Consider the following 57,671-nt stretch of genomic DNA (forward strand, 5'->3'; position numbering starts at 1 on the left):
GCTGACGGCACACTGACCGCGCCAGTAATATTGACATAACGGTCACCCGGACGCACGATAATGTCGATATCAGGGTTAATCTCAGCCAACAATAATGGCGGCTGAGTCAATACCAAACGCTCGCCAATGATGCTGAGCTTAGCTTGCAGTTTTTGTTGCCAATTTACCGTACCAGTCAGCTTGCCCGTACCGGTACCACTATTAAAAGTGCCGTCGATATTCGCCTGCGTACCACGAATTTTGGCATCGACATTGACTTTTCTTAAGTTGATAGGTAAATCTAGCATCGCAATACGGCCATCTGCCAATTTCACATCGCCATAAAACTGCGGTTTATCGAGCGTCCCACCCAAACCACCTGCCATAGTAATATTGCCTTCGAGCACGCGCATACCGGGGAAGAAAGGCTTAAATACTGCTAAATTCAACTCATTGAGCACCAGCGCACCCGAGATAGGTTTCGGTGTTTTATAAGGGTCAACGATGACCTCAGCATAGCCACGCGCACCGCGACCAGTATTGATATCCGTGCGCAGTTTGATGCCTTCAGGGACCGACAAAGCAATGACCGACACACGCTTATAAGGCAAGGTAACCGGCTGACTATCGCCATCTTGCATTAAGCCGATTTTGCCGTTGTCAGAATACAGCGTGGTATTGATCGTCGGCGGACGACCACGTTGCCAACCGACGATGGCTTTACCATTAATTTTCGCTTGCCAATCGATATCTTTGGGTAAAAAGACCGAGAATAGTGAAGTATCCAAGTTTTGTACCGCTAAATTGACTTGACCTGCCGCTGGTGAAGCAATGAGATTCTCACGCAAACACAGCTTGCCCGTTTGGTCGGTCGCCTGCCAACAGTGGGCGGCAAGCTGCACTTTTAAGTCGGTAGAGTTATTGCCCTGCTTTTTGGGTAAATTGACAATCAACTGCGCAGGTTGTAGTTGGTTTAACGTCGCATATTTTGATTTGATACGTCCTTTACCAATCACCCCTGACCAACTGAGCTTATCGCGATTAAAACCACCCTTGAGCCGAGCGGCGATAGCAAGTTCATCATTTGCCACTTCAAGATTGACCACATGCGCCTGCTCAGTGCCATTAAAAGTCGCATTGACCTTTTTAAAGCTCTGACCTGCCGCATCCAAACCTTCGGCGCTAATAATAAGCTGGCTTGGGCTATTGGCCAAATTGACGAGCTTACCGCGGATACGTCCTTGACGCAAAATAAAGCCCGGTAGCGCTAGTCGCTCACCAACCAAGTCAATATAAATCGTGGGCAGCGCCTGTCCTGCCGGCTGCGACAAGGTTGCGCCGCCCGTCACTTTACCAGCAAGCTTATCTGATAGCTGGTCAAGACTGGTGATATTAATCTTAGCTTGTAGCTGCTTTGCGTTACCATTGGCAGTAAGATAATTATCGCCCCAACGTAGCACCAAATTATTGGCATTTAAGCTATCGATTAGCGCATTAACTTGCTGATACTGTGCCTGTGCATCCTGTGCTTGTAAGCGTTTAAAATAACTGCCCAAGTCTTTTGGTAGGCGCAGCTTCGCCACCAGACTACCTTTGGCACTGAGCGGCTGGCCTTTTAGCACGCCACTTAGGTTAACTTGTTTGATATTAACGATTTGCTGATTGTCACCCCAGCGCCCATCGGTATCAATAGTGCCAGTGATGGTACTTGGGATATCTTTAAAGAAATAACCCAAGTTAAAGCGATTCATCACCGCCTTAACATTCCAAGCGATACCTTTACGCACATCGACCGTACCATTAGCATCGATACTACCTGCGGCGCCGACATGGCGGAAACGCTTGATACGAATCAGCTGTGCGTCACCACTGGCGTCAATGCTAAGTTTACCGGCTGGCAGTTGCTCAGCATCTAATACACCATCAAATTTCACCGCAAAGTTTTTCAGCTTACCCTTTGCGTTAGAATTAGTATTGGCTTGGTTCTTTGGCGGCGTTTGCCACACGCCGCTGGTTTTTAAATCACCAGTGATAATGGCGGCATTATTGGGTAAAAAATAGCCAAGGTTAAATTTGTCAAAGCGGCCATCGACCGTCCAGCCAATGTTTTGACGTAAGTCAATGACACCGTTCGCTTTTACTGCGCCGGCTTCACCGTTATAGTTGAGTTTACGAATACGAATCAGCTTTGGCGTACCAGCAGCATCAATCGATAAGCTGCCCTTTGGTACGTCAGCGGAATCAATATGACCATCAAAACGAGCATCAAAAACAGACAGCTCGCCGCCGATAATATCAACGCTAGCATCACCGCTGCCCGTGATACCAATAGCGCGGCTATCTTGACTGGCATCAAGGTTTGCTTTTAAATCGGTATTAGTAAAACTAATAATATGGCGCTGACCTTTGACACGGTTTTTACTGATATTGAGCATACGCCCGCGCGCATTGATATGCCCTGTTAAGCGCTCAAGCGGTAAGTCACTACGATATTTTTTGGGTAATAAGCCATTGGTACGCGCATCAATTTGCCACGTTAGCGGGTGTTTTTTACTGGCCAGTTGAATCTGCCCTGTACCAGATAGGTCGCCTACTATACCTTTGTAATTAAGACGGTTGATATTAATCACGTCGCCGGCTTTACGCACGCGCACATCATAGTTGCCTTTAGGGGCGGCATTTAACTCATTAATCACCGCTTTGCCATCGACCGATAAATTCGAGCCGCGGATAATAACATTGGCTTGTCCGCTTGGACTGTCGACATTACCGATATTTGGCAGATTGCGGCGTACCAGATTTTGCCACTTGGCATCGATATACCAAGGCGTGACTTGCTTAGAATTGGCGCTGCGACCACGAGCAGGCGTTTTGCCACGCACGATATTGGCATTGAGATGCTCACCATCGCGCTGACGCAAATCTGCATCCATCTCTAGATTGCCATTTTTATTTTTATGCTGATAACGTACCGATAAACGACCATTGAGCTTTTGCGGCGCATAGGGTTTAAAGTCGGCATATTCAGCTGGAATCGCCTGTCGAATATCAAAATTACTGCCTGTGGCGCGGACTACCGCATCAAAACTCTCTTTCCAGTCCAAAATACCTTGCAATGTCAAATTGCCTGCTGGTACTTGCGCATCCAAACGATCAACGCGCAGCTGACTGTTGGCGATAATACCGCGACCTTGATAGTGACCCGATGGGATATCTTTAGCGGTCAGCTCGGTATTGATACGCAGACGTATCTCCGAGATGACGCCCGACGCGGTCGCCATGCCGCTTTTTAGGTGGATATTTTGGCTATCGGCATAAGGAATTAAAATATCGTCCCATTTAAGTTTCGCTTGAAACGGCGAACCTTCATCTAGGCCCTGCACCACGAAATCACCGCTGACATCGCTGTCGTTATAACGGCTACGGACTTTACCAACGGTACGTTTTAGCGTACCGGTTGCGGTGATATTTAAAGGGTCGATATAGGCTTTTTCTAACGCACTTACCTCGACAATTCCGCTCAAATCTAAAGGATAGTCGCCTTGTAAATCTGCCTGACCTTTTAAAGCGCTGACTTTTACAATATCCGCATACTGCAATTTGCCGCGCCCGACGTTCACCACGCTACCAACCCAAGTCAAATCTCGCGCTTCGATATCATGCACAACGATAGGGTCTTTGGTGACTTGTTTATAAATAATGGTTTTTATTTTTGCTTGATCAAAGCGCAAATTGACTGGCAAGCTAAGCGTTCGATAATCAAACGGCTCGCCCGTAGGTGGCTTATTATTGATAATCTCAATGGTTTGAATGTCGGCATCGCGTAGATGCACTTCTTTGGCAAATACCGCGCGCCAGCCTATTTTGACATAAGCTTTATCGACCAATATCTCAAGGTCTTCGGTAGCGTTGATATCGATATCGCTGACCCAAATACCATCGCGCAGATTACCCCGACCGTATTTAAACTTAACCCCCGTCTCGGCACTGATTTTTTCTAAAATGAACTTTGTGCCTGACTCAGTACCGACCGCATATAAAAATATGGCGAACATAATCGCCAGTACAATCAAAATAAGAACCGTTAATTTGAGCAAAAAAGACAGGGGAAACCAACGTCTAACAGCGCGGGCATCGCGCTGTGCTGGATCTTCATCCGAGGGCTTATTTGGCGGGGTATTTTTGGTCAACATGACACTCAGCTATGTTAAAGAAGGATTACCAGCAAGCGCTAGAATGAAAAATAAGGCGGTTTTTGGGTTTTTATCAAGACTGCTATAAGCACTCGTGTTAGGCGTACTTATAGCAGCCATTTATAAAGGCGACCCGATAAACAGATGCAGTCTAACAGGGATGCTATCTTCCGTCACGCCAGCAGCAACATCGACACGTACCACACCAACCGGCGACGCCCAGCGGATACCGACGCCGACGCCAACTTTGGTGTCAGTTTCAAAATCTTTGTCATAGGCATTACCGACATCGGTAAAGACTGCGCCGCGGAAACCTGGTTTAAACTCATAGTTATATTCCGCGCTGCCGACTGCCAGGATTTGTCCGCCGGTAAGATAGCCTTTCTCAATCGGTGATAGGCTTTCGTAATCATAACCGCGAATACTTTGATCGCCGCCAGCAAAGAAGCGCAGTTTATAAGGCACTTCGTAAAAATCATCTGCCCAGATATAACCGGTATTTAAACTGCCCAGCACTTGGTGTTTATCGTCAGCCCCGAAGCTATAAAGACCGCTCACACCCGCGCGTAAAATTGCCATATCGGTATCACTTAGCAGACTTTCTGAACCTGCTTCAAGCGCATAATACTGACGGAACCCGCGGGTAGGATTGGCAGCATTATCGACGTCTGTTTTGCTCATGCCATAACCAAATAATAGGGCGTGCTGCGTCGGTTTCGAGGAAGTAAAACGTACTGGCAGATTGTCTAATTCTTCCTCATCGACGCCAGTTTCTAACTCATCTAAACGGTAGCGCAGAGAGTAGCTACGATCCCAGCCGTTTTCACGGCGGATATTACGCGCCAATGCTGCTTTTAAGGTTCGGGTAGATAAGTCAAAATTACCTTCGCCTTGATCGATAACCTCTTCTTCGTAGGTCAAACGGGCATCCAACTTATCGTTTAGCGGATGCTTCCATGGTCGACTGCCATACACGGCGACATTTTTGGTAATGCGCGAAACTTCGGTTTCCGCCCCTGCTTGATAGCCTTTACGATTGATCAAATTATAATCTATCTTGGCAGTGGCGCGCACCCCAGTATCAGTACCATAACCGAGACCGACTTGGGCATCACGTGGTTTGTTTGCCGAAACAAAGACGTACAGCGGTACTTTTTTGTTTTCTAACACGTCCTGCGGGGTTTTGCGTCCAGCAAGCGTTGGCGGGACGAAGTTTTCATCGGCAAGGATATTTTCTTCATCAGGGAAGATTTTTTGTGCGACATTACTGATAGAGTCGCTGATTTTACCCAAAATACTAGTGGCTTTTTGGTCTTTTTCATCCAAGACGCGATCATCCGGCAAACGGCTTAAACGTTCAGCTTTTTGTCTAATGGCTTGCAGTTTACTCAAGGTTTCTTCATCGGCTTCAAACTCGATGGCAGCGATATCGGCTGGATTGACCGTCTCACCGCTGATAGCGTAACGCTCAGCGTCATTTTCGGCTTTGACTGCCTCATCTTGCTCGATATTATTGCTATCGAAGTCGCCATCGGTAGTCTCAGTACTACTGCTATTAGGCGTATTATCAAAGGCTAAAGTACTGCTTTCTGTACGCTCGTCTGGCGGCAAAATCGTCTCGACGTTGACAGTATTAAAATAGCGGGTCGCCGATAAATCGTTACTAAACTTGGTCACGGCCGGACGATAAAATGGCTCGCCTTCTTCAAAGCCGACCAGCTGCTTTAATAACGACAATTCAACCGGTAGCTTTTCAGGATCGCGGGTCAGCGTACCCGACTCTTGATCATAAGTAAAAAACACCACTTCATCAAACTTGTAACGATCGCCCGTATTGTAAACCAGCGACACATCGGCGGTATTGTCGGGCAAGATAATATCGACCGATTTATTGAGCCAATATTGATCAAAGTAACCATAGGTATCACTGAGCGATTCAAGCGCCGCCTTACTGTCTTTATAAACGCGGTGATTAAAAATATCGCCCTCTTGTGGCGGTAGGTCTTTTTCCAGCTTGGCAAACTCTTCTTGCTCGCTGCCCTCGCCGCGAATGTCAACAATGCGGCTATCCACGCGTACCGGCTCACCTAACTTTTCAATAATGACATCAATGGTATCGGTAGTTGGTTGGCGCAAACGTAGGGTCACATCATAGTAACCGACGGCTTTGGCGGCATCTAAGGCGCTTTGTCGTAGACGTGGCAGCGCAGCAGTGAAATCAACCACAGATTGCAAGGTAGTGTCATCAATAGCGGCTTTGATATTCTTAAAGGGCTGAATATCATCATCGGCTTTGGTTAATTTTGGTTTAGCATTCCTTGTACTGTTTTGAGCGTTGTTTTTGCTATTATCGTTTAAATTATCTGCGGCAGCTTGTTGCAAATAAATGGTCGTCTCAACATGCGGTAGGGTGACAACGCCACCATTAAAAAAGCGATTATAAAGGCGCTTAACAATATTGCCTTTTTTATTACGTGCTATCGGTTTGGGTTTTGCCGCTTGTTCGATACTTTCTTTTACCGCATTGACATCGTTTTCATAGTTAGGCAAATAATCATCAGGATTGATGCTGTCCGACTGGGTATTTGCTATACCATTATCTATGTTCACACTGGTTGTGCTATCGCCAGTGCCACTAGCAACCGAGTCGCTGACGTCCATAGGACGTGACATCACGTTATCTGTCTCTGCCTGCTTAGCAGCGGCCTCATTTCTGCCTAAGGTTTCAAGATTGCTCGGTGCTGGTAAATTGGTAGCATCTAAACTCACATCGAGCCCAATTGGCGGCGTGCTATCGTCTAACCTTGCAACAGGCGCATCAAATGCGCCATCTAAAGCTTGAAAGTCATTGTCGTCATAACGCATGCCATCGATATTATTAACGGCATTACTTTGAGTGATATTGCCGATATCTTGAGCGTTTTGCTTATCCATCGCCGCCAGCTCGCGATCAATCTCGTCAGGCGTCATCATCTGATAGCCTTGTTGCTGCACGCTATTAACTTGCTGCTCTAAGTTTTCATTGCTGTCAAATGCTTGGTTGTTGCCTAGACTATCTATGCCATTACCGATAGCACTAGCAAAGTCATTAATACTATCGATATCATTATTTGATAACTGGGACTTATCCGTGGTATTTGCTTGCGCGGTGGCGTTTTTGTTAGGATTTTTAATACCTAAGTTCTGCTCGCTATAATCATCCAATACCGATTGATCGATAATACCTTCTTCAACGGCTTTTTTTAGACGCAAGGCGTCCAAAGCAATATCAAGCTGGCTGTCTTCATAGGCATCTTTAGAAAGTGCTCGTTTAGACGAGGACTGAGCCGAAGAATTGGAAGGCGGTTTTGGCGTTGGTGGCTGCGATTGTCGTTGCGGCTGTGCAGTGGTCGCATCATTGCCACTATTTTTGATAAGTTGGCTGCTGCTTGCATTATTGGCCGTATTATTATTTAAATCAGTGGCGGCAAGAGCACTAGGCGCGATAGCAACACTGACCCCAAAACCAACCAAACTGGTGGTCAATGCCCGAAATAGCGCCGTACGCGTAAAACAAACACGAGGGTTATCCATAGGATTTATATGAGTAGGATGAGCAAATTTAGCCGAACACAGCGGCGCATTTGACGCAGCAGCAGGCGGTATCCCCGATGAGTGGCGCGCTAGAGTTGAAGGCTGGTGTTTCATATTTATTTCCTATCACCTCACGCGGCACAAGTGACGGTCGATGGCAATCGCCTCGTCTTACCGGTGAATAAACGTAGAACAGTTCGCTGACATTAAAGGTTTGGACGGCTAAAATTTACAAATCATAACTTAGTTAATTCTCAAATCATAGCACTGTGCGCATGTATTTTTACCAAAGCCTTGCTATTATACGGCGTAACATCGATAAAACCTACGCTATATTTCGATAAGTTTTTGATAGTATTGATAATTGTTTATCTGCCAATCACTGCGTAAAAGTTTGTTTTCTCCTTTATTAGCCGCGACCCATCTGTAGGAATCTTCATGGCCAATCAGTTTCAACTCTTTAAACATCGCCGGTTTAATGCCATGTTTTTTACCCAATTTTTGGGTGCTTTTAATGACAATATCTTTAAGCAAGCACTGATACTGGTGCTGACCTATACTGCTGCCAGCCAATTGGGCATGGAAGTCAGTATTTTAAATAACTTGGCGGCGATGTTGTTTATTTTGCCGTACTTTTTATTTTCGGCATTGGCAGGGCAAATTGCCGATAAGTTTGAAAAATCGAAACTGACGCGCTTAATTAAATTGCTTGAGATAGGCATTATGATTATCGCTGCTGTCGGCTTTGTCTTTGAATGGTACGCGCTGTTATTTGTGGCACTGTTTTTGATGGGGACGCAATCGACGTTTTTTGGGCCGATTAAGTATGCGTACTTGCCGCAAGCGATGAGGGAAAATGAGCTGGTCGGTGCCAATGGTCTGTTTCAAATGGGCACCTCGCTTGCCATTTTGCTTGGTATGATTATCGCTGGGGTATTGACCCAAATTACCCAGCCGCTATTTTGGATAAGTGTGACGGTGCTTTTTGTTGCGGCGATAGGCTATTTTGCCGCCCGTTTTATTCCTACCATGTCAGCGATGCAGCCTGATTTGAAGATTAATTGGAATATCTTTACCACCAGTATGGCGACGGTGCGTTATTTATACTCGTTGCCTTTTTTATTCTTTGTCATTCTTGGTAATAGCTGGTTTTGGTTTTATGGCGCGACGTTTTTGACCCAAACGCCAGAATTTAGCAAAGTCATTTTGCATGGCGATGAATCCGTGGTGATTTTCTTATTAACGCTATTTTCAGTTGGGGTGTCGATTGGCTCGCTACTGTGCAAATCCCTGACCAAAAATCAAGTCAGTCTGCGCCTACTGCCCTTTGGCATTACAGGTTTGAGCATTTTTGCCATTGATTTATATTTTTCTTTGTCAGGGCTCAAACTCAATGTCAGCTCGGCTGCACTATTTGGTATCAGTGATTTATGGGGTCTGAGCGGTAGCTGGCGCGTGTTTGCCGACTTGTTCTTTTTGGGCTTTAGCGGCGGTTTATACATCGTGCCTTTATACGCCTCTATGCAGGCTTATGCACCAAAAAGCCATCGCGCGCGTATCGTCGGTGCCAATAATATCTTTAACGCCATTTTTATGGTGTGTTCGGCGATTTTCTCGATTGTGGTATTAAATGCGCTGGGTCTAAATTTGCCGCAACTGTTTTTAGTTACCGGCTTATTAAATATTATCTTTGGTATATTTTTATATCTTAAGCTTAATAAACACATCAAACACGCCGTTATCCAAACCCATGATGACGAGCAGAATCGATACGACTAGCGCCAAACGCAATATGAATCAGCAAGCCAATAATTTCGCTGCCGAGATTGTCTATTGTTTGTTATAGTGGTTCGATAAGTGTTGTCTGATAGGTTTAGTGGCCTATTAAATAGCTTAAACCTATTCATCATAAGTTCTATTTATAATTCATACAGCCATCAGGAGTGAATCATGGCGCAGCGTTCCTTATCAAAAATTGACCAGCTATTACTTGGCGTAGATAAAGCATTGCGAGCGGTTGTACCGCATTCAAATCCTAGCACTCGCCCGCTGCCTGTTAGCAGTGATGAGATTCCTGAGCTAAGTATCAACGAAGCCCGTCATGTCGCAGGCTTGATGCGTATCAATCATACGGGCGAAGTCTGCGCCCAAGGGCTGTATCACGGGCAAGCGTTTGCCGCAAAAAACGATGACGTCAAGCAAGCCATGCAACAGTCGGCTGAAGAAGAAGTCGATCACTTGGTGTGGTGCGAGGTACGATTAGATGAGCTTGGTAGCCATCCTAGTATTTTTACGCCTTTATGGTACAGCATGTCATTTGGGCTTGGCGCGGTAGCAGGGGCGATTTCTAACGAGTTTAGCTTGGGCTTTGTCGCCGAAACCGAAGCGCAAGTTAGTGAGCATTTGCAAGACCATATCGGTCAATTGCCACCGCAAGATCAACGCTCAAGAGAAATACTGGCGCAAATGGATATTGAAGAATTACATCACCGCGAGTTGGCGCTGGCAAATGGCGGCGCGGCATTGTCGCCACTGGTGCGCCACACGATGCGCTGGATGGCCAATCGCATGAAAGCCACTGCTTATCATTTATAAGCGTTTATCATCTATAATACGCAGGCGCTACTAATCTGCATCCTTTTTTAGTGGCTACAGACGGCATTATTCTGTGCTTTTAACAATCCTACTACTGTTAGCAGTCAGATTAATTTGCTAGGGTATGAAAAATTTGTACGATTTTACGGAATGCCAAAACCTAACGATCAATCAATGGATGAAGAGATAACAAGTCAGTAACTACAATAACTGGTCAACGACAACGATTAAAAGGTAATTATTTTTATGAAAGCCATCAGCCAAACGCCTATTTCTAATAAAGCATCGCACTCTAGTAAAGCGCCCCACTCTAGTAAAGCGCCTAGGCTTGCGACCCTAACAGCACTCGCTGCCGCTTGTGCCATGCTGCTATCAGCGCCGGCAAATGCAGCTGAAGAAGCGAATACCGCCGCAGCGCCCGCTACGAGCAGCACAGCAGTACCTAGCGCTATCGATTCTAGTAAACGTATCATTCGCCTAGCCAAGCCAAATGCAACGATTAGCACGGCGCCAACTGATGCTCAAGCCAATGTTGGAGTTAAGACTGGCGCTCAAAACAATGTTGAGCAGAATGCCGTCCAACCAACTAACATAGCGCAATCAGCTAATAATCAAGCCCCTAATACGCAACAAGGCAATACGCAGCAAAGCAATGTCCAGCAGGCTATTGTCCAACCAAACCGTGCGCCTTTAAATACGGCGCAAAATGCTGCCCAGCCACCAGCCGTACCAACACCAGACACGTCCGAGTTGACCGGTACGACGCGCGTTTATGAGCGCGGTCCTATCACTGCGACGGGGATTGATTTACGCAGTGGTCAGCTGCCAAACATCCCAGCCCCGCAAGTGAGTATTTCAGATATCAGCTTTGTCCCTACCGTGCTCATACCGCAGCAGCAAGGACTTGGCACCGATAAACTGGACGTCAGCTTACTCGATGACTTTATCAAAGAAGTCTCACCAAATGCGCGCCATTATCCACCAAACTTCCCGAACCGCACCCAGCGCCACAACGCCCGCGAAAAAATCAAAGTCTTGACTGAATGGATTGAGCCGTACGCTAAAGCGCCAAATGCCTCGTACGATGTCTTAGTTCGCGCCGCTAAACTCAATGGCATGGGACGTAACTTAGATTTAGGCTCAGAATACACGGTACGTGGCGGACAATATATCGATCGCGCCATCAAACTTAAACCGAATAGCGGCGAGGCCAACTTTATCTATGGCATGATGCTCTCAGAAGGTGGCGGTTTTAAAGAAGGTCAAAAATACCTTGATCAAGCAGTCGATCTTGGTTATACCGAAGCTGAGCAGAGTCTTGCGCAATCTGACTTGTTAAGTGATCGCCGTGATAAGGCACTAGAGCGTTTACGCCGCTTGGCGCAACAAAACCCTGACAACGCTATTATTCGTCAACAAATCAAGCTTATCGAGGATGGTAAATTCTATATTTGGGATATCCCTGCCCCAGATATTAATATCAAACCAAGCACTTAATTCTTTGTGATGGAAACGTAAAGTGTTAGCTATTTGGTAAAATGATAGCTCACACTGTTTTCTAAAGAGCTGTAAAAAAGCGCGCTACAATTATGATTAATAATGTGAGCGCGCTTTTTTGTGCTTAATTTAGAAATATCTAAGTGGGCTTTGGTAAGCATTGCCTATCCATATTTTCGATAGTATTTCATGCTATATGAATATAAGATAGCTGACTATAAGATAACAAATACAATAGTCGAATAGCTCGACTTACGTTACACTCATGCTGCTATATAAATGTGACATTTATCACTTATTTATGATGCGTTGCTGATACTTATTATTGGAATGACCTATGAGATTTGCTGACCCTGCCAACGATATGCCGTCGCTAGAGCATAAGTATAAGTATAAGTATAAGTATAAGCATAAAAACAAGACGCCTTTTGCTCTACTCGCAGTGGTCGCCGCCATGGCAATATTGCCTGCCTGTAGCACCGTCTCCGTCAATAAACAGCCCTCAGCAAAGACCATCGCCGCCCAGCGCGGCAATATTGTCACCGATAACAAACTGAGTAGCGATACCGCCTCAGTCCTATTGTCAGCCGGGCTTAATGAGCAAGCGTGTATGCAGCAGTTTAACCTCTGCCTAACGCAGCTTACCGACAGCATGCTAAATGAACATTACCGCCCAGCTTTGGCAGTATTTGCTGAATTACACTACGCTAAAGCGCGCCAGCTTGGCGAATCTAAAGACTGCCGCAATGCCCTCGCCCGCCCGCCAATTGACCCTTATTATGCCAACGCGCCTTTAAGCGACACTGATGCCAAGGCGCAGCAAAAAAGAACCGATAGCTGCTTGATTGGCTATCAAGAACGTTTATTTGATGCCATTAAAACCAGTTATACGTACTTATTTTATGACAGCTTAGAGCATGATTTTGAAGGTGCGGATAAAGAAACCAGACACTCACACACGCAAAGTCGTATTCCAAGTGAGATGGATATCCAAACCCAAGACATCTATAACGCCGCTAGTAACGATGTGATTACCCAGCTCTATCAAACGGCTGATGGTGGCGGTAAAATGATGGGTAATACCAAGGTAGAATACCTACCGACGTCCGCAAGTACTCCCACTAGCAGCGAGCAAGCAGTAATTGCCAATCTTACGGCCGTCAAGGGACAACCAACTGACCAAATTAAAGTCATGAAAATGCACATAGACGACTACAATCTCAATGTCTATTTGCCCAACGAAAATAACTACCTCAAAAATGCCAATCAACAAACCGCTGCCCTAACCGATTTGGTCTCGACCTATGAGCTACGCCTCTCTGGACTAAACTCTATTAGTAAGCGCCCAGGTCTGGGTATCAGCTTGGTAGCTTCATTGGACGACCGCTATACCACTACCATTCGTCAATTATTAATCTCGTCGTTAGCAGATAGGACGGGCAGACTGCATCAAGAAAGCCCACGTCGAACAGCCAGCGATATAAACGAAAGCTCGAAAGAGCGCTCAAAGGATAGCTTGGACAGTGATGATGCCAGTACGCGTATTTATCCGACCGGACATTTACTGATGACCGGGCTGATTAAGCCGACGGGCAATAGCGTGCTTGATACCCTGAGCAGCAAACAGCTTGATATTCATTTATACAACCCTTACCGCAGCGAGAGCGCCAATATCTTAGGTGACGATTATCCACTGGCGGCAAACTTTTCAGCAGGTTACGGCTTATGGTTGGCAGAAAACCAGCTTGATGGCGTCGGTTATCTAAACCTGATTACCCGTAAAAAAGAAACCAGTTTACCCAAGCTCTTTATGCTCGAACCTTATGATGCTGATAAGCGCGTCATCATTATGCTGCACGGTTTGGCCTCAAGCCCAGCGACATGGGTCAATTTAACCAACGATATTTTTAATGACGACAAACTGCGCAATAACTATCAAGTTTGGCAGATTTTTTATCCAACCAACTTGCCTATTTTGGAAAATCGTTATCAAATCCAAAAGCTCATCAATACCACTTATGAGAAAACCGACCCTACGGGGCAAAATATCGCCAGCAAAAACAGCGTCATTATCAGTCATAGTATGGGCGGTATCATTGCGCGTATGATGTTGTCTGACGAAAATTTGCTCGATGATTTGGACCGACTTGACGACCAAAATGCGCTGTCGATGAATGAGAAACGTCAAATACGTGAGGCGATCAAGCAGTCTGCGGGCAAAGAGCAGCTAAAAGAGCGTTTTGAGCTTAAAACTTTACCACAAGTAGATACGGCGGTATTTTTATCGTCGCCGTTTCGCGGTACCGATTATGCCGACCGCTGGTTCACGCGCGCGCTACGCCGCATCGTGTATCTGCCCGTTGGTTTGGTAAAAACGGTGACCGATAACTTAGCAGCCTTGGCCATCCAAGGCGATTTGGCCCAGAACCCGCTCGGCGCGCTATATTTACAAAACGGCGCCAGTCAATTGAGTGACAAATCGTCTTTTATTCAATTAACCAAAGATATCCGTATCAACGACCGTATCACCTATCATTCAATCATCGCCAATAACGATGCCGATATCACCCGAGGTTTGGCAGAAATGCAGCCTGCTGGAGCAAAGCTCGACTTGTCCGAAGAGATAACAGAAAATGACCATGCAGAGGACGTTATCGACGTTGATGACAGCAATGCGCTGTTAACGGATAGTGATGAGTTACCAGGTCAACCCCTGGTCGCCGCCGTGACAGTCGATGGCGAGATTGGGCAAGCACTCACCGAGCAGCTGTCAGATGGTATCGTGCCCTACACCAGCGCTCACCTCGATGGTGCAGCGTCAGAGACGGTTATTAACGGCGGTCATAGCATCCAAGAAAACCCGCAAACCATTTTGACCTTACGCCGTATTTTGCATCAACAATTACAGCAGCAAGATACAAACTAAATTTCACCTATATAAAAAGCTTTGAATTCTTATTATTAAAATTTGTTTTTTTATATTGCTGTTTGGTATCTATTGATAACAATAGTTAAACAATGACTATTATTTCAAAGATTATTGGCTAATATTGTAAGTGGTTTATGAACGCATAGGTGTGTGATAGCACACTTGTGCAACTTGCGTGTGCGCAAGGTGAAGCGCATAATACTAAAATGTTTAATATGAATAAAACGATCGTTTGATGAATATTTAATAGTTTATAAGGATATAAATTATTTACTTTGGCTAAATAGTCAGCCCTAAAATTTTTTAGTCTTACCATACGGTAATGAATAAAACATAAGGGTAATGAACGCTATTTTAGTTAAATTTTTATCTTAATTACATTTGCCGCTAACTAATACTTAGCGATTGCCCGTAATAATAAGCGCCCTGAATGATGGACGGTTACGGACAGTTACTTGCGCGTATCATGGAAGCCAACGCTATTCAGCTAACAGATAAGGGTAACCGTTTATGTTCGCTACATTTATGATTGATCAAATGGATGCGTTGATGCTCGCGCGCATTCAGTTTGCCTTCGTTATTTCCTGGCATATTATCTTCCCCGCTTTTTCTATCGGTCTTGCCAGCTGGTTGACCGTGCTTGAATTTCGCTGGCTAAGAACTGGCGAGCCTATTTATGTTGAAGTATACAAACATTGGGTTAAGATTTTCGCTGTGGTATTTGGACTGGGTGTGGTATCGGGTGTGGTCATGTCCTATCAGTTCGGAACCAACTGGGCCGTGTTCTCCGACAGAGCTGGTAATATCTTAGGCCCATTATTGGCGTTTGAAGTCTTAACGGCGTTTTTCTTAGAAGCGTCCTTCTTAGGGATTATGCTCTTTGGTTGGGGACGGGTGAGCAAACGCATGCATTTTGCCTCTACCGCCATTGTTGCCATCGGTACGATGATTTCAGGATTTTGGATTTTGGCCGCCAACAGCTTTATGCAAACGCCGCAAGGTTTTATGCTGGGCGCTGATGGTCTGTTATACCCCACCAACTGGATTGAAATTATCTTTAATCCTTCGTTTCCTTATCGCTATGCCCATATGATGACGGCAGCCTTTTTAACCACCGCCTTTGTGGTTGGCGGTATTGGCGCTTATTATTTACAGTCCAAAAAGCACGTTGAGCATCGGCAGCATGGTCGAGTCATGCTCGGCATGGCGATGATTATGGCGATATTTGTGGCGCCAGCGCAGGTTCTCATCGGTGATGAGCATGGCTTAAACACTCTTGAGCATCAGCCAGCTAAAGTCGCGGCGATGGAAGGGATTTGGGAAGATGAGCGCGGTGCGGCATTGCGGCTATTTGCCATACCGGACCAAAAGAACCAAACCAATAACTATGAGCTTAGCATTCCTTATGTCTCCGGTTTGATTCTCACCCATTCACTAGATGGTGAGGTCAAAGGTCTTAAAAATTGGGCACCAGAAGATCAGCCGCCCGTTATGATTGTATTTTGGGCATTTCGTATCATGGTTGGTATTGGTATGTTAATGGTGCTCATCGGTTTATTTAGTCTTTATAAGTACTTTAAAAAGCAGCAGTTCGATCCTGAGAGTAAGCTCTTCCACCGTGCGTGGATGATGATGACGCCGCTTGGCTTTATAGCGTTACTTGCCGGCTGGTTTGTGACCGAAACAGGTCGTCAACCTTATACGATATATGGGGTTATTCGTACTGCTGAGAGTATGTCACCTATCGCAGCGCAGCAAGTGGCGACAACCTTGATTGGCTTTATTGTGCTATATGCCTTTGTGTTTGGCGCGGGCAGCTTTTATATTTTGCGCCTCATCGCACAAGGACCCAAACCGTACGAGGACCCTTCGGATGATCATTTCTATGATCACTCTGTCACCGAAGCCCAAGGTCGCACGCTAAGCGGTGATAAACGCGCTGCTGATAAAACCAAAGGGCCTGAAGAAGGTTTGGATAAACCTGCTGACGACGTCGATGATGGAGGGTTACGCTAATGTTTAACTATGGTGATGTATTAGATTTACCCTTAATCTGGGGTGGCTTGATTGCGCTATCAGTCTTTATCTACGTCTTACTAGATGGTTTTGATTTGGGCTGCGGCATCTTATTTCCGTTTGCAGGCTCTGATAAAAACCGTAGCCGCATGATGAACTCTATCGCGCCTTTTTGGGATGGTAACGAGACTTGGCTGGTACTGGGCGGCGGTGGTTTATTCGCAGCTTTCCCTGTCGCTTACGGCATCATTATGAGCGGTCTTTATCTGCCGGTTATCTTTATGCTGTTTGGCTTAATTATGCGCGGCGTGGCGTTTGAGTTCCGTTTTAAAGCCACCGCCCATCGCTACGTTTGGGACGGTTTCTTTTTTATCGGTTCTGTCGTTGCGACGTTTGCCCAAGGTATTATGCTTGGGGCGCTAGTCCAAGGCTTAGAGGCCAGCAATCGCCTGTATACAGGCGGCCCTTTTGATTGGTTCTCGCCTTTCTCTATCATGTGCGGTTTTGCGCTATTGATTGGTTATGCGCTACTGGGTTCTACATGGCTGATTATCAAAACCGAACATACGCTGCAAGTCTGGGCACGCAAAGTATCAGGTTGGCTGCTCACCGCCTTAATCATCGCAATGATTGCGGTGACGATATTTATGTATTTTTCAGATATCGAAGCGCTTGAAGGCTGGTTTAGTTTACCAGGGCTGTTGTATCTAGCGCCGATGCCAATTATCGTCTTGCTCTTATTCTTCTTTATGCGTAAAGATTTAACTACTGAGCGCGAGTATCGTCCATTTTTATTGACCGTTGCATTATTTTTGATGGGTTATATCGGCGTTTGTATGGCAATATTCCCGTATATCGTACCTTATCAAATGACCATTTATGAGGCGGCAGCGGCTGATACTTCGCTCTCCTTTATGCTCATCGGTGCCGGTATTATGTTACCTATTATCTTAAGCTACACGGCTTTCGCGTATTATACTTTTAAAGGTAAAACCGACCACGAGCACATGTATTAAATAAGCAGCGGCTATTATCTATCTAGTAGGGATAGTAGCCGCGCTTAGCTTAATCCGCTCATGAATATGTGATGACTGATTATTAGAAAATGGCTTAGATTAGAAAGGTAGTTTGAAGTTAGAAAATAGCTTGGAGTTAAAAGGCAGTTTGGAGATAGTGATGAAAAAACTCAGTAAAAAACAATCGCAATGGGCTTGGTTTATAGGCTTATACTTGGCGGGTTTTTTGGTTGTTTTTACCATTGCCCAATTAATAAAATTGGCAATGGGTGTATAAAATCTCTTTATCAAAACCTAGCGCCATAAAAAAGCAGCGCTGAATAGTAAATATTCAGCGCTGCTTTTTTGTTTTAACTTTAACTGTCGTAAAACCGTTTATGCACCGCGATGATTATCGACACTGTGATTTTCTATATAGTCATTAATTTGTGTTAAGCGCTCGGGCGTACCGACGTCTATCCAATTGTCTTTAATCACCTCAGCGGTAATTTGGAACTTTAGCATTGCTTGTTTTAACAAGGGAGCAAGGGCTGCCGGTTGTCCTGTTACCAGCCCATCTACCAGTCTTGGTGAGATGACACTGATACCTGCAAAGGTATATTTGTCTGCATCAGCAATCGGCTGCTCGCTTGCCAGTCCATTATTGATAGCAAAGTCGCCGCCATTATTATGCTCAGGATTAACAATCAATAATAAGTGCGCTCGTTGGTCAGCGCCTAACGGGTAATCTCGCAACGGCGCAAAATCATAGGTCGTCCAAATATCAGAGTTGACTAAGATAAAAGGCTCATCGCGCAGCTTATGGTTTTGCAGCGCGTTAAAAATCCCACCAGCAGTCTCAAGCGGCTCATCGCCCTCAATCGACCAATGCAGCGTCACGCCATACTCTGCGCCATCACCCAACGTCTGCATCAGCTTGTCTGCAAGCCATGAAGCATTGATAGTGATATCAGTAATGCCAGCGGCTTGTAGCGCCTTGATATGCCAGACAATAAGCGGCTGCCCGCCTACTTCCACCAAAGGCTTTGGCGTCTCGAGTGTGAGCGGACGCAGGCGCGTACCTTTGCCAGCCGCCAAAATCATCGCTTGCGTTATTACCGACATACACGCTCCTTGTTGTTGGCTGTATGATTGCCTATTATTCATTATCGACTGTTTTAAACAAAGTAAAAGCGATGAATACTGTCATCGCTTTTATTTTGCTCATGCTGTTTAAATATACTGTTGTACAAATTTATGTTGATAAGCAGGCAAGATAGACTCTCGCAGCCATTCATTAAAAGGAGTAACCGCTTGCTGCATATCGGAATTACCGTGTTCTGCCAGCCATTCTAGCTCAAAAATCAGGTCACGCATGACTTTTGGAATATCGGCCAAATAGCGGCTTTTGCCATCACGCTCAAACAGGCGGATAAAAATACCCAGCACTTTTAAATGCCGTTGTACGCCCATGACATTGACATCATTTTCAAACTGCGCTGCATTATCAGCCGTTACCAGCCCTGCCTGTTTTTGCAATTGCCAGCAGTCCTGTATCCAGCTTGATACCTGAGTCTCTGGCCATTCTACATAAGCATCGCGTACCAATGATACCAAATCATAGCTATACGCGCCTATCACCGCATCTTGAAAATCAATCACGCCCAAGCGCGTATGATCTGCTTGGTCTTGCATAAGGTTGCGACTGTGATAATCACGATGGACGATGACCTGCGGCTGCACCAAAATCTCAGCGATTAAAGCCGATTTAAGATTTTCCCAAAGCGTTTGCTCAAGCTCTATACCAATATAAGGAATAAACCACTCGCTAAACAAATTCATCTCACGGTTTAGTAGGGCAGTATCATAATCTGGTAATTGATGATCCGTCTTTGCGGTCGCCACTGGCACCACTTGTAAGGCAACCAAAGTGCGCAGCGCTAATTGATAGTAATCATTCACCTGAGCGGCTGGCGCATCGACCAGCAGATGAGCAAATTCTACCGTACCAAAATCTTGCAATATCAAAAAGCCTTTTGCCACGTCTTGAGCGACGAGCGTCGGAACATTGATTGCTGGCGCCATCAGTTTTGCGACATTAATAAACTGCTGCAACGCGTCTTGTTCGTCAGCCGAATCCATGACAATATAGCGCTCAGTTTCGACAGCATCATTATCAAGTAACTGGATACGGTGATATTGGCGCGCGCTGGCATCACCCGGCAGACTATCAAGAATAAATTTTTGGTTGGCAAACACGTCTTGCAACCATTGCTCTAACTGCTGCTGGCGCGTAGCGGTTACGTTAGGTACTGTCATGGTTTTATCCGTCATAAAAAGTATCGCAAATTAAATATCAGTCATAAATAAGTGATATGTAGGGCAAATAGTTGTTAAAATAATGAGCGTGCGCCTAAACAGTGCAGCCGCTTTAAGCAGACAAAATCTACTGGCTATGTAGCCGTAAAAAGGTCTGTATCATCCGCTATCGTATAAATTTTGGTAAATAGTGTAGCTGATTTGGTTTTTTTTGACTATGATTAGTCGTCATTATATGTAAAACGTTCCGATTTTCGAGATTATCGTCTTAATGATAGGTTTATTCGCCTTTAAATAACGTTAAAATATAGCCTGTCATTTAACGATCGCAATCCAATAGGCTCTACAATCATAGGTGTGCCCTTGTTATATTCTCCGCTTTACCAAAGCATCCGTTTGATTTTATTTGGCGCCTTGGGCTTAACCAGCTTGACGGTCAGTGCGGCTCTTAATCCTGTCGATAACAATGTTGATGCACAGACGACTGAGCCACTAATCACTGAAAATAGTAGTGACGCCACCTTGTATACCCTCTCTACTGAAAAGGGCAATCAAACCCAAAGTGGCACTGCTGATGCTAATAATAAAGCGTTAAACAGTCAATTAACAACTGCGCCTGTTTTCAACAATGATGACGTATTTACCAGTGACAACGTAAATATCACGGCAATTAATGACAGCAGTGACAGGATTGATGTTAATAATAATGCCGTCAACAACGCTACTAAAACAAACAATACCACTGCGCCCGTTAATAACAGCAGCACAGCCAAATCCAATAAGCGCAGCATTGATGTCAATGACGAAAGTATTCAAGACAGCCTGATACGTTTAGCAGAATTTTATGAATTAACGCCTGATACAGATCCCGCTACGTTACATAATAATAGCAATGATGACGTAGCAGATAGCAATAACAGCGATATTCAAAACTCTTTTGCCGCGCAAACCATTGAACCTGTAGGCAACGACTTAAAACTGCTACCAAATAGCGTCGATAGCGCCCAGCGCTGTGAAGGTCAATGGGTTTATCCTAAAAAAAATCCTAATTACCAACGTGCGATCAATGAAACGGGCGCACCTAACGGCCAGCCAGCGCCCAACTTAAACGGCATTCCTAATAATCAAGCGCCACTGTTTGCAGAGTCGGATTATGGCTATTACGACAATGTCGACTACGCCGAGCTTTCTGGTAATGTCATCGTTGACCAAGGAACGCAGCATATCGAAGCGGAAAAAATCGTACTCGATTTGAACAACAATGTCGCAGCCGCACAGGGTAAAGTGATGTTTACCGACCAAGCGACTGGACAAAACAAAAACGCTGCTGGCTTGGCCGAAGCTAACCGTTTTCAAAACAGCAACGGACAAAATATCAATGGTCAAAACGCTAAGTCTAGCCTCACTGAAAAAGCCTCCACTGGCGGTCTTATCGGTGTCGCCGACAGCTTAAACTACAATACCGAAACTGGACAATCAACAGCTAAGGACGTGGCTTTTGCTAGCGTAGAGCTGCAAGCACACGGCTATGCCAAGCGCTTAAACCGCCCTAACGAGACGCAGTATGAGCTTGATGAGGTGATGTTTAGCACCTGCCCGCCGACCAACCGTAAATGGCAGTTTGATGCTAAAAGCATCGATTTAGATACCGAAACAGGCCGCGGCGAAGCTTACAACACAACGTTTAAAATTGCTGATGTACCGGTATTTTATTTACCCTATTTTAATTTCCCTATAGACAATAGACGCAGCAGCGGCTTTTTATTACCGAGCGCGAGTGTCGGTAGTGAAAGCGGACTTGAAGTTGACGTACCTTATTATTTTAATTTAGCGCCATACTACGACGCCACCCTTAATACTCGCGTTTATACCAACCGTAACCCCATGCTCTCCGGTGAGTTTCGTTATCTAACTGAGGAGTACGGCGAAGGGATTTTTAACGGCTCTTATTTGCCCAACGATAAAAAATATGACGGCGAAGATCGCAGCAGCTTTTTTTACGATCATTACTGGTCATCTACCAGTATTCCACGCTTAAGTGGCGACGCAAAATATAGCTATGTGTCAGATGCCGATTATCTCAATGACTTCGATACCTTGGGTTTGTCAGACAATACCTTAAACCTACCACGCCGTGCGCGGGTGAATTATTATAACGATTATGTCAATGGTGAATTAAAAGTCGAGACTTTCCAAACGCTCGATGCATTTAACAATAATGGACAGCCATTACAAGATAAAGACAAGCCGTACTCGCGCTTGCCACAGCTTAAACTTGACTATCGTCTACCATGGGCAAAAAGCTTTGATATCACAGGCGTAAGTGACTCGGCTTATTTTAAAAAATCCATCGATGATGGCTCTGAAAATGAAAAAAGTGGCACGCGTTTTTATAATAAATTAAGCGCCGTTTATCCGATGGAAAAATCTTGGGGCTATATCAAACCTAAACTTAGCTTACAGCATTTATATACTTCTTATGATGAAGACAGCTTGGCGGACAATGATTTGAGCAAAGATGACGGCAACCAATCGGTATTTGTGCCTCAAGTCAGTGTCGATGCTGGCCTGCACTTTTCTCAAGCGGGCTCACCCTTTGGCGCCTTTGACGATACTTTAGGCGGTTATCGCTTGCTCAGTCCGCGCTTAAAATATACCTACTCGCCCTATAAAGACCAAAACGATATTCCTAACTTTAATACCCGTATTGCCTCTATCAACTACGAGCAACTGTTTTCGGACAGCTGGTTTTTAGGTCATGACCGCTTGCAAGATTTGCATGCCTTTACACCCGGTATTAATTATCGTTACATCGATGCAACGGGTGTGACACGTTTTGATGGTAGTATCGCAGAGCAGTTTTATATCGATGATGGGCGCGTGACCCTTGAAGACCAAAAACCCGTGCTGACGAATTCTTCCTCAGGATTGGTTTGGGATACCAGTACCCAGCCTTATAATAACGTCTGGGTCGATGTAAGCGGCGCGCTTACTCATAGCTATGATTTAAACTATATCACCACTGAGCTGCGTTATCAGCCATCTGACAACAGTTTATTTAACGTCGGCTTTGTGAAGCGTATGCGCGATGAAAACACCGACCAGTTACCTTTATCGGCGTTTACCGCATCAGCGGTTTTCCCAATTAATAATAACTGGCGCGTATTGGCGCAAGGTCAATACGATTATAATCGTGATAAAATGCTCGACTCGTTAATCGGTGTTGATTATGAGGATTGCTGTTTTGGTTTTGCAGTTTATGGTCGTCGTTACTATAATGATTTGAATATCAAAGACAAACCAACACAAGCGATTATGGCAGAAATCAGACTCAACGGTCTTGGTAGCGGTAGCAGCCGCTTAACACGCTTACTTTCTGATAAAGTGTTGGGCTTTGAGCCGGTTCAAAGCGCATGGAAAGATGAATAAAACGTCGTCTATATCCTTAGACTCACGTATGATTGATGGTTTATGTATCAAGTAACTTTTGTGCTATAACAGCATATAGCAGTGTTTACACCCTATTATAAACAGCCTTAGCCGCTACTTAAATGAAGAGTAACGGCTAAGGCTTAACCGATTACCATCCGATGCAATGACATTGATGAGGAGCATCATGAGATTTTTTTCTTTACGTCAGACAAGCCGAGTTGTATTGCTTTCTATGGGTATGACGGGCGCTATTGCTCTGAGCCTAAGTGCGCAAGCAGCCACCGTTAAGCCTGCAAAAACTTCAGCTGCAAACGTTGATGCTGGCACTCAGAAAAATAGCGCCGCACGTTTGACGCCTGCCAATAGTACGGACGGTATCATTGCCTTGGTCAATGAAAACGCTATCTTAAAAAGTGATCTCATCGCTGCCATGGCGCAAACCCAAGCAAGGGCGCAGGCGGCTGGTGAACCGATTGCCAATTCAGCCCAGCTGCAGTCTGAAGTGTTAAACGCCCTCATCATGCGTGAATTACAACTCTCAATGGTCAAACGAGTTGGTCTCAATCCTGATGAAGCTGCCATCAATCAGCGGCTGGCTCAAATCGCCCAAGCAGAAGGACTCAGCAGCCTTGGCGAGTTGCAACAACGTTTGGACGCCGCAAAACCAGGCAGTTATGCTACCCTACGCGCGCAATTGATTGAAGATGCCGCGATTCAAGCCTTGCAGCAGCGCCAAATCGCAAGCCGCGTGCGCATCAGCGAACAAGATATCGATGCCTTTTTGGCCTCTCCTGAAGCCAAGCGTTTGAGTCAAAGCGAATATCAAACCATTCACGTACGTATCCCCTATATGGACGATTACAGCCGTCTGTCGGACGCCCAGCGTGAAGAAGCATTAAAAGTCGCGCAGCGTCTACGCACACGACTGCAAGCGCCAAATGTCGATGTCACAGAAGCCATTGCCGCAAGTCAAGGCAGCTACCCTATTCAGTTGCAAGGCGGCGATATGGGCTTTCATAAAGCGGCTGCACTACCAACCGAGCTTGCTAGCGAAATCACCAAACTTGAAGTTGGCGCCGTCAGTGCGCCGTTAGTGACCCCAGAAGGTATTGATATCATCAAACTGGCTGATAAAAAATCCAGTGATACCATGCTAGTGCCGCAGTGGCATACGCGTCACATTTTAGTCAAAGTCGATGAGCTACAAACCGATGCTTTGGCTGAGCAAAAAATCAATGACCTCTACGAGCAATTACGTAAAGGAGCCGACTTTGCGAGCCTAGCTTCAACTTATTCAGATGATCCCGGTTCAGCAGGACGCGGTGGCGATTTGGATTGGGTTGGTGAAGAGCAAATGATTGGTCCGTTTGAAACAATGATGAAGAATACCGCCGTCGGTGATTACTCTGCACCATTCAAAACGCAATTTGGCTGGCACATTCTAAAAGTTGAAGGCAAACGCGAGCAAGATGTCAGCGATGAATACCGTCGCAATATGGCACGTCAAGCGCTATATCAGCGCCTTGCTCCGCAAGCCAAAGAAGACTGGCTACAAGAACTACAAGCCGGCGCTTATATTCAGATACTCGGCTAATTAGTATTTAATAATATCGAAAAAATTTTATAAAAGAAGGGTAGTATATGCTAATGCATGTACCCTTTTTTAATTTAGGTCATTTATTAAAAACTCCATAAATGATGGGATAAGCTTTAGCTCAGAGCTCTATAGTGAGTGAAAAGTAATAACAATACATCACGCACTGCTGATATCAATTTTTCTTGCTAGCTGTGCCTGCGCAGACAGAGGCTACAAAAAATTGATATCAGCAATACCGTCGCGTTTTTAGGATATTTTAACTATACATTCATTAACGCTTTTATTAACGCTTTTATTAACGGTCGAAAATATTTTTCAAATAAAAATAATGCACAAAGAAAAGCCCCGAACCTAGGGCGTTGGGTTCAGGGCTATGGCGTTTCATATTGTTGTTATTATCTCTTCCGTGTTGACTCGTCCTAAGTCATAAACAGTAACCTATAAGACAGCGGGCTGACCTGTGCTTTTATTGTTACTGCCTCAACACTGCATCCTTACGTATCCTTGTGTTGATGGTTGTATTCTAGGTGAATTGACGCGGAACGACTAGAGGCTAAAGACCTTATTTAGCGTAAGCATTTGCTTACGTCGCCATTGTTTGTGGCGAGGGTTTTATACAGATGATAAAACCTTTTTAGCAATCACTTTCCTTTTCAGCCTCTGCATGTTCTTTTGATACTTTACAGCCCTCTTCCTTACCCGCTTCAATGGTATTTTTTGCCTCTTTGACATCTTCTGCCTTCTCAATTGGCGCATTAGTTTCTTGGGTGCTGACTTTTTCGGGCTCGTATTGTAGCGTTGTCAGCACCGGAAAATGGTCGGAGCCGATAGACGGCATGCGCTGAATATCGACTAAGGTGAAGCAGGCACTATGGAAAATATGATCTAACGCCCAACGTAAAAACGGATATTTAACATGAAAGGTATTGATAAAATGGCGCCCGATACGAGGATCTAGCAAGCCTGAGATACGTTGAAAGCGGCGGGTAGTCTTTGACCAAGCGACATCGTTTAAATCTCCTGCCAATATCGCCGTTTGCTTATTTTCTTTGATATGTTTTCCAACCATCAGCAGCTCAGCATCGCGGGTCGTAGACTTATCTGCCTCTGTCGGACTGGGCGGCATCGGGTGCAAACAATAGAGCCAAATCACTTGTCCACCCTGCAAACGTAGCTGCGTATGGATAGATGGAATATCATCAATCATCAAATACTTAACTTCAGGGTCTATGAGCTCAAGCTTAGAATACAGATGCATACCGTATAGATTATCCAAAGGCACTTTGACAGTATAAGGATAATTTGCTTCTATTTGATTAAGGGCTTTCTCCCATTTTTTATCAGTCTCTAAAGTAATTAAAATATCGGGGCGCTTATCTTTTACCAGTTCAACCAGTTTTTGGGTCTCATCATTGGGCGTCAATACGTTTGAAACCATGATTTTAAGCTGGTGCGCATGTCCATTTGGCATATCCTTGGCAGTGAGCACTTCTTTTTTCCAAAGTATGGTATAGGGCAACACCATACGCAATTGAAAGGCGAGCGCGCTACTTAAAACGATAAATAACAGCCACTGACCAAGCTGCCAGTCCGACCAAAATATAACCATGCCAAGCCAAGCGGCGAACCCGAGGAACATGATTTGAATACGGGGAAACTCAACACCTCGCACCCACCAATTATCAAGAGGCAACAAGCCCCAAATAGTGACAAAGGCGATGAATCCTGCCAACCACTGAGCGCCATAATATAAGAGGGAGAGATCCATAATGTGTGTCGACCGTTTATTAAATGAATGGCAAAGCCAATAATAGTGAATATTCTTTATATAATAATTGTTTGGGCTAAAATTATTTAAGCTAAAAATGATTGAGCGGCTAAACTCTAAACCTTTGTCACAAGATAAATAGCCTGCTTACTTTAGCACCTCATCACGCCTGCGCCTACTATTGAACATTCATTAGACGTTAGCGGCTATAAAAAATTACAATTTAAGCCTTATTTAGAGGGGCTTGAATTTAAGAGAAGTTGACACGATAAACAATCAGCAAGCTTAATAAATAGCAGGCTTTATGGGTAGTAGCATTGATAAGTAGAAAAGTGAATAAGTCATATCTGAAAAATGCGGTATATTCTCTAAAAAACCTTGCTTTTTGCTGCTATTCACGGCATTGTTATCGGTTGGCAGTGCAACAACTTATGGTGAAAAGGATTGAGTTTTATGAGTAATTTAACAGTAGGCTTGGTAGGCTGGCGCGGTATGGTCGGGTCAGTATTGATAGAGCGTATGCGTCAAGAAAAAGACTTCGATGGTATCACACCAGTGTTTTTTTCGACCAGTAACGCTGGCGGCGACGCCCCAAGCTTTGACGGTATCAAGACCAGCAAACTAAAAGATGCTCATGATATTGAAGCACTTGCTGCCTGTGACGTAATTATCACCTGCCAAGGCGGCGATTATACCTCAAAGGTACATCAGCCCCTACGTGATAGCGGTTGGACTGGCTACTGGATTGACGCGGCAAGTACTTTACGTATGGAAGATGACAGCATCATCATTCTTGATCCTGTTAACCGCAATGTGATTGATAAGGCACTGGCAAATGGCAAAAAAGACTTCATCGGTGGTAACTGTACCGTGTCACTGATGCTGATGGCAATCGGGGAGCTGTTTAATAAAGGCTGGGTTGAATGGGTCAGCGCCATGACTTATCAAGCAGCGAGTGGCTCTGGCGCCAACAACATGCGCGAGCTAATCGAAGGTATGGGCGTACTCCATGAAGCAGTCAAAGACGAGCTTGCCGACCCTGCCAGCGCCATCCTTGAGATCGATAAAAAAATCGCTCAGACACAGCGCTCAGACGACTTTCCAAAGCAATACTTTGGCGTACCACTAGCAGGCAGTTTGATTCCTTATATCGATTCGCAGTTAGAAAACAAACAATCGCGCGAAGAATGGAAAGGTGGCGTTGAAACCAATAAAATCCTTGGCAATTCTGAAGCCGATAAAATTGCCATTGACGGTATGTGTGTCCGCGTTGGCGCCATGCGTTGTCACGCTCAAGGCTTAACGATTAAACTTAAAAAAGACATCCCGCTAGAAGAAATCGAAGCGGCATTGAAAAATAGCGATAATCAGTGGTTAGATGTGGTTGAAGATACCAAAGAAGCTGCTATAAATCGCTTAACACCGGTAGCAGTAACTGGCACTTTAACAGTGGCGCTAGGACGCCTACGCAAGCTCAATATGGGCCCTGAATATTTGGGTGCGTTCACTGTCGGCGACCAGCTATTATGGGGCGCAGCAGAGCCATTACGCCGTATGCTGAATATCATCCGTGAGCAAAACAGCTAATCTTATTTAATCGCCAATAAAAAAGACAGCGCTTGCTGTCTTTTTTTAGCATCATTTTTGGCGTTATTTTTTTAATAATGAATCATTTAGGCTGATAAGCAATCATTATTTCATTGCGGCGCATAAATGGCAGCGTCCAAGGTGGATTATAACGCGCCAGCTCAGGCTTACCTGTGATGGTTAAATTTTGCCCTTGCATCCAAGATTGTAGCTCTTTAGTTTTTGCCGCGACCTTTTCAGTACCCGCCAATCCTGAAAATTTAATAACGCCATAAGTTTGCGCTGGAACTTCTACAATTTCGATATTCGGATTATTGGGTTTTGGCAGCGTTTGCAGCGTATATCGGCTTGGCATGGTAAATTGCACGCGCCATTTGTCTTTAGTTTGTTAAATGCTGACTGGCGCAGTCATACTAATTTTACGACTCTTGCCATTTGCGGCGCTATTATTGCCAAAGATATAATCTGCTAGAATCTTAAATCCTGCACGGCTGGCGGCATCTTGGTCGCCCGTTACCCAAGTCTGTGCCATTAACTGCTCATCGTAACGACGCAGCTCAAAGTCTTCAGTCTGTTTTAGTACAGTATATTTTGGCTCTTCGGTTGCCATAGCTGCTCCTGATAGTAATAATGCGCTCGTTAATAACAGTCCATTTAATAGGGCTTTATTTGATAAGTCATTATTCAATAGCAAGCGAATCGATGACAAATAAATTGCTTTATCCATATCCTCTCTCCGCTATATACATTTAGCACTTAACATTTATTTGATTTATAGTAGCTACTCTTCTAATTTAGCAATGACTTGGCAAGAATGTCTGTATTTTTTGGTTATAGCATGCCAATTAATAAGCGATTAATGTCCCGTTTAATTGTTAGCATGCTTAGGCTATTTTATAAACGCTCTCCTTCTCTAAACCAATTGTCAGCCGCTTAAATATCCATGTCCAAAAAAATGCTTAACAATGTTATAATTAGCGCCATTTTCATAGCTTAAATAGCGGTTATCTTATGCAATTTGTCTTACACAAAACGGCCAGCGGTATCACGCGCGCACGCCGTGGTACGGTTCATCTCAATCATGGCGATGTGCAAACGCCTGCTTTTATGCCAGTGGGTACTTATGGTACCGTAAAAGGCATGCTGCCACGTGATATCGAAGCGATTGGCGCTGATATTATCTTGGGCAATACTTTCCATTTATGGCTGCGTCCGGGCACTGATATCATTGATAAATTTGGTGGTCTGCATAAATTTATGCATTGGGATAAGCCTATTCTCACCGATTCGGGTGGTTTCCAAGTATTCAGTCTTGGGGCCATGCGTAAAATCACCGAAGAAGGCGTGACTTTTAAATCGCCTATCGATGGCGCAAAAGTATTTTTATCGCCAGAAAAATCGATGCAAATTCAATATAGCTTAAACTCAGACATCGTGATGCAGTTCGATGAGTGCACGCCCTATCCTGCCACTCATGAAGAAGCCAAAAAATCTTTAGAGTTGTCACTACGCTGGGGCCAGCGCTGTGTCAATGAACATAAGAAGCTTGGCAGTACCAATGCTTTATTTGGCATTATCCAAGGCAGTATGTATGCCGATTTGCGTCAGCAATCGCTCGAAGGTCTGCTTGAGATTGGCTTTGATGGTTATGCCATCGGTGGTTTGTCGGTTGGCGAACCAAAAGAAGAGATGATAGAGGTTTTAGATTATATCGCTGATGATATGCCGGCTGATAAGCCGCGCTATTTGATGGGCGTTGGTAAGCCTGAAGACCTTGTTGAAGGGGTACGCCGCGGCGTCGATATGTTCGATTGCGTGATGCCAACTCGCAACGCCCGTAATGGTCATTACTTTGTCACCGGTGACGCTGAGAACGCCGGCATTATACGCATACGTAATAGCCAGTATCGTACTGATGAAGGGCCATTAGACCCTGAATGCGACTGCTATACCTGCCAAAACTTTAGTCGTGCTTATTTATCACATCTGAATAAATGTAAAGAGATGCTAGGAGCGCAACTGGCGACCATTCATAACTTGCGTTACTATCAGCGTTTGATGCAAGGTATCAGAGACGCGATTGAACAAGATAAATTTGATGAGTTTGTGCATGAGTTTTATAGTAAACGCGGTCAAAGCGTTCCTGAACTCAATTTACGTTAACCATTTTTAGAGTTATTTTATCTGCGTAAGCTGCTTTAAGCTAAAGGCATTAAAATGGAAAAGGGCTTAAGATTAATCTTAAGCCCTTTTTATTAGCTAATAATCAATACCGCCTAGAATTATAAGTACGTATTAATCATAGTTAATCTATTAGCTCATCAAAGTGGTCACGAAGACAATCAGTACAGCAATCGGCGCGACAAATTTAGCAATGATTTGCCATAATTGCCAGGTGCCATTAGACAATCCAAGCTCTTGCTGAATGCTACGCTGATCCATTTTCCAACCGACAAAGATAATCGCGGCAAGACCGGTTAAAGGTAACATGAATTTACTGGTTAATTTGTCCAAAGCATCAAAAATACCATTACCCATGATGGTAAAGTCGCTCCATAGATTAAATGACAACAAAGCTGCGATACCTAATAACCAAACCGCGATACTGGCGACGATGGTCGATACCGTACGGCTCATTGGCGTACGCTCTTCTAACAGCTCAACCGTTGGCTCAAGCAGTGAGATTGATGACGTCACAGCGGCAAAGGTAATCAATAAGAAGAATAAAGTACCAATGATGGCACCGGCGCCCATACTACCAAAAGCAATAGGCAAACTGACAAAGATAAGACCAGGACCAGAAGCAGGATCAAGACCGTTGTTAAAGATAATTGGGAAAATAGCCAAACCAGCGGCTAAAGCAATGACAGTGTCTAGAATAACAACGGTACGCGCCGTGCTTAATAGATTGACATCACGACCCAAATAAGAGCCATAAGCAACCATGATGCCCATACCGATAGATAAGGTAAAGAAAGCATGACCAAGCGCCGCTAGCATCACATCGCCATTTAACTTACTAAGGTCTGGCGCAAACAGGTAGTTCACCGCTTCGCCAAAACCGCCGTTCATGACGTTGTAACCAACAATCACGAATAAAATCACACCCAGTAAAGGCATAAGCACTTTGGCCGTGTTCTCAATACCTTTGGTGACACCAACACCGACGATTAAAGCGGTGATTGCCATGAAAACCGTATGCCAAATTGTCAAGGTGCCAGCTGACGCCAACATCGCATCAAAGGTTGCCGCTACAGAGTCACCGTCTTGTCCGGCAAAGCTGCCTGAGCCAACTTTGGTGATGTAATTAAGCGCCCAACCACCGATGACACTATAAAACGATAAGATTAAAAAGCCACCTAAAATACCAGTCGCACCGACAATACCCCAACTGCGTGATTTACCTTCGCTTGCGGCGACATCAGAAAACGTATTGATAGGGTTTTTTTGCCCACGGCGACCAATCAGCCATTCTGCAACCAAAATTGGAAAACCAATCAGAGCAAGACAAAATAAATAGGCGATAACAAAAGCGGAACCACCACTCTCCCCAACCATATAAGGGAACTTCCAAATATTTCCTAAACCAACTGCCGATCCTACTGCTGCTAGTACGAAGCCAAAACTTGAGCTCCACTGAGCATGTTCTTGTTTATTAATAGCCATTTTGCCTTCCTCGTGCTTCAATTACTGTTGCTTATAATCTTCCTTGATTATCATAAATCGCTCTTAATGACTGAGACTCATTTAACCAGCTTGTCAATGTGACGCACTTAGCAACATTATGAAAGAATTGTTTACAATATCGTAAACGCCCAGTTTCTGCTAAGCGACCAAAAAAGTCAAGTAGCGATAAATATAAAAAGCCATAACTAATAGTTATGGCTTTTTATATTTATCGAGATAATTTGTCAAAGTATAGTATTTTGAAAATCGAGCTATCACAGTATTTTTATAATTAGTAAAACTATGTTTAGCGAACCACACCGCGGCGACTTTTTTGTAGCGAATCTATTAGCAGGGCGATTTTTGGCTCTGTTGGTAATAGCTCTGTTTTTAAAATGTCAAGCGCTTGAGCCGTTGTTAGACCTGATCGGTAGATAACACGATACGCTTGGCGCAATACATCAATCGTCTCTTTAGACCAGTCTTTACGGCGCATACCTTCGACATTTAGCCCGTGGGCTTTGGCAGGATTACCTGAAACCATGGTAAAAGCAGCGACGTCTTTTAAAATTAGGCTGGCGCCGCCAACCAAACTGTAATCATCAATGGTACAAAACTGATGAATACCTGAGTTGCCGCCAATAATCGTATGATTACCGATAGTCACATGCCCTGCCACCCCAACATTATTAGCCAATACATTGTGGTCACCGATTAAGCAATCATGGGCCACATGGGTATTGACCATCAAAAGATTGTGACTGCCAATCTTCGTTAAGCCGCCGTCTTGCTCAGTGCCACGGTGCAAGCTACACGCCTCGCGAATGGTATTATGATCGCCAATCTCAAGCCACGTGCGCTCACCAGCGTATTTCAAATCCTGCGGGTCTTCCCCAATACTGGCGAATTGATAAAACTGGTTGTACTGCCCAATACGCGTCAGTCTTGCTACGACCACGTGCCGATGCAAAACCGTATGGGCACCAATAGAAACTTCATCACCGACAATACAATAAGGACCAATGATGGCAGTCTCATCAATGTTAGCGGACGGTGAGATGAGTGCTGTTGGATGAATCTGACTCATAATATGGACCTTTGTATCATCTGATGCGAATAAATGGTAAAACAAGTAAAGCAAGCTTAGGGTAAATAATCAACCTGATACTGGTTCTGGTTAAAACTGGTTAAAAAGACAACGACGCCCAAAAGCACAGTGGTGTTTAAAAATGGCAATCTAGGTAAAATACCGAGATAAATTTCTAGATTTCTACTAACAATTATCTAAAGGCGAAAGATTTAGCCAATCTTATAAACTTGCCATACGTTAGCGTTCATCGTATTTTATTGTCCCTGACGGGCAATCATAATTTGAGCACTAGCAGCAAGCTCATCTTCGACATGGACGGTACAATCAAACTTATAAATACCCTGCTTTTGCATCACGGTTTTTGCACGGATAATCAGCTGGTCACCAGGGATAACACGGCGTTTAAAGCGCACTTTATCCACCCCTGCAAACAAATACAAATAACCATCTTCTGCCGTCAATCCAGCGCTGATAAACCCAAGGACGCCCGATACTTGCGCCATCGACTCCACCATCAATACACCCGGCATGATGGGCTGATCGGGAAAGTGTCCATTAAAAAACTCTTCATTAATGGTCACGTTTTTGATCGCTGTAATGCATTCGCCAGGGCTGCACGATATGACTTTATCTACCAGCAAAAACGGATAACGATGCGGCAGATAGTGCTTCAATGTATGATAGGTTAATGGCAGTGTTAAGCCTTGTTCTGCTAAGCTTTTGATGTCTTCATCGCTCGGGCTATCAATATCAGTTGTGCTCATAATGGCGCTTCCTTGCTATATACTAAGCAGTGCTTTATGTTTAAGCATTGCTGTGTTTTTAAATTTTATGAATAAATTGGATATGTTGTTAAGTTATGTATTAACCGCGCTAGACTAATCGCGACCAAGCTGGCGAAAGCGTACCGCCGCACGGCGCCAATTGGCGGTTGGCATGGCCGCTGTACCAGAGGAGTATGAACCAGCCTTGGTAATGGATTTGGTCACCATGGTCATGCCAGATAAGGTGACGTCATCAGCAATCTCAATATGGCCAGTAATGCCAACAGCGCCGCCGATAATACAGCGCTTGCCAATAGTGGTACTACCGGCAATGCCAGTTTGCGCTGCGATGGCAGTACCATCACCGATACGGACGTTATGGGCAACTTGTACAAGATTGTCAATAATAACATGATTGCCAATCACCGTATCGTCAATTGCTCCGCGATCGATACAGGTTTGGCTACCTATACGTACATCATCGCCAATCACTACGCGTCCTAATTGAGCAATACGCTCCCAGCCGGTAACACTAGGATTACTCGTAGGCGCAAAGCCGAAGCCTTCTGACCCTATGCTAACGCCAGCATGCAATCTTACACGATTACCAAGCACACAATCATGCCCGATGACCACTTGTGACTTGAGCACACAATCGGTACCAATATTGCTGTTCTCTTCAATGACCACGTGCGCATCGAGCACACTGCGATCACCAATTTGTACCCCTTCGCCAATCATACAAAAAGGCCCAACAGTCACCTCATTGCCAATAACTGCACTTTCCGCTATCACGGCACTCGGATGAATACCCTCAAATAAAGATGTACGGGAAAAAAGCTGACTGGCACTGGCATAAGCCAAATAAGGTGCCGCAACGATTAAGGCAACCGTATTCTGTGCAACTTTGCTTTGATGGTCTGAGGTGGTCAGCACAGCTCCAGCCTGACTGTTTGCCAGACTAGGCAGATAATGTGGGTTGGCCAAAAAGCTTAACTGCTGCGGATTGGCGGTGGTTAAATTACCGATACCCTCTAATTTTAGACACAACTGTTCAGCGCTAAGGTCATCCTTGTTAAGAACCGGCTGACGCTGCTCAATGCGAGTGATAAGTTGCTCAATCGTTATCATAGTTGCTATTGGTATAATTAAAATTAGTATGGGTATGAATAAGTGAGTCGCCAAGTTGAGATATCAGCTTGGCGACCTATTAAATTTTAACTGCGGACTAGTTTACTTAGCTGCATAAATAAACAAAAGCAATTAAACCGCTGCATTTAACTTTATCGGACTAAAAAGTATTACCAATTTGGAACTGAACTTTTTCAGTCTCATCGCCTTCTTTATCACCGATAGGCACAGCATAACTGAGCGAAATCGGACCAATTGGTGTATACCAGGTTACCCCTAAACCCGCACTAAAGCGGAAATTATTGTCTTGGGTTAATAATGGAACACCCGTGTCGTCACCACTAACAGGATCAATAAAAGTGCGGTCCTCTTTATCTGTGGTATCAAATACTTGACCACCTTCGGCAAATAGTACTGGACGTACTTGATCCGCCCAATCGCCTTTAAATGGCATCGGTAGAATTAGTTCAGTACCAAAGCTAACCAACGCATTACCACCGATCTCTTCTGGTTTCAACGAGCCTGGTTTATCACTGACCGCATCATAGTAGCTTTGCGATTTAGGTCCTAGCGTTGAAGCTTCGTAACCACGTACTGAGCCATAGCCACCGGCGTAGAAGTTTTCATAAAATGGCAAGTCATTACCGTAGCCAAGCTTGGTATAACCGCGGGCAACCCAATCTTTATAAATCGGATAGTAGATATTGCCACGATAAACAAGTTTTTGATAACTTTCATCGCCAAAGCCAATGGTTGCATCGACAGTATGGCTCATGCCTTTGTTTGGGAATACGGGGCGATCTAGCGTACTGTAATCCCAGCCTAATAATAAGTTATAGGTCTGATAATCGTTTTTAAAGCCGGTGCGACCCGAGAATTCATTATCATCATTGATAAATTTTTCGAATGAACCACCACCATCAATAATCTGCTGCACGTTGGACACACCAAGACGGCTACCAGCACGTACGGTGGTCTTATCAACGTTTAAACCTGCACTCACACGTTTGGTTTCATCAACAGGAAAGCTGTAGTTCAGCGTGGCACCGTAAGCGTCGGTGACATAGTTACTAACGTTTCTGTCGTCGTATTTGGTTTCGCGATAATATGCGCTGACACCTTGCGACACACCGTTTTCGGTAAAGTACGGATCGGTATAACCTAAGCTGTAAGAATCGCGCGTTTCTGAACGTGATAGCGCAGCTTTCACGCGGTTACCCGTACCCATAAAGTTATTTTGGGTTAAGTCTAACTGGAAAGTCACGCCGCCACTTTGCGAGTAACCAGCAGCAATCGTTGAGCTGCCAGAAGGCTGCTCTTCGACCGTATAGTTGACATCAACTTGATCTGGCTGGTTTGGCACAGGCTTTACATCAACGTTGACCGCCTTAAAGAAACCGGTACGCATCAAACGAGTACGCGACAGCTGAATTTTATCATTAGAGGCCAGTGTACCTTCTAACTGACGCATTTCACGGCGCAATACTTCATCTTGAGTTTTTAAGTTACCGGTAAAGTTGATACGGCGCACATAAATAGGACGCGCAGGATCAATATAATAGTCGATATCGACCACTTTGGTCTCATCATTGATACGCGGTACTGGTCTGATTTGCGCTAAATAATAACCTTCATTACCATAACGGCTCTTCAGTGCAGCAGTGGTCGCATCAAGTTTGGCTTGTGAATATTTTTCATCGGGCGCAAACGTGACCAGCTCTTTTAGCTCAGCGTTATCAAAGGTTGGTTTACCTAAGAAGTTCACCTCGCCAAACTGATACTGCTCGCCTTCGCTAAGACTGACTTCGATAAACACATTGCTTTTATCTTCGCTAATATTAAGAACCGCATTGTCGACAGAAAAACGTACATAGCCATCGTTTTGATAAAGTGCTTTTAGATTTTCTAAACTTGCTGCCAGCTTTTCTTTGGCATAGCGATCAGACTTAGATAACAGGCGCGTCCACGACGACTCTTTTACCGCAAAGACGTCTTTAATCTGCTCATCACTAAAGTGCTTATTACCAATGATATTGATATCGACGACTTTGGCGGGTTTACCTTCGATAAAGCGCACGTCAAGCTTGACGCGATTACCATCTAATAGTGTCTGATTGACTTCAATATTGCTATTGTAATAACCTTGACTGATATATTGCTGTTGTAGCTCGTTGGCGACACCTTGCAGCGTCGCTTGCTTTAGCACATCACCGACAGACAAACCGGCGTTACCAAGCCCTTGCTCAAGCCCTTCTTTTGGGATAAGTTTATTGCCTTCAAAGTTGACTTCAGCAATGATAGGACGTTCGACGACATCAAAGCGCAGCTTGCCGCCTTCGACACGACTTTGAATATCAGCGAAGTTTTCAGTCGCATATAGTGCCTTAATACTGGCGGCCAAACGACTATCATTAACCGTATCACCCACCGAAATCGGCAAAACTGGATAGAGACTATCAGGAGTTAGGCGTTGTAGACCATTAAAGCCGATATCAGTGACCACAAATTCTGCAGCCTGCACCGGCATACTCATCATTGCTACAACTAACGGCAACCCAGCCGCGCTCATAAATAAAGGCGTACGCATAAACACTATCCGTCAATAAAAAACTTGCTTAAGTTAAGGTAAAAAGCACGTGTTGTCTAGCCCATTTCGCATAAAGTCGAAAAACTTCAGCACGGCAGACTCAGGACACTTTATATAAAACGCATCATAAAATAAACTAAAAAATAAAATTAGTACAGTAGCGGTAATAGAAAATGATCGCCGTATTACATGAACTGCCTGCGCTGTAGCAGCATGCAAGCATTAAACCATCATGCTTTAGTGAATAAACCGCCGCATCATTTATCAAAATAGCCGACTGATATCATTACCAATTGCTAACACCATGAAACCTGCCAGCAAGAGTAAACCGATATTTAGACCGACCATTTGCACGCCCTCAGACAGCGGTTTACCGCGTATCAGCTCAATAAGGTAGTAGACAATATGTCCACCATCTAATACTGGAATGGGCAAAAGATTCAAGACCGCAAGGCTCAAACTGATCAACGCTGCTGTCGATAATACCATCTGCCAGCTAATATCAAAGCTTTGTTTGGCGACTTTCGCAATGGTAATCGGACCTGATAAATTCTCCAAACCTATCATACCTGACAGCATCTTACCCATTGAGCTGACTGTCATAACGGCTAACTGTTCCGTCTTTTCAAATGACTTGATTAAAGATTCCCCAGGACCATAAACGACCGTGGTTTTGTAGGCGTCAGGAATGACAATTTCAGACTCTGCCACCATAGCACCAATTTGCCCGTAATCGTTACCTAAATTGTCTTTTTTACCTTGCGGCATGATGGATAACTGAACTTGTTTACCATCACGCAATACAGTGAAATTAAGCAAAGTTTCAGGATTGTCGCGAATGATACGTGTGGCGCTAATCCAGTCGGTAATCTCTTTACCGTTAATAGCCGTAATGCGGTCACCAACCTGCAAGCCTTGACGGCTGGCAGCGCCATCGGGCGTTAAATTGCCAACGATTGGTGCGATGTTTGGTTGCCACGGTATCATACCAAAGCTTGATAACGCATCTTTGCCTTGCGCGTCGCCTTGCATAAATTCTTTAATCGGTGCTTGATAGGTTTTGGTGGCGTTACTACCTTTCGCCTCAGATTGTAAGGTGACACTGACATGATCGGTTTCACCCATACGTCCCGCAAGGCGATAGTTAATACCTTCCCACGTTTGGACGTCATGACCGTCAATAGCGACAATTTTATCACCCACAGGCAACTGTGCCATCGCTGCTGGGGTATCGGGCAGGACTTGCCCTATCTTTGTTGCCAATTGCTCAGACGGGGTCATAAATAACACCCAAAATAGCGCAATAGCGATGACAAAGTTCATAATAGGACCGGCGGCAACCACTGCAATCTTTTTGAGCGGATGTTGGCGATTAAACGCTAGATGTAGCTCGTCTGCTGCTACCTCACCTTCACGCTCATCAAGCATTTTGACGTAACCACCAAGCGGCAGTGCCGAGATACGATAATCAATGCCGCTTTTTTTACTGGTCCAACCAAAGAGTTTGGGACCAAAGCCGATAGAATAAGTCAGTACTTTAACGCCGCAAAGCCGCGCCACGATGTAATGACCCCACTCATGTAAGGCGATGAGTGGACCTAAGACAAATATTGCCGCAAGTAGCGTTAATAAAAACGTCATGATCTTTTCTCAATATGCTCTTTTAACATCGTTTATCAAATGACTGAACTTCTATAGATTCATGCCAACTTTGCTACTAACGTATCAGTATGCTGACGCGCTATTTGATCAATCGCTAAAATATCTTCGATATCGGCAGTCTCATTTAATACCGCTACTTGTATCTCATCTAGTGCTTGCGCATTAATATCGGCAATATCAGTCAGACGAATCTGCCCATTTAAAAATGCGGCAACTGCAATCTCATTGGCCGCATTTAGTACAATCGTGGCCTGCGTACCCGCTTGCATCGCTTGCCTTGCCAAGCGCAAACAGGCAAATTTTTGCAAATCAGGTTCAATAAACTCTAAACCGCTTAACGCAAATAAATCTAATGGCTGCGAGCCGCTATCGATACGGTCAGGGTAACTAAGTGCATGGGCAATAGGCGTTTTCATATCAGGGCTGCCAAGCTGCGCCAAAAAGCTACCATCACTATATTCTACCATTGAGTGAATGATACTTTGTGGATGAATCACCACATTTATCTTATCCTCACTCAAATCAAATAAATGACAAGCTTCGATGAGCTCAAGCCCTTTATTCATCATCGTTGCTGAGTCAACCGATATCTTTTGTCCCATTGACCAATTGGGATGTTTAACCGCTTCAGCAATGCTTGCTTGCTGCATTTGCGCAAACGATTTCTGTAAAAAAGGCCCGCCAGACGCGGTCAACCATAGCTTACGAACGCCATGGTTTGGCTGATGAATTTGGCTACTGTCTTGTTGAATCGCAAAGGGTAAACACTGGAAAATCGCATTGTGTTCTGAATCTAAAGGCAACAAAGTCGCGTGATGCGTTTTAACCGCATTAATCATCACCTTCCCTGCCATGACCAATGCTTCTTTATTCGCCAATAAAATACGCTTGCCTGCACGCGCTGCTGCCAAAGTAGAAGGCAGACCGGCTGCGCCTACGATAGCAGCAACGACGGTATCGGTTTGCGGATCAGTCGCAATATCGACCAGCCCTGTAGCGCCGCCGATTACGTCGATATTAAGACCAGCTGTACTAAGACGCTGAGCGAAATCATCGACCGCTGCTGTCGGTACACTGACGCGTTTTGGCAAAAACTGTTGACAAAGCGCGAATAATTTATCTAAACGATGGTAGCCTGATAAGGCATAAACGTCGTAGTTCTGTGGTTGTGCCGCCAAAATTGCTAACGTGCTATCGCCTATCGAGCCTGTCGCGCCTAGTACGGCGATGCGTTGGGTCATAACCATCTATGCCTATAATACGGTGAAATTAAATGAGAAATAAAGACAATAATATAAGGTATAGAATCTAATACGAGGCAGCCTAGTCGCTACCAAATATGTAAGCCCTACCTATTTTATATTTTTAGCCTGATAGTTTTTTATTTTTAGACTTTTTATTCTTAAACTAGTTATTGCTATACGACCATTAAACCGAGCTGCTGTAGCGCCCAAAAGCCAAGGGCAAATATCGGCGTGGCAGACAATAACGAATCAATGCGGTCAAGTACCCCGCCATGCCCTGGCAAAATCGTTCCAGAATCTTTAACGTCAGCGCGGCGCTTGAGCATCGACTCAAATAAATCGCCGAGTACAGAAGCCAAAATCGTCAGTGCTGACAGTGCTACAAAAGCGACTAACGGTAGGCCAGTCAATTGTAGTTTAAAAACACTAATGACGATGACCACAAGCAAACCTGTTACCAAGCCGCCTGCTAGCCCTTCCATGCTTTTGTTGGGTGAGACGTTTGGCGCCATCTTACGGCGACCGAGCTTACGCCCAACAAAGTAAGCGCCACTATCAGCACACCAGACCAATAAGAATACATACAGCAGCCACCATGCGGACAGTTGCCATAAGTAAAACATAGCGGTAATGGCAGCGGTTAATATAATAGCGCCCATCAATGCTAATTTCTTACCGTACCAGCTAGTATGAGTAGGAAAGACTCGCACCCAAGACAGCGCCATCAGCCAGATAATGAGTGACGCTACCCACCAAAACAGCCAGGTGACTTTAAACATCAGCGAGACGATGGTCAGCGCCAAAACCAACAGCACAAACAACGCAGGCTGCTGCCACTTTGGCATCAGTTTGGTCCACTCGTGGGCGGCAATAATGACGCCAATCGCTAGCAGCGGTGCAAATAAAATAGGCGTTTGGCTCGCAAACATTGCAATACCAACGATAATAACGAGAACAATTGCCGTCTTAATTCGTTGCCACATACTTATCGAGCCTTATATAACGAAAAATGTTTGGTCAAAATCTAGCATAACAGCGCTCTATAATAGCCCATTAAACAGGATTAACGCCAATTAAAGCAGCTTATTACAGACCAAACAAGTGTAATTCAAACCTCGCGGACGATTTAAGCAATTATTTCTACAGCGCTTATTAGCTAAAATTATTTTAAGGACTCTGCTGCTCTATCACTACTTGTTCGCTGGTTTTGCCAAAGCGGCGTTGGCGCTGAGCAAACTCTGCTATCATCGCTGCAAGCTCTGCGACTTTAAAATCGGGCCACAGGGTTTGGGTAAAGAACAATTCGGCATAAGCAGATTGCCATAATAGAAAGTTCGACAAACGGTATTCGCCGCCCGTGCGTATCAACATATCAACCGCAGGCGCATCTGCTAATTGCACATATCCGCCAAGCATCTCTTTATCGATGTCTTCTGCGCGCAACTTGCCCGCTTCGACTCGCTGCGCCAACTGCTTAGCAGCATGGGCAATATCCCACTGACCACCGTAGCTAATAGCGATTACCAAGGTCATCGCTTCAAAGTCAGCGGTTTTTGCCTCGGCATCTAACATCAATGCTTGCAAGTCTTCACTAAGCTGACTGCGATCACCAATAAAACGCAAGCGAATGCGATATTTTTGCATGCGCGGCAATTGCTCATTAATCGTTAAGCTCAACAAATGCATGAGCAGTGCCACTTCACTCGGTGGACGCTGCCAATTTTCACTAGAGAAGGCAAAGACGGTCAAGACTTCAATACCAGTACTGACACAGTATTCGACGATAGGGTCTAGCGCATCTTTGCCAGCGATATGCCCCTGACCTTTACCTAAATGATTGATTTTACCGTAACGATTATTGCCATCCATGATGACAGCGATGTGTTTTGGTTTGAGCTCTATATTGGTTTCTTTAGACATTTTATAGCCATTTTAGTATTGATATAGTTGCAGCAATAAAGGAGAACTGATTTTCACTTTACTAAGAATATCTAGCTTCATAGCTTTGTGGGGTGAACTCAATGATGAAAGAGTTCCAGCTTGGGTTATCAGAAGGATAATACTCAATAATGGAATTGATACACCCTACTGGATATAAATAATCCGCAGGATCAAAATCTCTTTCTTCCTGTCCAGACTTAAGGATATATTTATAACTTATGTTTATTACATTAGCATCAGATTCGCTAACGCTCTTACTGTATTTCACATAAGCTAAAGAGAAATCATTTGGCAAGCCTTCCATCATACAAGCGATTGCATTAGTAACATATTCTTCTATAGGATACTTCTTAGGTTCAGTCTCTACTTCAGGAGTATCGGCTATAGCTTGTAGAGTATTGATAAAACTATTTAAGGACATTAGAATTACCCTCACAACATAAACGCTGGCAACTAAAAAACTGGTCACTTAACAAATACAACTTGCAAGAAACCAGTTTTTTATTTGGAGATTAATCTAACAACTTTATAGTATCGTTTACACTTCCATCAAGTCGCTTTCTTTTTTGCTCAAGCGGCTATCAATGGTTTCAATATATTTGTCAGTGATTTTTTGGATATCATCACTGGCGCGGCGCTCGTCATCTTCTGAAATTTCTTTCTCTTTTGCCAATTCTTTGATGTCATTCATCATATCGCGGCGGATATTACGGATAGAAACGCGGCTGTTTTCCGCTTCACTACGCGCAAGTTTTTGCATATCGCGGCGTGTGTCTTCGGTCAACGCTGGCATCGGTACACGAATAACGTCAGCAGTCATCGGGTTTAAGCCCAAATCTGCTTCGCGAATGGCTTTATCAATCGCTTGCACCATGCTACGCTCAAATGGCTGTACCAGTAAAGTACGTGAATCTTCGACGTTGACGCTGGCAACTTGATTCAATGGCGTATCGGCGCCGTAGTAGCTAACCATCACGCCAGATAACATACCTGGGTGCGCGCGGCCCGTACGTACTTTGCTAAAAGTCGTCTCAAGCGCTTCCAAGGTTTTTTGCATGCGTGCTTCGCCGTCTTGCTTAATCTCTTTAATCATCATGTATCCTTATTTATCGCTGTCGATAAATCACTCATTATTGTTAGGTATAAAGCTGTTAGGTATAAATCCTATGCAACGATTGATGCTTACAACATCAATGATTTTTATTCATATAATCATTTAGTCATCTATAAATAAAGTGAGCGTTTAATGATAAACGCGCGTGCCTTCATTTTCGCCCATAATGACGTTTAATAAGGCATTAGGCTTGGTCATATCAAACACTTGCAGTGGGACGTTGTGCTCACGGCATAAAGCAATCGCTGTTAAATCCATGACGCCAAGTTTTTGCTCGAGCACTTCATCAAAGGTTAATCCGTCATATTTTTTGGCATCAGCATGGAGGCTTGGGTCTTTATCGTAAACGCCATCAACCTTGGTCGCTTTTAGAATTAAGCCCGCCTCGATTTCGATACCACGTAAGCAAGCGGCGGTATCAGTGGTAAAGAACGGATTGCCCGTGCCCGCGACAAAAATACACACTTCGCCATTTTTAAGATAACGAATGGCATTACGGCTACTATAGCTTTCAGTGACTTCGCCAATTGGCAATGCTGACATCAAACGCGTTTTAATATTACGGCGCTCGAGGGCATCACGCATGGCCAGACCATTCATCACAGTGGCTAGCATACCCATTTGGTCACCAGTGACACGGCCGACCAAGCCTTCTTGTTGCAACTGGGCACCGCGATACAAGTTACCACCGCCGACGACGATACCGACTTGTACTCCAAGTCCGCGTAAGTGGGCGATAGACAAGCTCATCTTATCGAGCACTTCGGTATCAATCCCCATCTCTTTGCCACCAGCTAAGGCTTCACCAGAAAGTTTTAGCAAGATACGAGAGTAACGCGGGTTTTTGTCAGACATGAGGTCACCTTGTTAGCATGAAATTATAATGAAAATAAGCGGTAAAACACAAATTGCATTGGACTTTAGCTTACCCTTTCAAATTATCCTAAATGGCATAATAAGCGCCAAAAACGATGTCAAATAGGTAAAAAGCCAAATTGCGCTAATTGTAGCAAAAACTGCCCACGATTGGGCAACTTTCACTCGGTTATCGTTGTGGCTCTCTAACCTTTATAACTGGCAAACAAATCATATTCGCTGGCGTCATCGATCGTGACGGTTAGGAACTGTCCAACTTTGACTTGCGCGGTGATATCATCGACATAGACGTGACCGTCAATCTCAGGTGCATCAGCATAACTACGACAAATCGCGATGCCTTCTTCATCATCAATCTCATCGACCAATACCATCAAGGTTTTACCGACTTTTTCTTGCAGCTTTTGTGCCGAAATCTCTTGCTGTAGTGTCATCAAACGCTCATAGCGTTCTTGCTTAACGTCTTCAGGTACATGATTTGGCAAATCATTGGCGACCGCACCTTCGACTTCTGAATACGTAAAAGCACCGACGCGATCAAGGCGCGCCTCGACCAGCCAATCAAGCAAGCACTGAAAATCTTCTTCGGTCTCGCCTGGGAAACCAACGACGAAGGTTGAACGAATAACAATATCAGGGCAAATCTCACGCCACGCTTTGATACGCGCCAAAGTATTTTCGCTATGCGCCGGACGTTTCATCGCTTTTAAAATACTGTGGCTAGCATGTTGGAATGGAATATCAAGATAAGGCAGTAGTTTTTTCTCGCCCATCAGCTCAACCACTTTATCGACATGCGGATAAGGATAAACATAGTGCAGGCGTACCCAAATACCCAAATCATTTAACGCTTGGCATAAGTCATAAAATTTCGACTTTAGCGGCATGCCATTCCAAAAGCTGGTTTTATATTTTAAATCCAGCCCATAAGCAGACGTATCTTGTGAGATAATCAGCAGCTCTTTCACGCCAGCGCTTTTCAGCGCCATTGCTTCATTCATCACGCTATCAATCGGCCGCGAAACCAAATCGCCACGCAAACTTGGAATGATGCAAAAAGTACAGCGATGGTTGCAGCCTTCTGATATTTTAAGGTACGCATAATGACTGGGGGTCAATTTAATCCCCGCCTCATTAATCAAATCTATCTTTGGATCATAGTTGCTATCTATATCGCGCTTGGGTTTGGGCACATGCTGCGAGACGGCAGTAATTACCTCATCATAAGCATGCGCACCGGTAACCGATAGCACAGCTGGGTGCATGGCACGGATTTTATCGGCCTCTTTACCCAAGCAGCCGGTGACAATCACTTTACCGTTTTTGCTAATCGCTTCACCGATGGCGTCCAAGGATTCTTGCACGGCTGACTCAATAAAACCGCAAGTATTAACCACAACCAAGTCTGCGCCTTCATAGTCGCTGGCAACTTGATAACCGTCACGACTAAGCTCGGTGATAATGCGCTCACTATCGACCAGCGCCTTTGGACAACCAAGCGATACAAAGCCAATCTTTGGCGCAGCGTTCACGGGCGCATCAATCGTCGCTGAATTGGCTAACGTCACATCGCTACTTTGCTCAATACTACGGTTTTGATTGTGATTGGCTTTATGGTGGTAAGGCTGGTTAGTGTTTGCTTGACTGACATCTGCCTGACTGCTTTCTTGCGCTATATTTGGCTTTGCAGGATTAAAAATAGTGGCAGTGTTTTTTGGCATAGAAGCTGATGAGGCAGAAGCTGACGATGTAGAAATTGATGAGGTGGTAACAGTCGTATTAAGCGACTCGGTAGAAGTGTTGGGCATGGCTGACCTTGCTAGAGATAAATTGGCTGTGCGCATTGTACGTTTTTTTTGTGATAATCGCCAGTTTTGCCGCGCTAGTGTGTTGATTTATGGTTAAATATTATCCCCAGTATCGCTTAATTTTAGGCATTATCCATGACGGCTGATTTGTCCATTGCCAAACCGAACCCAGATTCGACGTTTATATTACAGCATTTATTTACCGCTATTTTATGCGTTGATGAAGCGCTGACCATTAGGTGGCTAAATGCGCAAGCCGAGCAGCTGCTTGCCATTAGCAGCGGACGTTTGCGAGGTCAATCAATCTTGACCCTGCTTGCGCCCGATGAGTTGACGTTGAAAGACAGTCTTATTAGGAATAATAATCGAGAAGACAAAACTTACTCTTTGACGGAGCGTTTTAGTCAAGCAAAACACTATCAACAGCCGTTTATTGATCATGATCACCTTATACACACCCAGCTAAACGGCGGACTGACGTTATCTGTGGATTATAGCGTGACGCCCGTTAGCGATGAGCAGCAGTCTTATTTTATTATAGAGATATGGGGCAAAGACCGGCAAAGTCGTATTTCAGAAGAACAGCGCCAGCAGCAGCAATATAGCGTCGCCCGTCATATGTTACGCTCGGTCGCCCATGAAATTAAAAATCCATTGGCAGGTATTCGCGGGGCGGCGCAATTATTACAGCGGCAATTTATTAAGTTTAATGAATTTTCTGCTATTGTGAATGAAAATTTGAATGTAGCGGATGAAAATAACCTGACAAAGAATGCGACAAAGCTGCGGAGTTATACCGATATTATCATCTCAGAAACCGATCGTCTGACCCAGTTGATTGGGCAGCTTCTTGGCTCTCATCAATTGCCAAATTGGCAAATGCTCAATATCCATGAACCGCTAGAGCACGTTTTGGCTTTAATCATTCATCAATATCCAGACGTGATGCTACAACGTGATTATGATTTATCGTTACCCGAGTTATGCGCGGATAAAGATCAATTAATCCAAGTGTTTTTAAACCTGATGAATAATGCATGTGAATCGATGACTGAGTTTGAGCAAACGCTGCAACAAAATACGCCAGCCACGTTTGGCAACTTTCCATCAGCTATTGCGCAGAAACACTCTGATATTAATGATAACTATCAACCTAAGCTGCATATCCAAACGCGGGTTGTTTTTCAGCATACCATCGGTAGCTTGCAGCACAAACAAGTCTTGCAAATCACCATTACCGACAACGGCTCAGGGATAGACGACGCATTAATCGGTCAGATATTTTTCCCGATGGTGACCAACCGCGCAGCTGGTACAGGTCTAGGTTTATCCATCGTCCAAGATATCATCAGCCGCCATCATGGTATGATTGACGTTAGCTCAAAGCAAGCGCAAGATTTTAGCGGCAGTTTTAAAAGTCATTATCAGCACAATCAAACCCGCTTTACCCTCTACCTGCCTTTTTCTCAGCCAAGCGCTGACCGTTAAGGCTAAGATTTTATATTCATTTTCCATTTCTCACTGCTTATCAGGCGAAACCCATGACTCAGTATAATGACACAAAATACCTTACGAGCAATGAGCAAATCCCTATGGTCACCGTGGGCAATAATCCTGCTGCTACTCCCGCGACATTGTGGCTTATCGATGATGATGCGGCGCTGCGCTTGGTATTGGCAGATACCTTTGAAGAGGCAGGCTTAACGGTTATTGGCTTTACCCAAGCGCAAGCAGCGTGGACGCGCCTGAACGATATCTTGCAACAGCGCGTATCAGTTGACCAACTGCCAGATGTGATATTGACTGATATTCGTATGCCAATGATGGACGGTCTGTCATTTAGTGATTGGGTACATCAGCATTTTCCTACGCTACCGATTGTCATTATGACCGCGCATTCCGACCTAAGCTCTGCTATTAATAGCTATCAAACTGGCGCGTTTGAATATCTGCCTAAACCCTTTGATTTAGATGAAGCGGTTGCCACAATTTATAAAGCCATTAATTATCAGCCGAATTTAGTAATAGCAAGTCATGCAGATGATCCTGCTCAAAAGACTGTCAAGAAAGCTAAAAAGGAAACCAAAACGACCACCGAACTTAAATCTAAACCTAAACCTAAAAACCCAACAGGTAGCGGTATTAATAACAATCCGAGCGGTATCATCGGTCAATCACAAGCGATGCAAACGGTATTTCGCGCGATTGGACGCTTAGCGCATTCTCCTATTACCGTTTTAATTACTGGTGAATCAGGCACAGGTAAAGAGCTGGTGGCAGGCGCGCTTCATGCGCATTCTCCAAGAGCGCAGCAACCTTTTATCGCGCTGAATATGGCAGCGATACCGCATGACTTGATTGAGTCGGAATTGTTTGGTCACGAAAAAGGCGCTTTTACGGGCGCAACGACGACGCGGCAAGGTCGTTTTGAGCAAGCGGACGGCGGCACGCTATTTTTAGACGAAATCGGCGATATGCCATACAGTACCCAGACGCGACTGCTGCGCGTATTGGCCAACGGTGAGTTTTTTCGCGTCGGCGGACAGCAGCCGGTCAAAGTCAATGTACGCATCATTGCCGCTACCCACCAAAACTTAGAAGAATTGGTCAAACAAGGCAAATTTCGTGAAGATTTATTTTATCGCCTTAATGTGATTCGTATGCCCTTGCCGCCCTTACGGACGCGCCCTGAAGACATTCCTGCATTAGCAAACTACTTTATGCAGCGCGCCGCCAACCAATTAAATAGCGCCGAAAAGCAGCTGCATCCTACCACGCTTCAGATGATGCAATCTTTTGCGTGGCGCGGTAATGTCCGTCAACTTGAAAACGTTTGCCTTTGGCTGACGGTAATGACCACGGGCGACATCGTTATGATTGAGGATTTGCCGCCAGAGCTGCTAGACAATATTACCCCTAATGTAGAGCAACAAAGCAATGCGGCATATCACGTGCATCAAAACATGCAAAACAGCCAGAACAGTCAACTGACCCAAACGAATGATAAGCAAAGCTGGCAGCAAGCGTTGGCTATATGGGCTGAGCAGTCTTTACAAACTGGTGAAACCGATATTTTACAAACCGCAACGCCAGAGTTTGAACGTGTATTGCTTAAAGCTGCTCTCAATCATAGCGGCGGTAAAAAGATAGCCGCCGCCAACTTACTGGGTTGGGGGCGCAATACTTTGACCCGCAAATTACAGCAATTAGAGATTACCGCATCAGAGCAAAATAATTGAAATTAAAACCAGAAATCATTATAAAAAATTCCTATAAATATCAGTATTTTATGAAATACATCGAAAATAATTGCTAAATAATTAAAAAAAATCGCAAATAGGGGTTGCCAAACGATTCAAACTCTATATAATAGCCAACCACTGAGACGCACTACCGAATCAGTTAACTATCTCGATGGCATTTGAATTTAACTGCCTTTGATGATAGAGTAACGAAAATGGGGCTGTGGCGGAATTGGTAGACGCACCAGATTTAGGTTCTGGCGCCGCAAGGTGTGAGAGTTCGAGTCTCTCCAGCCCCACCATTTTCGGATAGTACATCTTAGACCAAATATTAAAGCCTGCTTTTTAGCAGGTTTTTTTGTGTCTAGCATTTAGCGTTCATGATTATAACCTTTCTAAATCCATCACGATTTCTTCCATACTTTGATAACGTTTTTCAATTCTCTTCGCCAACGCTTTATTGATGATACGTTGATAGCGCCTATACTCTAACGGCAATGTTGCAATTGGCTGTTGGCAATGCTGAGTCGCCCATTCTCTTAACGGCGCACCACTCGGATTATCAATCTTAAACGGTCGCTCGCCTGCCAATATTTCATATAGCATTATCCCAAACGCATAAATATCGCTTTGCAGCGTTGCGCCTTGCCCTTGCCAGCGTTCAGGGGCAAGGTAAGCGGGCGTGCCAGCATTATTTTCCGTACTATTTTTCTTATTTATTTGAGTAATACCATTATCAATGGGTTCTGCCAAAGCAAAATCAGTTAATAATAAATTAGGTACGATACCGCCAATAGCCCTATGATTTGGCACGAAAGCATCTAGCAAAATATTACTCGGCTTAATATCATTATGCAGCCAACCTATGTGATGCAAATTGGCAATAAGTTTTGCTGCTTGAATGATTAATTGCTGCTTTTGCTCGGCAGTCAGGCTTTGCCTTAAATAGCGCGCGACACTGCCGTTGGCATAATTTGGCATAACAACAATGGTGAGTGTTTGACTGTTATTTAATACTTGTAGCTGTAAATGATGACTGGCTAATAGCGGCGGCGCGATAGAAGAAAATCTACCCTGATGGTTCGAGAACTGATTGATAGATTTTAGAACGTCGGCCTCATAAGATAAATCAGATCCGTATCGATGAGCATCGGTACTTAATTGCCATTTCATCATGGCCTCACCAAACTGGGGATGCTTGGCGCGTGTTAAACCTTGATATTCAAGCACATTAGTGACACTCTGCTGACTGATACGCTGATGTGTTATCTTATTATACTTCAAGTCCAAGAATGCTATGGTCAATACAGGCAGAATTTGCTGCGCATCCGTTTGCAACGTTTGTTTTGCCAAGTCTTGCTTTGGCTTTGCTTGAATTGCAGCTTGATTACTGGCACTATTTTTCATGATAAGTGCTGCCTCGATGCATGTACTTGATAGATGTAATAGGCAATCTGCCATTTTTATGATTATAAGTAACTAAATTATAAGCGACTATGTATTATGCCCCAATCTACTACGCCTGTTATGAATTACGCCCTACCCGACCATGTATTAAATTTACTTGAGCAGTATTTGCAAGAGCAGGTCACGCCAACTATCGAGATTGATCCTGCCCAGCTTGCTTATCGTTGGGTTGGCGGTCAACAAGGGCACCTGGAGCCGTTGGCAGTGAATTTGTTTTTAAGTTTAGATGACTTGCATGGTATCGATACGCAAAAGGCAAAACTGGTACAAAACACGCGCCAGTTTTTAAAGGGCTATCCTGCCAATCACGTCCTGATGACAGGCACACGCGGCGCTGGCAAGTCATCGCTGATTCGGGCACTGCTACAAGCCTATCATAGCGAAGGGCTACGTATTATCGAAATCGCTCGCGATGACCTGCGGATGCTTGATAAGATACGCGCTGCGATTAATGCGCTACCAGCGGACTGTGATTGCCGTTATGTGGTGTACTGTGATGACTTGGCGTTTAACGGTCAAGATGAAAGTTATCGGACGCTAAAAAGTGTGTTAGACGGCGCACTGGATTCCGAGCAAGACAAGCTACTCGTCTATGCCACCAGTAATCGTCGCCATCTTTTGCCGCAGTTGATGAAAGACAATGTCAATATTTATAACGGTCAGACTGACGAGGTCAACCCTTATGAAACCATTGACGAAACGGTCTCCTTGTCTGATCGCTTTGGCTTATGGTTGTCCTTTCACCCGATGGATCAAAACACGTATTTACATATTGTGCGCCATTATTTATCACTTTCGCCAAACCGCAAGCTAGATAATGCGAATGACGTTAAAGAAAGTAATCATCATGCAGAGGAAAATAATACGCTGCCTGACGTCATTAGAGCAGCGGCGTTACGCTGGGCATCAGAGCGCGGTGGCCGCTCGGGGCGCGTGGCCTATCAATTTAGCCGTTACTGGATAGGACAAATGCAATTAGCAGCTGAGGACAATCAATCTTAAATATGACTATAAGTCATGAATGATTGTCGCGTGCAGAGCCTAGATACTGTACGCGGCTCCCCTCTTCTGCGCTTACTAAGTCAGCTGCGCCATTCACCATATATTGATCAAAGTCAGCGGCTAACCATAGATTGCCTTGATAAGCACTTTGGGCATCCAAGCGGATATGCGCCATATTGGGCGTATCACTATGAGGATTATCAAATCTTTGATAACGGGCGCTAAAATGGGTCAAAATTAAATTTTTAACGCTGTTTTCTTGGGCAAATTGACCGACCGATTGCGCGCTACTGTGCATCGGATCAAAGTCTGGATTTTTTGCCTGAATCTTATTTAACACCTCATGAGTATACGTGGCTTCATGTACCAACAAATCGGCATCGACTACCGCAGCACTTAGGCACTCTGGCGTATCGTTATCGCCCGCCACCATAACCTTTGTGCGCTGACTGTTATTATCGACGTAATCGGCTGAATAAAGCGTGCGTCCGTCTTCGGTCACAACATCTTCGCCTTGCTGCAGCTTGCCCCACAGCGCGCTTGCTGGAATACCATCGGCTGTCAATTTATCAGTATTCAGCGCACGGCGGCTGATAGTTTGGGTGATGGCAAAGCCATAAGAGGCCACGCGATGCGATAAAGGATAAATACCTATCGTCAGCTGATGCTGATTGTCTAGTGTAATCGTTACTTGAGTTTTATTTCCCTCATCTGATTCAGAGAGCAAATCTTCTATCGCCATAAAGTTAATAACAAATGGAAAATATAGCTCTGTCGTCAAAGTTACCGCTTCAAGCAACGTGGCGATTGCTTTTGGCGCAACGATGATTAACGGCTCACGGCGACCTGACATTGCTGTACTCGCTAGTAGCCCTGGCAGACCATAACAATGGTCGCCATGCACATGAGTGATGCAAATTGCTTGGAGCTGATGTAAAGATAACTTAGTATGTAAGAGCTGCTGCTGTGTGCCTTCGCCGCAGTCAACCAACACCCAAGGCCGTGATTTTTTAGATTGAGTCGTGTTTTGGGTGTTTGAGGCATAGGGATTAAGAGACTCAACAGCTAATGCGGTAACATTACGCTGCTTGGTTGGCACGCCCGCTGAGGTGCCCAAAAAGGTAAGCTTTAACATAGGCAAACTCTTTATCTAAATACTTTTTATAGCGACGTTCTTATAGTGATGTTTTTATAAAGACGACTTTATAAAGACTGGCATAGCATGGTTCTTTGACCCTCAATCATTTTACCGCCATTGGCCGTACATTCATTGACCATATTAGATTCATAGGATTTCCAGCCACCATAAAAGCTCGCAAGACATAGGAGTACTACCAGCAGCTTTTGTGACCACGCTTTGATAGAGACTTGCTGGTTATTGCTATGACCTTCAGCCATATTAATGGGTTGTTCGGTAACCGCACCAGCATCCGTCTTCTGGTTGTTTGTTTTATTTAAGTCTGTCATTTTTTATCCTAAAAAAGGTTTTGTCTATAAATAAACAAAACCTTTATTTTAATATGAATTCAGTCATTTATTAATGATGAAGTGTGCTGCATCTAAAATTTTAAACGCCCACCTTTTTCTTCTGCACGTTTAAAGGCGTCGCGCTCTTCACAGCGTTTTAGCCAGTTTAAGATATTGGCATATTTACTGCTATCTAAACCTGCTCCCGCATTGGCACCGACGACCGCAAGATGCATCTGAATATCCGCGGCACTGAACTCTGCGCCTGCAAACCAATGATTATCTTGCAGATGTTGCTCCATCATGGCCAGCATTGTATCCAAACTTTTGCTAATCATGCTTTTTTCCACCTGATTGCGAATGCTTTTGCTCACAGGTTTGATCAGCATCGGCGATTGCTCAACCACTTTGGTAAAGACCAGACGCATGACCAATGGCGGCATGAGTGACGCTTCTGCAAAATGTAGCCAAAACGTATAAGCATCCCATGCCGCTTCATTGTCATCAGCAGGCTTGAATTGGCGTTCTTTATCGTAATGCTTAAGCAAGTACTCAATGATAAATCCCGACTCGACGAGCGCACGATCGTTTACCTCTAATATGGGCGCATGACCGAGCGGATGTACTTGTTTTAAACTGTCTGGGGCGCGATAAGCCTTGTTGCGCTCGTAGCAGGTCAATTTATAATCGAGTCCAAGCTCTTCTAATAGCCATAAAATACGAAACGAGCGTGAGTTTGCTAAATGATGAAGATGTAACATAAACCATCCTAGTTAAAATGTGAATAAGCGATAATCTTAAATAAGACATATATTAATAGGCTACGCCCGCCCTTCACTATTGACTTTTATTGAGCACAATTGAACGTTACGAAACATGATTGAGCAAGGCGCCCTTATTGTCGATAATAGCGCAATTAATCGCCCTTTAATACAGAAACTATGTAGAGCAATAACGAAAAATATAATGAAAAACAACATCTGCTAAGTTTAATTTAGCTTCTTGGCAGGACAGTTTTATTTGGCATGTAGCTCTTCAATTTTACGCGTTATCTTATCTATTTTTTGCTGATATTTTCTAATTTTACGAAAGCGATGCGCAATCAAAACCCCTTTAATACGGCGATTTTTTAGGCGGCGGCGCGGCGGGAAACTGCCGACTTGTGGCTCATTGTACGCTTGCAGGCGGTCGTGACGCTTACGTGCCAAATAGCCAAGCGCACTATCAGCAATCATAATCAGCAGCGCGATGACAATCATGCCATACATAAACAGCGAGCCGCCGTCATTGATACTTTGGTGCAAAATGGTGATGGAAAATATAAATAAAAATATCGGCTCAAGGTAGCATAACGTGCCAAATAGCGACACGGGTAGCTTTTGGCTGCCAACCATGGTCAGCGCCATCGCCGCCGTACTAATAATACCGAGTAGCGGCAATAGATACCAAAACTTATCGGTCGCGAACGCCAGCTCAAAACCGCCGCTTAAGTATAATATCACCAACACCACCGGCGTTAATAATACCAAATCCGAGATAAGTCCGGTGATGGGCGGTACGGCAAGCTTACGCCGCAGCAGATAATAAGGCGGATAACCCAAACAGACAAATAAAGTCGCCCAAGAAATGCTGCCATATTGCCACACATCATAGCCAATACCGAGCGCCGCACAAATGGTCGCAAGCCATTGCAGCAAGCTCATGTCTTCATTATAAAAAAAGCGCCCCACGACAATCATAATCATCGGGTATAAAAAGTAACCTAATGTCACCTCCAACCCCAAATCATTGACCGGCGCCCACATAAATATCCAGATTTGCGCACCCAAAATCGGCGTGGGAATGATAAATAAAAACCACTCTTTTGCCGTCTTTAAGGTTTTTAAATAATCAAAAATATGCTGCCACTGTTTCAGCACACTGACCAGTAACACCAAACTGAGTAGCATCATCAGCACGCGCCAAGCAGCAACTTGTGTCCCTGATAACGGCTGCATCAACAGACCAAATAAAAACAACCCTGCATATAAAAAGTTTGCGGCGACTGCAACGATGGTGCCTTGCGACGTCTGATTGGTGAGGAGCATAACAATTGCCTTTAAAAATAAGCGCACGTCCTTGGCAATTTTGAAAAAAAACAAAAGCCTCAGACGCGAACGTCGGAGGCCTTTTGTCTATCAGCTCTATTGTTGATAGAAATTTTTATCTATAGTCAAGGAATTTTAGAATCGCTACAAGGTGACCGACCGCAGATAGTACATTGAGTACATCTAGGGTGGGCAACACCGTAGCGGTTTAAAAGTGCTGTGACTATATCCTTTAACTAAATAAAATTAAGATAAACGCTTCTGTATCTCATGCTCAGCATTATGTCAAAGTCGGCATAGATACGCAATACATTGGCCTAATCCGTCTGTTCATTTAAAAATCAGGTTTATTCATTTGCCATACATGTAAAGATTTATTTGCTATCAAGCTGCTCGATTTTACGCTGTATGCTATCGAGTTTCCTTTGATAACGACGCATCTTACGGAAACGATGTGCGGCTAACACCCCATCGATACGGTAATTTATCAAGCGGCGACGCGGCGGAAAACCGCCCACTTGTGGCTCGCGGTAGCCATGCAAATGGTTGTCGCGGCGGCGACGAAGATAACCCATCACACTATCAGCAATCATAATAAATAGCGCCAGCGTAATCATGCCGTACATAAATAACGAGCCGCCTTCCTCAATGCTCTGGTTTAACACGGTGATAGATAACACAAACAATAGCATTGGTTCTACATAACTTAGGGCACCAAATAACGAGACGGGTAATTTACTACTCGCAATCATGGTCAATGACATCGCAAGCGCACTAAACGCGCCAAGCAGCGGTAATAAATACCAAAACTTCATGTTTTGTGCCGCCACGCTAAAGCCGCCACTGCTGTATAACATAATAAGTACCACTGGCGTCAGCAAGGTCAAATCTGACAACAAACCAGTAATCGGCGGTACGGCAAGCTTACGCCGCAGCAGATAGTAAGGCGGATAACCCAAGCAGACAAACAACGTAACCCAAGAGATGGTGCCATATTGCCAAATATCATGACCGATACCTAAAGCGGCCAACAGTGCCGCTAACCACTGTAGCGCGCTCATATGCTCATAGTAAAAAAAGCGCCCCAATATGATCATCACCAGCGGCAATAAAAAATAGCCCAAAGTGACGTCAAGCCCAAAGCCATTGACCGGCGCCCACATAAATAGCCAAATTTGCCCACCCAAAATCGGCGTCGGCAAGATAAATATCAGCCATTCTTTTGGCGTTTTTAAGGTTTTTAAATAGTCAAAGACATGTTGCCACTGCTTAGTAAAGCTGACCAATATAAGCAAACTCAACAGCATCATCAATATGCGCCATGATGCTACCTGCGTCCCTGACAATGGCAGCATAAATAACCCAAACAAAAACATCATCGAGAATAAAAAACTCGATGATATTGCCGCTAACGTTCCCTGAAAAGTTTGATTGGTCGTAAGCATAACAACGGCCTTAAAAAATAGCGCTTAATAGATATTATTTATCATAATTTTATAGAAGCTAAGCATACAAAGTTAAAAGCTAAAAAACACGCTGTAAGAATAAACAGCGCTCAGAAAAAAGCCTCCAACGATGACGTCAGAGGCTTATTCTAGAGCAGTATTACTCACTAAACTAAAAAGCTAACAACTGAAGTAGTTATTCGTCATCGTCGGTGTTTTCATCTGCGGTATCAGTCGACGTTTCGTCATCTAACGTATAGTCATTGGCAATATCGATAACATCGTTGACGTCGGTCACTGTCGCATGACCCGTTTCGGCATCAATATCGATTTGTTCTTGACCCTCTACGCCAAAAGTACCATCTTCTTTCATTGCCTCGACCAACTCGTCGTCGCCCTCTTCGTTCTCAACGCACGCCATGGCCACCAGTTTTTCATCTTTTGACAGACGAATCAAGGTAACGCCTTGGGTATTACGACCCGAGCTTGCCACTTGTTCAACGGGCGTACGAACCAGCGTGCCTTTATCCGAGATTAAGATAATATCGTCTTCAGGCTCAACCTTGGTCGCCCGAACCAAGGCGCCATTACGGGCGCT

General features: G+C 44.5%; 39 protein-coding genes, 1 tRNA gene and 1 pseudogene (2 of these 41 running past the window's edge). 15 read left to right on the forward strand and 26 right to left on the reverse strand.

Features of this window, described 5'->3' with window-relative positions; all coding sequences use genetic code 11:
• Both H9653_RS00470 and H9653_RS00475 read right to left on the reverse strand, forming a co-directional pair.
• Positions 1-4,172, reverse strand: the 5' portion of a protein-coding gene (locus tag H9653_RS00470) for a translocation/assembly module TamB domain-containing protein (RefSeq protein ID WP_191689682.1). Its footprint begins 850 nt before the window's first position; the window shows 4,172 of its 5,022 coding nt (coding positions 1-4,172); the start codon lies at positions 4,170-4,172; the stop codon falls past the left edge of the window.
• Between the two features lie 120 nt (positions 4,173-4,292).
• Positions 4,293-7,859: an autotransporter assembly complex protein TamA gene (locus tag H9653_RS00475; protein WP_191689684.1), complete on the reverse strand. Its 3,567-nt coding sequence runs from the start codon at positions 7,857-7,859 to the stop codon at positions 4,293-4,295.
• A gap of 324 nt (positions 7,860-8,183) precedes the next feature.
• On the opposite strand from H9653_RS00475, the gene H9653_RS00480 reads away from it, so the two are divergent.
• The 6 genes from H9653_RS00480 to cydB all read left to right on the forward strand — a co-directional run bounded on the left by H9653_RS00480 (position 8,184) and on the right by cydB (position 17,798).
• Entirely contained in the window at positions 8,184-9,524 is a 1,341-nt protein-coding gene (locus tag H9653_RS00480; RefSeq protein ID WP_191689686.1) for an MFS transporter, read from the forward strand.
• A 171-nt stretch (positions 9,525-9,695) separates the two neighbouring features.
• Positions 9,696-10,340, forward strand: a complete 645-nt coding sequence (gene coq7, locus H9653_RS00485; RefSeq protein ID WP_191689688.1) for a 2-polyprenyl-3-methyl-6-methoxy-1,4-benzoquinone monooxygenase — start codon at positions 9,696-9,698, stop codon at positions 10,338-10,340.
• 246 nt (positions 10,341-10,586) lie between these two features.
• On the forward strand, positions 10,587-11,837 hold the full coding sequence (locus tag H9653_RS00490; protein WP_191689690.1) for a tetratricopeptide repeat protein: 1,251 nt from the start codon (positions 10,587-10,589) through the stop codon (positions 11,835-11,837).
• A 337-nt stretch (positions 11,838-12,174) separates the two neighbouring features.
• Positions 12,175-14,763 (forward strand): esterase/lipase family protein, encoded by a 2,589-nt coding sequence (locus tag H9653_RS00495; protein ID WP_191689693.1) that lies wholly within the window; start codon positions 12,175-12,177, stop codon positions 14,761-14,763.
• Positions 14,764-15,276: 513 nt separating this feature from the next.
• Positions 15,277-16,782, forward strand: coding sequence for a cytochrome ubiquinol oxidase subunit I (locus H9653_RS00500; protein WP_102077205.1), 1,506 nt, complete (start codon positions 15,277-15,279; stop codon positions 16,780-16,782).
• Positions 16,782-17,798: a cytochrome d ubiquinol oxidase subunit II gene (gene cydB, locus H9653_RS00505; protein ID WP_102077206.1), complete on the forward strand. Its 1,017-nt coding sequence runs from the start codon at positions 16,782-16,784 to the stop codon at positions 17,796-17,798. The genes H9653_RS00500 and cydB overlap by 1 nt, the downstream gene beginning before the upstream one ends.
• A 375-nt stretch (positions 17,799-18,173) precedes the next feature.
• Here cydB and murU read toward each other — a convergent pair whose 3' ends face one another.
• Together murU and H9653_RS00515 are read right to left on the reverse strand one after the other, a co-directional pair.
• Positions 18,174-18,902, reverse strand: coding sequence for an N-acetylmuramate alpha-1-phosphate uridylyltransferase MurU (gene murU, locus H9653_RS00510; RefSeq protein WP_191689695.1), 729 nt, complete (start codon positions 18,900-18,902; stop codon positions 18,174-18,176).
• Positions 18,903-19,010: 108 nt separating this feature from the next.
• Entirely contained in the window at positions 19,011-20,096 is a 1,086-nt protein-coding gene (locus tag H9653_RS00515; RefSeq protein ID WP_225211535.1) for an aminoglycoside phosphotransferase family protein, read from the reverse strand.
• Positions 20,097-20,459: 363 nt separating this feature from the next.
• Here H9653_RS00515 and H9653_RS00520 point away from each other — a divergent pair, with 363 nt between their 5' ends.
• Both H9653_RS00520 and H9653_RS00525 read left to right on the forward strand, forming a co-directional pair.
• Positions 20,460-23,525, forward strand: a complete 3,066-nt coding sequence (locus H9653_RS00520; protein WP_068404550.1) for an LPS-assembly protein LptD — start codon at positions 20,460-20,462, stop codon at positions 23,523-23,525.
• A gap of 187 nt (positions 23,526-23,712) precedes the next feature.
• Positions 23,713-25,122: a peptidylprolyl isomerase gene (locus tag H9653_RS00525; RefSeq protein WP_068404552.1), complete on the forward strand. Its 1,410-nt coding sequence runs from the start codon at positions 23,713-23,715 to the stop codon at positions 25,120-25,122.
• A 637-nt stretch (positions 25,123-25,759) separates the two neighbouring features.
• Here the strand turns inward: H9653_RS00525 and H9653_RS00530 are convergent.
• Positions 25,760-26,893, reverse strand: coding sequence for an endonuclease/exonuclease/phosphatase family protein (locus H9653_RS00530; RefSeq protein ID WP_191689697.1), 1,134 nt, complete (start codon positions 26,891-26,893; stop codon positions 25,760-25,762).
• A gap of 453 nt (positions 26,894-27,346) precedes the next feature.
• On the opposite strand from H9653_RS00530, the gene asd reads away from it, so the two are divergent.
• Complete coding sequence (asd, locus tag H9653_RS00535) at positions 27,347-28,480, forward strand: aspartate-semialdehyde dehydrogenase (protein ID WP_068404555.1); 1,134 nt, start codon at positions 27,347-27,349, stop codon at positions 28,478-28,480.
• A gap of 82 nt (positions 28,481-28,562) precedes the next feature.
• On the opposite strand, the pseudogene H9653_RS00540 reads toward asd, so the two are convergent.
• Positions 28,563-29,207 (reverse strand): annotated as a pseudogene (locus H9653_RS00540) (SOUL family heme-binding protein).
• A gap of 284 nt (positions 29,208-29,491) precedes the next feature.
• Between H9653_RS00540 and tgt the strand changes: the two are divergent.
• Positions 29,492-30,643 carry a tRNA guanosine(34) transglycosylase Tgt gene (gene tgt, locus H9653_RS00545; protein WP_068404557.1) on the forward strand — a complete coding sequence of 384 codons (1,152 nt, stop codon included), beginning with the start codon at positions 29,492-29,494 and terminating at the stop codon, positions 30,641-30,643.
• Between the two features lie 150 nt (positions 30,644-30,793).
• On the opposite strand, the gene H9653_RS00550 is transcribed toward tgt, so the two are convergent.
• The 13 genes from H9653_RS00550 to rimO all read right to left on the reverse strand — a co-directional run bounded on the left by H9653_RS00550 (position 30,794) and on the right by rimO (position 46,276).
• Positions 30,794-32,146, reverse strand: a complete 1,353-nt coding sequence (locus tag H9653_RS00550) for a sodium-dependent transporter (RefSeq protein WP_068404559.1) — start codon at positions 32,144-32,146, stop codon at positions 30,794-30,796.
• A gap of 307 nt (positions 32,147-32,453) precedes the next feature.
• The gene (gene lpxA, locus H9653_RS00555) at positions 32,454-33,233 is read right to left on the reverse strand and encodes an acyl-ACP--UDP-N-acetylglucosamine O-acyltransferase (protein ID WP_191689699.1); all 780 of its coding nucleotides are present in this window, start codon (positions 33,231-33,233) and stop codon (positions 32,454-32,456) included.
• Positions 33,234-33,490: 257 nt separating this feature from the next.
• A complete protein-coding gene (gene fabZ, locus H9653_RS00560; protein ID WP_068404562.1) occupies positions 33,491-34,000 on the reverse strand; it encodes a 3-hydroxyacyl-ACP dehydratase FabZ in 510 nt (169 codons plus the stop codon).
• A 114-nt stretch (positions 34,001-34,114) separates the two neighbouring features.
• Complete coding sequence (gene lpxD, locus H9653_RS00565) at positions 34,115-35,131, reverse strand: UDP-3-O-(3-hydroxymyristoyl)glucosamine N-acyltransferase (RefSeq protein ID WP_068404563.1); 1,017 nt, start codon at positions 35,129-35,131, stop codon at positions 34,115-34,117.
• A gap of 160 nt (positions 35,132-35,291) precedes the next feature.
• Positions 35,292-37,718 carry an outer membrane protein assembly factor BamA gene (gene bamA / locus H9653_RS00570; protein WP_191689701.1) on the reverse strand — a complete coding sequence of 809 codons (2,427 nt, stop codon included), beginning with the start codon at positions 37,716-37,718 and terminating at the stop codon, positions 35,292-35,294.
• Positions 37,719-37,982: 264 nt separating this feature from the next.
• Positions 37,983-39,359 carry an RIP metalloprotease RseP gene (rseP, locus tag H9653_RS00575; protein ID WP_068404567.1) on the reverse strand — a complete coding sequence of 459 codons (1,377 nt, stop codon included), beginning with the start codon at positions 39,357-39,359 and terminating at the stop codon, positions 37,983-37,985.
• A 59-nt stretch (positions 39,360-39,418) separates the two neighbouring features.
• Entirely contained in the window at positions 39,419-40,627 is a 1,209-nt protein-coding gene (gene ispC / locus H9653_RS00580; RefSeq protein ID WP_191689702.1) for a 1-deoxy-D-xylulose-5-phosphate reductoisomerase, read from the reverse strand.
• Positions 40,628-40,797: 170 nt separating this feature from the next.
• Positions 40,798-41,607, reverse strand: a complete 810-nt coding sequence (locus H9653_RS00585) for a phosphatidate cytidylyltransferase (protein WP_102076359.1) — start codon at positions 41,605-41,607, stop codon at positions 40,798-40,800.
• A gap of 184 nt (positions 41,608-41,791) precedes the next feature.
• Entirely contained in the window at positions 41,792-42,544 is a 753-nt protein-coding gene (gene uppS / locus H9653_RS00590; RefSeq protein ID WP_191689704.1) for a polyprenyl diphosphate synthase, read from the reverse strand.
• Positions 42,545-42,605: 61 nt separating this feature from the next.
• Positions 42,606-42,986: a hypothetical protein gene (locus tag H9653_RS00595; protein WP_191689707.1), complete on the reverse strand. Its 381-nt coding sequence runs from the start codon at positions 42,984-42,986 to the stop codon at positions 42,606-42,608.
• Between the two features lie 117 nt (positions 42,987-43,103).
• Positions 43,104-43,658, reverse strand: coding sequence for a ribosome recycling factor (gene frr, locus H9653_RS00600; RefSeq protein WP_068404574.1), 555 nt, complete (start codon positions 43,656-43,658; stop codon positions 43,104-43,106).
• A gap of 150 nt (positions 43,659-43,808) precedes the next feature.
• The gene (gene pyrH / locus H9653_RS00605; RefSeq protein ID WP_068404576.1) at positions 43,809-44,534 is read right to left on the reverse strand and encodes a UMP kinase; all 726 of its coding nucleotides are present in this window, start codon (positions 44,532-44,534) and stop codon (positions 43,809-43,811) included.
• Positions 44,535-44,740: 206 nt separating this feature from the next.
• On the reverse strand, positions 44,741-46,276 hold the full coding sequence (gene rimO / locus H9653_RS00610; RefSeq protein ID WP_318242136.1) for a 30S ribosomal protein S12 methylthiotransferase RimO: 1,536 nt from the start codon (positions 46,274-46,276) through the stop codon (positions 44,741-44,743).
• On the opposite strand from rimO, the gene H9653_RS12625 reads away from it, so the two are divergent.
• The 4 genes from H9653_RS12625 to H9653_RS00625 all read left to right on the forward strand — a co-directional run bounded on the left by H9653_RS12625 (position 46,257) and on the right by H9653_RS00625 (position 49,907).
• Positions 46,257-46,460, forward strand: coding sequence for a hypothetical protein (locus H9653_RS12625; RefSeq protein WP_227678635.1), 204 nt, complete (start codon positions 46,257-46,259; stop codon positions 46,458-46,460). The genes rimO and H9653_RS12625 overlap by 20 nt on opposite strands.
• 38 nt (positions 46,461-46,498) lie before the next feature.
• Positions 46,499-47,851, forward strand: a complete 1,353-nt coding sequence (locus tag H9653_RS00615; RefSeq protein ID WP_191689711.1) for a two-component system sensor histidine kinase NtrB — start codon at positions 46,499-46,501, stop codon at positions 47,849-47,851.
• Between the two features lie 104 nt (positions 47,852-47,955).
• A complete protein-coding gene (locus H9653_RS00620; protein WP_068404582.1) occupies positions 47,956-49,602 on the forward strand; it encodes a sigma 54-interacting transcriptional regulator in 1,647 nt (548 codons plus the stop codon).
• 220 nt (positions 49,603-49,822) lie between these two features.
• Positions 49,823-49,907, forward strand: a tRNA-Leu gene (locus H9653_RS00625).
• A gap of 82 nt (positions 49,908-49,989) precedes the next feature.
• On the opposite strand, the gene H9653_RS00630 is transcribed toward H9653_RS00625, so the two are convergent.
• The gene (locus H9653_RS00630; RefSeq protein WP_191689713.1) at positions 49,990-51,012 is read right to left on the reverse strand and encodes a serine/threonine-protein kinase; all 1,023 of its coding nucleotides are present in this window, start codon (positions 51,010-51,012) and stop codon (positions 49,990-49,992) included.
• A gap of 96 nt (positions 51,013-51,108) precedes the next feature.
• On the opposite strand from H9653_RS00630, the gene H9653_RS00635 reads away from it, so the two are divergent.
• Positions 51,109-52,074: an ATP-binding protein gene (locus H9653_RS00635; protein ID WP_082894271.1), complete on the forward strand. Its 966-nt coding sequence runs from the start codon at positions 51,109-51,111 to the stop codon at positions 52,072-52,074.
• A gap of 13 nt (positions 52,075-52,087) precedes the next feature.
• On the opposite strand, the gene H9653_RS00640 is transcribed toward H9653_RS00635, so the two are convergent.
• The 6 genes from H9653_RS00640 to gyrA all read right to left on the reverse strand — a co-directional run.
• Positions 52,088-53,209: an MBL fold metallo-hydrolase gene (locus tag H9653_RS00640; protein ID WP_068404589.1), complete on the reverse strand. Its 1,122-nt coding sequence runs from the start codon at positions 53,207-53,209 to the stop codon at positions 52,088-52,090.
• 68 nt (positions 53,210-53,277) lie between these two features.
• Positions 53,278-53,541 (reverse strand): hypothetical protein, encoded by a 264-nt coding sequence (locus H9653_RS00645; RefSeq protein WP_068404591.1) that lies wholly within the window; start codon positions 53,539-53,541, stop codon positions 53,278-53,280.
• 92 nt (positions 53,542-53,633) lie between these two features.
• Complete coding sequence (locus H9653_RS00650; RefSeq protein WP_068404592.1) at positions 53,634-54,302, reverse strand: glutathione S-transferase; 669 nt, start codon at positions 54,300-54,302, stop codon at positions 53,634-53,636.
• A gap of 255 nt (positions 54,303-54,557) precedes the next feature.
• The gene (gene rarD, locus H9653_RS00655; protein ID WP_068404594.1) at positions 54,558-55,628 is read right to left on the reverse strand and encodes an EamA family transporter RarD; all 1,071 of its coding nucleotides are present in this window, start codon (positions 55,626-55,628) and stop codon (positions 54,558-54,560) included.
• Between the two features lie 374 nt (positions 55,629-56,002).
• Positions 56,003-57,073: an EamA family transporter RarD gene (gene rarD / locus H9653_RS00660; RefSeq protein WP_068404596.1), complete on the reverse strand. Its 1,071-nt coding sequence runs from the start codon at positions 57,071-57,073 to the stop codon at positions 56,003-56,005.
• A gap of 196 nt (positions 57,074-57,269) precedes the next feature.
• Positions 57,270-57,671: the final stretch of a DNA gyrase subunit A gene (gyrA, locus tag H9653_RS00665; RefSeq protein ID WP_068404598.1), read on the reverse strand. 2,364 nt of this gene lie beyond the right edge of the window; the window shows 402 of its 2,766 coding nt (coding positions 2,365-2,766); its start codon lies off the right edge, out of view; the stop codon is at positions 57,270-57,272.

The organism is Psychrobacter communis (assembly GCF_014836505.1).
Classification (GTDB): Bacteria; Pseudomonadota; Gammaproteobacteria; order Pseudomonadales; family Moraxellaceae; genus Psychrobacter; species Psychrobacter faecalis.

What these genes read in the sequence shown, in the direction of transcription:
- coq7 (WP_191689688.1), top strand. Translation starts at nt 9,696, where the DNA reads ATGGCGCAGCGTTCCTTATCAAAAATTGACCAGCTATTACTTGGCGTA.
- lpxD (WP_068404563.1), bottom strand. Translation starts at nt 35,131, where the DNA reads ATGATAACGATTGAGCAACTTATCACTCGCATTGAGCAGCGTCAGCCG.
- H9653_RS00480 (WP_191689686.1), top strand. Translation starts at nt 8,184, where the DNA reads ATGGCCAATCAGTTTCAACTCTTTAAACATCGCCGGTTTAATGCCATG.
- H9653_RS00585 (WP_102076359.1), bottom strand. Translation starts at nt 41,607, where the DNA reads ATGTGGCAACGAATTAAGACGGCAATTGTTCTCGTTATTATCGTTGGT.
- H9653_RS00550 (WP_068404559.1), bottom strand. Translation starts at nt 32,146, where the DNA reads ATGGCTATTAATAAACAAGAACATGCTCAGTGGAGCTCAAGTTTTGGC.
- H9653_RS00495 (WP_191689693.1), top strand. Translation starts at nt 12,175, where the DNA reads ATGAGATTTGCTGACCCTGCCAACGATATGCCGTCGCTAGAGCATAAG.
- H9653_RS00530 (WP_191689697.1), bottom strand. Translation starts at nt 26,893, where the DNA reads ATGGATCTCTCCCTCTTATATTATGGCGCTCAGTGGTTGGCAGGATTC.
- H9653_RS00630 (WP_191689713.1), bottom strand. Translation starts at nt 51,012, where the DNA reads ATGAAAAATAGTGCCAGTAATCAAGCTGCAATTCAAGCAAAGCCAAAG.
- H9653_RS00650 (WP_068404592.1), bottom strand. Translation starts at nt 54,302, where the DNA reads ATGTTACATCTTCATCATTTAGCAAACTCACGCTCGTTTCGTATTTTA.
- rseP (WP_068404567.1), bottom strand. Translation starts at nt 39,359, where the DNA reads ATGACGTTTTTATTAACGCTACTTGCGGCAATATTTGTCTTAGGTCCA.
- fabZ (WP_068404562.1), bottom strand. Translation starts at nt 34,000, where the DNA reads ATGAGCACAACTGATATTGATAGCCCGAGCGATGAAGACATCAAAAGC.
- asd (WP_068404555.1), top strand. Translation starts at nt 27,347, where the DNA reads ATGAGTAATTTAACAGTAGGCTTGGTAGGCTGGCGCGGTATGGTCGGG.
- lpxA (WP_191689699.1), bottom strand. Translation starts at nt 33,233, where the DNA reads ATGAGTCAGATTCATCCAACAGCACTCATCTCACCGTCCGCTAACATT.
- cydB (WP_102077206.1), top strand. Translation starts at nt 16,782, where the DNA reads ATGTTTAACTATGGTGATGTATTAGATTTACCCTTAATCTGGGGTGGC.
- rarD (WP_068404594.1), bottom strand. Translation starts at nt 55,628, where the DNA reads ATGCTCCTCACCAATCAGACGTCGCAAGGCACCATCGTTGCAGTCGCC.
- uppS (WP_191689704.1), bottom strand. Translation starts at nt 42,544, where the DNA reads ATGTCTAAAGAAACCAATATAGAGCTCAAACCAAAACACATCGCTGTC.
- H9653_RS00635 (WP_082894271.1), top strand. Translation starts at nt 51,109, where the DNA reads ATGCCCCAATCTACTACGCCTGTTATGAATTACGCCCTACCCGACCAT.
- pyrH (WP_068404576.1), bottom strand. Translation starts at nt 44,534, where the DNA reads ATGTCTGACAAAAACCCGCGTTACTCTCGTATCTTGCTAAAACTTTCT.
- H9653_RS00595 (WP_191689707.1), bottom strand. Translation starts at nt 42,986, where the DNA reads ATGTCCTTAAATAGTTTTATCAATACTCTACAAGCTATAGCCGATACT.
- bamA (WP_191689701.1), bottom strand. Translation starts at nt 37,718, where the DNA reads ATGCGTACGCCTTTATTTATGAGCGCGGCTGGGTTGCCGTTAGTTGTA.
- H9653_RS00475 (WP_191689684.1), bottom strand. Translation starts at nt 7,859, where the DNA reads ATGAAACACCAGCCTTCAACTCTAGCGCGCCACTCATCGGGGATACCG.
- ispC (WP_191689702.1), bottom strand. Translation starts at nt 40,627, where the DNA reads ATGGTTATGACCCAACGCATCGCCGTACTAGGCGCGACAGGCTCGATA.
- H9653_RS00515 (WP_225211535.1), bottom strand. Translation starts at nt 20,096, where the DNA reads ATGACAGTACCTAACGTAACCGCTACGCGCCAGCAGCAGTTAGAGCAA.
- H9653_RS00500 (WP_102077205.1), top strand. Translation starts at nt 15,277, where the DNA reads ATGTTCGCTACATTTATGATTGATCAAATGGATGCGTTGATGCTCGCG.
- H9653_RS00525 (WP_068404552.1), top strand. Translation starts at nt 23,713, where the DNA reads ATGAGATTTTTTTCTTTACGTCAGACAAGCCGAGTTGTATTGCTTTCT.
- H9653_RS00645 (WP_068404591.1), bottom strand. Translation starts at nt 53,541, where the DNA reads ATGACAGACTTAAATAAAACAAACAACCAGAAGACGGATGCTGGTGCG.
- H9653_RS00620 (WP_068404582.1), top strand. Translation starts at nt 47,956, where the DNA reads ATGGTCACCGTGGGCAATAATCCTGCTGCTACTCCCGCGACATTGTGG.
- rimO (WP_318242136.1), bottom strand. Translation starts at nt 46,276, where the DNA reads ATGCCAAAAAACACTGCCACTATTTTTAATCCTGCAAAGCCAAATATA.
- frr (WP_068404574.1), bottom strand. Translation starts at nt 43,658, where the DNA reads ATGATTAAAGAGATTAAGCAAGACGGCGAAGCACGCATGCAAAAAACC.
- murU (WP_191689695.1), bottom strand. Translation starts at nt 18,902, where the DNA reads ATGTCGGTAATAACGCAAGCGATGATTTTGGCGGCTGGCAAAGGTACG.
- rarD (WP_068404596.1), bottom strand. Translation starts at nt 57,073, where the DNA reads ATGCTTACGACCAATCAAACTTTTCAGGGAACGTTAGCGGCAATATCA.
- H9653_RS00615 (WP_191689711.1), top strand. Translation starts at nt 46,499, where the DNA reads ATGACGGCTGATTTGTCCATTGCCAAACCGAACCCAGATTCGACGTTT.
- tgt (WP_068404557.1), top strand. Translation starts at nt 29,492, where the DNA reads ATGCAATTTGTCTTACACAAAACGGCCAGCGGTATCACGCGCGCACGC.
- H9653_RS00640 (WP_068404589.1), bottom strand. Translation starts at nt 53,209, where the DNA reads ATGTTAAAGCTTACCTTTTTGGGCACCTCAGCGGGCGTGCCAACCAAG.
- H9653_RS00490 (WP_191689690.1), top strand. Translation starts at nt 10,587, where the DNA reads ATGAAAGCCATCAGCCAAACGCCTATTTCTAATAAAGCATCGCACTCT.